Source organism: Rhabdothermincola sediminis (assembly GCF_014805525.1).
Classification (GTDB): domain Bacteria; phylum Actinomycetota; class Acidimicrobiia; order Acidimicrobiales; family Acidimicrobilacustridaceae; genus Rhabdothermincola; species Rhabdothermincola sediminis.
In genome coordinates this window covers 1-55,707 of record NZ_JACFSZ010000020.1, presented here as the reverse complement: position 1 = coordinate 55,707, position 55,707 = coordinate 1, and the positions used below count along the sequence as shown (strand labels likewise).

The window sequence follows — 55,707 nt, the reverse complement described above, 5'->3', positions numbered from 1 at the left end:
TGATCGCCGGGCTGGTCCCCGAGATCATCCGGTGGCAGACCCCGCTGCCCTACATGCGACGGACCGCCACCCGTGACTGCGAGATCCGGGGCCGACAGATCGGCAAGGACGACCAGGTGCTCATGTGGTACGTGTCGGCGAACCGCGACGAGGACGAGCTCACCGACGCGGAGGCCATCGACATCGAGCGGGCGAGAACGCGAGGAATCGTCAAGACCTGTGGGTCGGCCGGTTCCGCTGATCACGCGATGGCTTCCTGATCCGCTTGTTCGCGTTCGACGATCACCTCCTTGTCGAAGCGTGCGCCGGCTCGGACGAGCGCGACGAGGTGGGGTCCGTTCACGGCTCGCCACCGGTCTTGTGCGGCTTCGAGCAACTTGAAGGCCATGGCCAGGCCGGCGGCTCTCGAGCCGGGGCCCTTGGTGACCTTGGTGCGCAGCCGCACGGTCGCGAACGTCGACTCGATCGGGTTGGTGGTCTTGAGGCGGATCCAGTGCTCGGCGGGGAAGTCGTAGAACGCGAGCAGCAGCTCGAGGTCGTCGGTGATCTTGGCGGCCGCCTTGGGCCACTTCGCGCCGTACTCGGTGGCGAACCGGTTGGCCGCAGCGACGGCCTCGTCGCGGTCCTCGGCGTCGCGGATCTCCGCCAGCATCTTGCGGGCGGTGGGCTGGGCCGACTTCGGCAACGCCGAGAGCACGTTGGCGGCCTTGTGTACCCAGCACCGCTGGCCGCGGGTCTCGGGGAACACCTCGCGCAACGCTCCCCAGAACCCCAGCGCCCCGTCCCCGACGGCGAGCACCGGGGCCCGCATGCCGCGGCGCTTGAGGTCCCGCAGCAGATCCGCCCAGGACTCGGTCGACTCCCGGTAGCCATCGGCGAGCGCGACGAGCTTCTTGGTGCCATCGGCACGGACCCCGACGATGACCAGACAGCACAGGCGGTCCTCTTCGAGCCGCACGTTGAAGTGCACCCCGTCGGCCCAGACGTACACGTAGTCGCGGTCATCGAGGCGCCGCTCGGCGAAGGCTCGCTGCTCGGCCTGCCACTGGGTGGTCAGCCGGGTGATCACCGACGCCGACAGGCCCGCAGCGGACCCGAAGAACCCCTCCAGCGCCGGTGCGAAGCCACCGCTGGACATGCCGTGCAAGTACAGCAACGGCAGCACCTCGGTCACCTTCGGGCTCTTGCGCGCCCACGGCGGCAGGATCGAGCTGCGGAACCGGGCCCGCTCACCCGTCTTCGGGTCGACGCGGCGGTCATCGACCCGCGGGGCGCGCACCTCGACACGGCCCGCAGCGGTCGTGATCGTGCGCGGCTGGGCGTGGCCGTTGCGCACCACCAGCCGGTGGCCTCGCTCGTCGAGCCGGTCAGCCAGCCCGGCGATGAAGGCGTCGACCTCCGCCTCGAGCGCCGCCGCCAGCATGCGCCGGGCGCCCTCCAACACGATCTCATCCAGCGCCCAGCGCATCTCCGCGCGGGCGTCGTCATCGGTCACTACTGTCAACATCGGCGTGCCTTCCTCGCAGGGGTTGCAGCCCCGGCGTTCACTCGTTTCGTTCAACGAGGAAGGTACGCCGCGCCCTCGAGCGGGTGGCCGATCCACAGGTTCAGGTCATACCTCACTCAGGGTCCGCGGCGCGTCGAGGCCCGTTCGCGAAGCTGGCTGGGTGCCTGAGCCTGAGGTTCTCGACTGGTTGCGCGCTCGCTGCGGTGAGTTCGAGTTCGACGTCGTGGGCGTGTTCCGGCGGCACGGTGACCACGGCTGGCCCTTCGACGCCTCCGACCCGGAGGACCTTGAGGCGAAGCTCCTCGCCACCGGTCACCTCCTGCCGCTCCCGAAGGAGCCAGCGGCGCTCGCGAACATCCTGGAGGTGGCGATCGTCGACCACCTGCTCGACGCCACCAAGGGCGATCCCGGGATCGTGGCCAGGCGCGGGTCCGAGCGCGGTTACCCCGACCTCGAGCTGTCCGGCGACCGCTTTGGCAAGGGGTACCATGCCCTCGACGTCAAGGTCGCACGCCGCGACGACCGCAATCCCGCCCGGACGAAGAGCCGCATCACGCTTTACACCGGCAATACCTACTTCCGGTGGCCGCAGCTCCACTGGCCCGGCACCTTTCGGCCCTTCGCCGACTACGCCTCCCACCTCGACGTCATCGTGCTCTACGAGTTCGTCCCCAACATCAGCTCCCGCGTGGCGGGCCTTGAGCTCGTGGTCCAGCCAGCCTGGCGGATCGCCAGTCGGCAGCGATCCTCGACCACCCGGGAGTACATCGGCGCCATCGATCTGATCGAGGACCTCAGGGCCGGCCGAGGCGAGTTCGCCACCCCGGACGAGTTCTACAACTACTGGAGGGGGTTCCCGTTCCGGATCAGCCAGCAGGTGCAGCGGCAGCTCGACCGGCTGATCCACCAACAACAGGAGCGCATCGATGAACTCGAACGTCGGGATCGGCCCGAGGAGGACGATCCACGGTGACTGTCACATCCCATGTGCACAATGTGCCCATGTCCGCCGCCGACCTAGGTCCCGCGATCAGCCTTTTCGCAGGCGCAGGCGGCATGGATCTCGGCGCCGAGGCGGCCGGCTTCTCGGTGCGGGCCGCGGTCGAGCTGAACCGTGATGCCGCTGCGACGATGGAGAAGAACTTCGACCACCTCACGACCGAGGTGATTCAGCGGGACATCCTCGATGTCCCGACCCGCGACATCCTGCGTGCGGCGGGGCTGCGGGGCCGTGAGAGGCCCGCGCTCCTGATCGGGGGCCCGCCGTGTACGCCGTTCAGCAAGTCCGGGTTCTGGCTCGAGTGGAAGCGCGCCGGCTTGGACCCCGACGCCTCGCTCCTGCAGGCATACACCCGGGTGCTGGCAGAGGCTCGGCCTCGCTACTTCGTGCTCGAGAACGTGTACGCCCTCACCTACAACAACAAGGCGAGCCGACCAGCGTTCGAGCGGCTCCTTCGGGAGATCGACGAGGCCGGCTACCACTGCCGAGCCAAGGTGCTCAACGCTGCCGACTATGGCGTGCCTCAACTGCGGCCGCGACTGTTCGTGATCGGCGTCCCGAAACGGTGCCCTCTGCCAGAGCACCCCGAGCCCACCCACGGCGGAACCTGGGAGCGTCAAGCGACTGGGAACGTCGCCCGTCCGCACGTCACGACAGGCAAGGCACTCGCCGGCCTGGTCACCGAGCCCGAGGCGGAGGAGGTCGTCCGCGGCCGGTACGCGCACCTCCTTCCCGAGATCCCACCCGGTGAGAACTACCTTCATCTCACGGCCAAGCGCGGGCACCCGGACCCGCAGTTCGAGTGGCGAAGCCGCTACTGGTCTTTCCTGCTCAAACTCGACCCCGAGCGGCCATCGCCCACTATCCAGGCGCACCCGGGCCCCAACGTCGGGCCCTTCCACTGGGAGAACCGCCGCCTGCGGGTGCCCGAGGTCAAGCGCCTCTTCACGTTCCCAGACAGCTTCGAGTTCGTCGGGAGCCGGTCCGCCATCCAGGCGCAGCTCGGCAACTCCGTTCCCCCCAAGCTCGCCGAGGCCGTGATCCGAGCCGTCGCCGGCCTCGAGCCGCTGGTCGAGCCGGTCGGTCAGCTCCGCCTGGTCTGATCGAGGGACGAGAGCTTACGCTCGACCTGGGCAGCAGCCTCCATTACGTCCTCGTGCTCCCACAGCCGCAGCACCCGCCAACCGTCGGCCGCCAACGCGGCGCCCACACGCCGATCTCGCTGCACGTTGGCTTCGAGCTTGGGGAGCCAGTAGTCCTGGTTGCGCGTCGGCGTCGTGCCGTGGTCGGGACAGGCATGCCAGAAACAGCCATCCACGAAGACCGCAAGCTTCGCCCGGGTGAAGGCGATGTCGACTCGGACACGAACCCCGTTTGAGCACCGAACGAGGTGATCCTTGCGAAACCGCAAACCTCTCCGGTGTAGAGCGGATCGGATGGCGACTTCGACCTTGGTGTCTCGCCTGCGATTCGCCTTTCCGCGGGCCCTAGAGGCCGCATCGACAGGGTCGGGATACGGGACCCTCTGGCCGCCCGCGAGCGCAACCGTTCGCGCATTGGCGGTCACTTAGCTGACCCATCCCGGCTGGACCTGCAGCGAGCTGGTGCCCTCTCGCCACGCGAGCGTCACGGGTTCATCGGACCGACCTGCCAGCCGCCATGCCGCTACCTCGTCTCCGACAGAGCACTCCACCACCGTCGCGTTCGGCACATCGATCAGCATGACCTCCCCCCTGACTGTGCCGACGCGAACATCGAGGGGGACGGCGGCTGTACCGCCGGCGTTGCTGACGATGGGAGCTCTCAGATGTCCTCGAACCGCGTCACCCCATCCCACTCCGTCGATGTGTCCCTGCCGCAGCGCGTCCCACGTCGCGTCGCATAGGCTGACGAATGGACACGTCCCGCAAGCACGCTTCGAGGGCGTCGCAGGCTGCGCTCCTGGTACTCGCCCGTTGAACGCCTCTCGTGCATCGGCGGCTTCGGCGACCGCACGCTCACGAACTGAGCGAGAGACATCGACCTCAACGATCCCATCTCGAAGGGAGAACAACATCGCATCATCGACCGCAATGCCGAGCGACGCTTCGACCAGCCACGCGTAGATGGCAAGCTGCCGCTCGTAGCGACCGTTCAAGGCTCCCTCCGCCACCACGATGCCGGTCTTGTAGTCGACGACGGATGGTCTCGAACCGAGGAGCAATAGGTCGATCCGTCCCCTAACCGTGCCATCCGGACTGGCAAGGTCGAACTCTCGTCAAGTCTAGAGGAACCCCGGGTCTGACGGAGGCTCGCTCAAACGCGTGGAGCCCGTGGCCGGCGGCGAACTCCTCCGGGGTGCGCACGTCGATGACGGTGCGCCCCTGCTCCCGCGCCGCCCGGGCGGCCGGCTCACCGGGGGGTACGGCGCCCGCCTGGCCGGGGTTTCGGCGGTGGCGGTCGGCTCGGACGAGCTGCAGGCAGACAGGGTGAGGGCACCGGTCAGGGCGAGGGCTGCGGCAACCACGGGAAGGCGGTTCTTATACCCCCCAGGGTATCATCCGACCCGGGCCGACGAGTCGGATGGGACCCTCCGTGGTCGAGTGTGCTGTATCGGTCGCCCGATCAGGTCGCCCTCTCCACCCGGCCGGGTCCGAGCCTGCGGCGCAGCTCCGCCTCGAACTCCCGGACCGCCGGCCCGGCGTGCTCGGCACGCAGCGCGGTGAGCCGGGGGTAGCCGGCGTCGCGCTCGGCGTCCCATTCGTCGGCGAAACGTCCGCTGGTGATGTCGGCGAGCAGCTCCCGCATCGTGGCGTCCACGCCGAGGTGGTCGTAGCGGCCCCGCCGGGACAGCTGCCCGTACTGGCTGGTGGGCGAGTGCAGGTCGTTCTGGGCGGCGAAGCCGACCTCGCGCAGCAGGCGGTAGGTGCGCTCGACCTCGCCGGAGAGGAACAGCTCGCACAGGATCGCCTCGAGCGGGATGCCGGCCTCGAGCATGACGGTCAGGAACGCCGTGTTCACCGCGGCGAGCGCCGGGGACAGGACCTGCTCCACGGCGAGATCGAGTACGGCCTCGTCCCGGGCGGTCATCTCGATCCCGCCCTGGCGCAGCCCGCCGATGGCCCGGGCCACCGCCAGCGTACGGGCCAGCGCCGTGCCGGTGCGGTCCCGGTGGACGCCGACGGCCGTGATGAACCCGACACCTTCCTCGTAGCACCGGCGGACCTCGGGGCCGAGCATCCGGGGCGCCACCATGCCGGCATCACCGGTGGGATCGAGGCGACCGAAGGCGAGCGTGTAGCCGCTCGCCACGATGGTGAGAGCCTCGGGGTCGGGGCGCACCGGCAGCTGGGGGATCACGTCGTCGGGGACGAGCAGGCACACGACGTCGGCGTCGCTCGCGGCCTCGAGGTCGTGGGCGGCGAACCCGTCCGCCCGGGCCTGCTCGCGGCTGGCGTCCCGGCGGACGCACACCTCGACGGCCACGCCGCTGTCCCGCAGGTTCAGGGCCCAGCACCGGCCCTGGTTGCCGTACCCGACGACCGCCACGGTGGAGCCGTCGAGGGCGGTGGGATCGGCGTCGGACTCCCCGTAGATGACGGTCATGTCAGGTACGGTAGGGGACCCGGCGGGGACCCTCAATCGGCCCAGGCGGCGAAGCCCTGCGCCGCGAAGTCCTCGTCGAAGGCGAACACGGCCTCGATGCCCCGATCCCGCATGACCTCGAACGACGTCCAGTCCACGAGGCTCACGTCCCGGCGGTCGGCGGCCAGCAGGGCGGCGACCGCCCGGCGGTGCAGCTCCCGGTCGACCCACACCACCTCGAGCACGGGCAGGACGGCGTCGTGCAGGGCGCGCACGGCGGCCCTGCCGAGGCGGTGCTGCACGAGCGCCGTCACCTCGACGAGCACCGAGCCGTGGGTGCAGGCGTCGGCCGTTCCCGCCTCGATCCCGTCGAGCAGGCGGTGCCAGTGCCGGGCCGCGGACCGGTGGTGCTCGTCGTCGCGGTCCAGCACCGCGTAGAGCGCCGAGGTGTCGACGAAGACCGTGGTCACGACGCCGACGGGGAGTAGGCGTGGTCGAGCACCTCGTCGTGGCGTGCACTCGTGGTGCGGTGGCCGGAAGCGAAGGCTCCGACCGGCCGGCGTGCCCGCTCGACCAGCCGCCTGCGCTCGTCGTCACCGAGCAGGCCGTCGAGCGCATCCCGCAGCAGGGCGGCCTGGGAGCGCCGGCGAGCGGCGGCGAGCCGTCGGAGGCCTTCGGCCTGGGCGGGCGTCATGGAGATCTGCGTCCGGATCACCACATCATGATAACAATTGTTCACAACATGATGTCATGCTCTGCCGACTCGCCCGCTGACGGGTGCGGCTCTGAACCCCGGCGTGACGCTCCGTCGTCGTGCACGAGGCCCGCCCGCTGGTGGATGCGATGCAGCGGTGGGCGGGTGGTGGGGCCGGCAGCGCCCGACCGGGCGGATAGGGTCGGCGCCGATCGCCACCACCCCATCGCCGGTGGGACCCGCCGTGCGTCGTCCCGGCCCGCCTGCCGAGTCCGAGGAGCACCCGTGAAGTTCGGCATCGCCTTCGCCAACATCGGCCCGTTCGCACAGCCCGACGCCGCCGTGTCGTTCGCGCGGGCGGCCGAGGCGGCCGGGTTCGAGTCGATCTGGACGGTCGAGCACGTGGTCGTGCCCGCCGGCTACGAGTCCGCCTACCCCTACTCCTCGTCGGGCCGCATGCCCGGCCCCGAGGACTCGCCCCTGCCCGACCCGCTCGTCTGGCTCGCGTACCTGGCGTCGGCCACCACGACCCTGCGCCTCGCCACCGGCGTGCTGATCCTGCCCCAGCGCAACCCCGTGGTCCTCGCCAAGGAGCTCGCGACCCTCGACCACCTCTCGGGAGGGCGCCTGCTCGTCGGCATCGGCTCGGGCTGGCTCCGGGAGGAGTTCGAGGCCATCGGGGTGCCGTTCGCCGAGCGCGGTGCGCGCACCGACGACGCCCTGCACGCGCTCCGGGCGCCATCGAGCTGTCCTCCGGTGGGAACGGCGCCATCGGCCCCGGCGCGCTCGACGAGGTGCGTGCCTTGGCCGAGCTCGGGTGCACCGGGTCATCGTGCCGTCGTTCGCGTTCTTCGGGAACCCGGCCGAGGACCTCGCCCGCTACGGCGAGGAGGTCATCGCCAGGATCTGAGCCGGCGAACGACCGGCGAGCCGCCCCGACGGGGCCGGTCCACCGCCGGCGTCGTCGACGGTGGACGACCGGGCCGCGACCGTGATCGACGGGCGGTCCCCGACCCTTCGTCGCTTGCGGGCCCGCTCGATCTCAGCCCGCGACGGGTGGCCGGTCGGGTGCGGCGTCGGCCGCGAGGTCGCGCACGACCGCGGCGAAGGCCCCGCCGGTCACGTAGTGGGTGTGCTCGACCCGGCGGGCGAACCGCCAGTGCGCGCCCACCCGCACGTAGTCGTCGAGGTACAGGCCCCCGATGTCGCAGAACTCGAAGGCGCCCTCCCACTCCAGCCCGTTGCGGTTGAGCAGGTGGACCCGGCCGGTGGCGGTGTCGGGTCCCGTGAAGCGGATCTCGTGGGTGAGGATCGAGTGCATGCAGAAGGTGAACACGGCCATGGCGCCCGGCAGCCAGGCCGCCACCTCGGCGGGTGTGCCGGCGATCCCGCCGGAGTGCCGGTAGTCGATGTGAGCGTCGGGGACGAACAGGGCCTCCCACCGCCGCCAGTCACGGTCGTCGACGGCGTGGGCGTAGGCGATGGCGAGGTCCTGGATGGCGAGCACGTCGCCCTGCCGGGCCGGGTCGAGCACCTGACCGTCGGGAGACGGGTCGGTTGCGGAGGCCGGGCCCTGGCCGAGGTCGGGCGCGACCTCCTCGTCGGGACGGTCGGCGGGGATGGGGTCGGGCACGGCGTCCTCCTCGGTCGGGTCGGCTCGTCGGAGAGCGACCTCCGGCTCGGCGGATAGGGTGCCTCATCCCGCACCACCCGGAGGGACCGTGACCCCCGACGACCCCGGCACCCGAGATCGTCCACCGTCTCCTGACGGGTCGGAAGCGGAACCGCCGCCGGCGGGAGTCCGGCCTGCGCAACCGGCGGGTCTGCCCCCGGCACCGTCGTGCTCCTTCGCGAGCGACAACACCGCAGGTGCCAGTCCCGAGGTGCTCGAGGCGCTCGCCGCGGCGAACAGCGGGCCGGCGATGGCCTACGGCGACGACCCCTGGACGGCCTCGGCCGAGCGGGCGATCCGCGAGCTGTTCGACGCGCCGGTGGAGGTGCTGTTCTGCTGGGGTGGGACCGGGGCCAACATCGTGGGGTTGGCGAGCGTGCTGCAGCCCTGGCAGGCGGTGATCACCGTCGACAGCGCCCACGTCGTGGTGGACGAGACCGGCGGGCCGGTGCGCTTCAGCGGCTCGTCGATCATCACGGTGCCGGCCGTGGACGGCAAGCTGGTCCCCGACGCGCTCGAGCCGTACGCGTTCTGGGCGGGGATCGAGCACCGGCCCCAGCCCCGGGTGGTGACCGTGAGCCAGGCCACCGAGGACGGCACCGTGTACACCGCGGACGAGCTCGGTGCGCTGGCGGAGCGCTGCCACGCCCGGGGGATGGTCCTGCACGTCGACGGCGCCCGCATCGCCAACGCCGTCGTGGCCACCGGCACGGATCTCACCACCCTGATCCGTGACCCCGGCGTGGACGTGATGACCTTCGGGATGACCAAGAACGGCGCCGTGTACGGCGAGGCGGTCGTGTTCGTGGACCCGGCCCTTGCCACCCACGCGCGCTACGTGCGCAAGCAGGCGGGCCAGCTCGTGTCCAAGTCGCGCTACGTCGGCGCGCAGGTGGCTGCGTTGCTCACCGACGACCTGTGGTTGCGCAACGCCCGGACCGCCAACGACACCGCCGCCCTGCTCGCCCGGGAGGTGGCGGGCGTGGAGGGGGTGACGGTGGTGCGGCCACCGCAGGTCAACATGGTGTTCGCCACGGTGCCGTGGGACCGGCTCGGCACGCTGTTGGAGTGGTCGTTCTTCTGGCCCTGGGATCCCGAGCACCACGTCGTGCGCTGGATGACCAGCTTCCAGACCACCGAGGCCGACGTGCACACCTTCGTCGCCGGGATCCGCCGCATCCTGGCCGGCGACTGAGCGGCACCTCTGAGCGGCCGGCGGTTCCGGGAGGACCGGTCGTGCGGACGGGTCGCTCCGAGGGGGGTTCGTTGCGCGCTGGTTCCCTCGGTACGGTCGTTCGCGTTCGGCCCGTCGCGGGTGTGGCCCTCTCCCCGGTCCAGCGCTCGTCCGAGCGACCGCCCTCAGGTGGGCTCAGCGGGGCGGTGCGGAGGTGGGGCAGGCACCGCCGGTGCGCTCCGCCCGGCGGATGAGCCGCAGGCCGTATCCGGTGCCGGTCAGCCACGCCACCGTGATCACCGTGCCCGCCACCCAGGCGTGGTCGCGCAGCACCACACCGAACGAGGTGCCGGCCAGCACGGCGGTGATCACCGCCAGGGTGAGCGGGAGGTGGCAGGGGCACAGCAGGAAGGACCACAGCAGCCACGCCCGTCCACGGCGCTCCAGGGCCTTCGCCTGGTTCGGTGCGGACGAGCCCAGCGCAGTGGCGTCACGCAGCACGAGTGTCGCGGCTCCTCTCGCCGTGCTGGTGCGACGGGCCGTGTCGTCGAGCGACGGTGCGTCGGGTGCCGACCCCTCCGGACGCAGTGCCGCCACCGGTTCCATCGGTCGGACGTCGGGTGCCGGCCTCACGACGCGGCCCCTGCGTCGCGGCCGAGGGCGTCGAGCGCGGCCCTGAGCTTGGTCGCAGCCTGCTCGGCCAGCTCGGCCATCGCCGGGTCGGCCATGAGCTCGCGGGGATCGGCCACGTGCACCGCCGTGCCGCCGTCGGCGGCGGGTTCGAGCACGACGTTGCACGGCAGCGCGAGCGCCGTCGAGGGGTCGATCTCGAGCGCCCGGTGGGCGAGGGCGGGGTTGCACGCACCGAGGATCTTGAGCGGGGGCCGGTCGACGTCGAGCTTGGCCTTGAGGGTGGCGGCCACGTCGATCTCGGTGAGCACGCCGAAGCCCTGCTCGGCGAGCGCGGCCCGTACGGCGTGCTCAGCCTCGGTGAGGGAGAGCGGAACGGTCGTGGTGATGGACTGCATCGGAGTGCCTTTCCGACGGGGGTGCGGGTCCACCACGGGACGGGGCCCGCACCGACGCCTATATACCCCTTAGGGTATCATGCGACTTCCGGTCGTCCGTCGCCCCCGGTCGACGTGGCCGGTCAGCGGGGGGACTCCCAGACCCAACCTGTCACCCGACCGTGCAGCAGACCCCATCGTCACGCTGCGAACATCGTCACCTGTCCCGGCTGCGTCGCTCGCCTTCGCCCGTGCGGAGCGCCCCGACATCGCTTCACGCCCATCGCCAGCGTGCCGATCATCGGAACTCACGCCGAGTCGACGGCAGCGACGAGCTCCGCCTCGTCCGCCGGCGCCACCGCGGGCACCTCACGCTCGGGGGTTAGCGACTCCAGCACGCCATCGAGTACCTGCTCCTGCTGCTGCTCCCCGTCGGCGTTCAGCCCCGCCCCATCCGCGGGCAGCCTGCCCGGAGGGAGCAGGCGCACGTTCGAACGTTGCGAGCCCGGGCGCGACGGCTTGGGGCGAGGCGCGCGTTCCGATCCGCTCATCTTCACCTGCTTCGAGGGCTCGTCCAGCAGCACGGCACCCCGCTCCACCAGCGGCACCAGCAGTTCGCAGACACGCAGAGGATCCATCCGCAGCCGCCGGGCGACCGAGGCGATCGGGTGGCGCCCGTCGATGGCGACGATCAGCTCCCATCGTTCCGGTTCCAGGATCAGCGGATCGGGTCGCGGTCGCTCGGCCAGCCGCGGCACCACCTCGACGGAGGGGATCACCCGCTCGACCCGCTCCCAGGCCTCCGCCCGGCGCCGTGCTCCGGCCAGGACCTCGCTCACGGGCAGCGGCGGGCCGGCCGACGCGCTCACCTCACGCTCGACCAATACCTCGAAGGTTCCCCGCCGGGTCCGCAGCGCCTCGCAGCAGACCTCCTCCACCAGTCGCTCCCACGCTCCGCCACCCGTGGCGCCGTTGCTCGCGGTGGCGCCCACGACCAACCCCCTGTCCAGGGTGATCAGGAGGTGGTGCGCACCGGTTCGCACTCGCAGCCGGCCGGTGCAGCGGTGATCGGCCAGCAAGGTGAGCACCTCGTCGACCTGGAGGATGTCGAACGTGCCAGCCAAGGCGACCATCGTCAGACCTCCTTCGAGACCACTCCAACGACCGCGGGATCCGGGACTGGCCCCACCCGATTTCGCCTACCCATCGGATGGCTCGTCACCCCGGGCGGACCGAACGCATCGGGCGGACGGACCCCGCTTCACCGTACCGACTGATGTGGCCGATCGGTTCGCGTGTCACGCCGGTGGTTCGCGCTCACACGAGCGCCGCTGACAGATCAGCGCCGACCTCGGTTACGGTTTGGTCACGTCTCCGATTCGTGGGGTGGTAACGATGCCTCGACATGATCCCCACCCGACCGCCAGGCCTGCTGCCACACCCCGGGTGACAGTCGTTCGGGCCTACGACGGCACCCTCGAGTCCGGTGCCTACCGGGTCCTGGTCGACCGGCTTCGGCCCCGTGGGGTCAGCAAGGACGCGGCGGCCCTCGACGAGTGGTCGACTGACGTGGCCCCCTCCAGCGAGCTTCGACGCTGGTACGGCGGCGATGGGCACGAGCGAGCGTCGCCGGGACCACCATGAAGCTCGGGGACCGAGCAGTGAGCCCCGAGCTCACCCCCCGGGCCTCGAGGTGATGCTCACCAGGCTCGAGGTCGACCGGCACGGTGAACGAGACGGCGATCGCCCCGGTCGGATCGGCAACGGGAGTGCTCACCCAGCGCGGGGTCGAATACAGCAGCAACTCGACCTGCTCGCCGGCGAGGAACCCTCGACCCGACACCGAGAGCGGCTCGCCCGGGGTCACCTGCAGGCGATCGAGTTCCAGGGTGGGAGGTGCGGGCGAGGGTGGGTCGTCCACGCCGGGGTCCGGGTCCTCCTGGCCAGCGAAAGAAACCCGCACCTTCACATCGGCCGATCGGTCAGCGGGGCGAGTGTGATCCGCGCGGGTGGCGATGACACATCTGGCGGACGGGTCGAGGCAGTCGATCACCACCGCGCCCGTCTCGTCCCGCTGCAGCGCAGCGATCTCCAGTTCCGCCTCGAAGCTGCCACCAACGCCGAACGGGCGGGTGAGACCCACGGCATAAGGCGGTGGGCTGTTCGAGAACCACACCGCCGACCGGCTCTCGCCGGAGGTGTCCGCGCCTCCGAAGCAGGGACTCGGTGGCAGCGCAGGACCCTGGTCCACACACATGGCCAGGTAGACACCGACAGACGGGTCGTAGCCTGCGCCCTCGACCCGCACCGTCGCTCCCGCGGGGTCGAGCCCGCGAGCTGGCTTCACCGTCAGTTGCTGCCCGTTCGGGCCGAGCGCCGTTCGGCCCCCGCCCGGACCATCGATCGGAGCCGATCCGCCTCCACCACCGCTGGTATCCGGCGGCGGTGGAGGCGGATCTTGGCTGCATCCTGTACCAGGGCCCGAGCCATCGCCACCCGTGCTCGCTCACCACCGGAGAGGGTCGGGAACCGACGATCGGCGAGTTCGAGCGCGTCCATCGCCACGAGTGCGTCCAGCACTCGCGACGTGTCCTGCTCGTGACGAGCGGTTCCCGCCCAGGGGGTGCGGCCCATCGAGACGATTTCCGAGACGGTGAACGGGAACGCGACCTGTTGGTCCTGTGGCAGCACCGCCCGACGCATGGCCAGCTCGACCGGCCGCCAGGCGCCGATCGGTTTCCCGTCGAGCTGGACGTGGCCTGCACTCGCGCTCAGGTCACCGGCCAGAGCCCCCACGAGCGTGGACTTCCCAGCACCATTCGGGCCGACGACCGCGATGAACTCACCGGGCCGTACCGCGACCGACAGGTCACGCAGAACCGTTCGGCGTCCCCGATGCACCCACAGCCCGATCGCCTCGACCAGTGGGTCCGCGATCGGCCCTGGCAGCCGCAGATGCCTGCGCCTCACGCCCAGCCTCCCTGACGAGACCGAGTGCGGCGCAGCTGCCAGAAGAAAACCGGGCTTCCCACTAGCGCCGTCAACGTCCCCAGCGGCAACTCCGCGGGCGCCACCGCCGTGCGAGCCACCAGGTCCGCGACCACCAGCACCAGCGCTCCCGCAACCGCGGACGACAGCAGCAGCCAACGGTGGCGAGGTCCCGAGATCATCCTCACGAGGTGAGGGACCACCAGCCCGACGAACATGAGGATCCCAGCGACCGCCACCGCGGCCGCGGTCAGAACGGCCACCACGCCGAGCGTGATCCGGCGGGTCTGCTCGACGTCCACACCCAAGTGGCGAGCCGGCCCCTCACCGAGGCTCAGCAGATCCAGCCGGCGTGCTTGGGAACACGCCACCACCACACCCAGCACGGCCATGGGAGCGAAGGCGGCCACTCGCGACCAGTTGGCGCCAGCGACGCTGCCCAGCGTCCAGAACGACACGTTCCGCAGCTCCGCATCGTCGGAGAGGTACATCAACAACCCGATGACCGCCCCAGCCAGGGCGTTCATCGCGATGCCCGTCAGGATCAGCGTCACCACCTCGGTGCGCCCGCCCGAACGGGCGGCGAGGTGGACGACCGCCACCGTGATCACACCGCCAGCGAACGCAGCTGCCCCGATCGTCCAGAGACCGAGCAGCGAGGCCCCAGCCACGATCGCACCCGCTGCCCCCACCGCCGCGCCCGACGAGACACCGACCACGCCAGAGCCGGCCGCCACCACGAAAGCCACCAGGAGCCCGAGCATCAGCGCGCCGAGCACGAGCGGCTCACGTCGGGACGAACGCACGAGCAGCACCGAGCCGGTGCTCGTCGTCACCGATCGAGCCGTACGTTCGCAGGTGTCGACCGCGTTCATGAGAAGGGATCCTCGAAAAATCGGTCCACCAGCTCCCCGATCACCTCGGGGGTACGAGGTCCGAAGCTGTAGAGCCGACCGTCCTCGACGGTCACGACCCGCCGTGCCCGTCCGGCGGGTGTCTGCGCGACACCAGGCACCGCGAGCAAACCGTCGATTCCCCCGACGGAATCCAGACCCGTGGTGGTCATGAGGATGATGTCAGGGGCCGCCTCGACCAGTGATTCGCTGGTGATCGGGGTGAAGGGTCGGGACAAGCCGATTGCCGTGCCGGCGTCGATCCCCCCTGCCGCAGCGATCATCGAGTCCGCTCCCGAACCCGGCCCGCCGATCAGTGAGACGCCGGCCTGGCCGCGCAGGTAGAGGAACGCGACCTTCGGCTGCGCCCGCCCTGCGGGGACCCGCTCGAGTTCAGCCCGGAGTTGGTCGTCGATCTCGCCGGCGAGCCGCGCGCCAGCCGGTGGCACCCCGAGCGCCTCGGCGACCGCCTCGATCCGCTCGGTGATGTGGGCGACCGATGCGGGTTGGGCGAACACGATGACCGGGACACCAGCAGCGCGAATCTGTGCCAGCGCTTCGGGAGGTCCCGTGTCGGTCTGAGCCAACACCACGCTCGGCGCCAGCGACAGCACCGACTCCGCGCTGACGTCGTGTCCCTTGGTCACGATCGGTCGATCTCGCACCTCGGCGAAGGTGGCCGTGACGTCTCGGGCCACCACGTGGCCCCCGAGCCCCAGACCGAACACCACCTCCGCCAGGCTCCCAGCGAGCGGCACGATCCGATCGATGGTGGTCACGGTGGCTTGTACCCTGTCGTCTCCGGTGACGGTGACGGGTAGCACCGGTGCGATCGCCTCGGCGGGGGTGGGGAGGGTCGGCGCAGGCTGCTCGGCGCTGCTCGATGCGTGCTGAGCGCAGGCGGTGAACGCCAACGACGCAACGATCATCACGAGAAGCGGGCTCCACCGCCGTCGGCTCGGGAGGTGCAGGCGAGGAGGCGGGGTGGGCTGCGACATGGCGGCGCGATCGGTCATGGCCGCTCCACGGGATGTCGCCAGCGACGTGCTGCGATACGAGTCGCCGTGATGACCAAGACCGTGCCGACCACGAGCGCGACCGTCCAGGGCGTGAGGGGGAGCTCTTCGCGCTCGGCCTGATCTGCGGCCGCCTGGTCGGTGCCCTGCTGGTCGTCGCCGCGGGGATCTGTGCCGCTGGTGTCGGTGGCGAGCTCGGTGGATGCGAAGCGCACGGGCACCGCCAACTCCTGCGAGCGATCTGTCGGCGTGAGCGGGTCACGAGTCACCACTGCGCAGGGGAGCTCGCGGCAATCGTGTTCGCCCAGCACCGGGCCATCGATCGAAAGCGTCACCGCCATTGCGCCATCGGCCTCGGCTGGGACGGTGTTCGCCGCCGGACCGCAGCCCACTGGTGCCTCGCCCACCACCGGGGTCGCACAGAGCGCGACCTGCAGCTCGCGACCTCTCCGGAAGCCGGATCCGGTGACGTCGAGCTCGTCGCCGGTCGGATCGAGGACGACGTGGGAGAGCTCCAGTCGCATCTCACCCGCCATCGCGGTACGACCGTCAGGGGACAAGGTCACCTGAGGCGTGGGGATCGTCGAGGTGGTCGAGGTGGTCGAAGCCGCATCGGTCGGGGGGATGGCTGCAGCGCCCGGGTCGAGCGGTGAGGTGGGAGTTGCCGCGCCGGCCGGTGGTGTTCCGGGCGAGGGCGTCGTCGACTCGGCGCGGAACGTGACGGGCAGGAACAGGTCCTGGCTGCGGTCCGACGAGCGGGTGTGGTCGTTGCGGGTGACGATCGCGCACCGCACCCGCCGACAGTCGGTGGTTGCGTTGATGACCGGCTGGATCGCTAGCTCCACGGTGAAGCTGCCCTCTGGCCCGTACGGCGTGGGGAGACCGACCGCGTACGGAGGCGGGTTGGAGGAGATCCAGGCCGAGGCACCGGTGGAGCCCGCTCGGTCCTCGCCGCCCCCACACGGGCTCGGCGGCATGCCGGGCGGAGGGATGGCGCAGAAGGCCACGTAGATGCCCTTGCTGACGTCGAAGCCGGCTCCGGTCACGGTGATCCGTTCGCCGGTCGGGTCGAGTGCCTCCGTGCGCGAGGCCTGCAGCGTGCGTTGGCCGTCACTCACTTGAGCTGCGCCTGCCGGACTGACCACCACTGCCGCCGCGAGCAGACCGAGGGCGCACAGGCTGACAGCCGGCGAGGGTCGCACGGTCACGGCTGCACCCCACAGGCCTCGGACACCTCGAGGAGTACGGCGTCGTTGAGCCGGTAGGCCTCGAGCACCTCGTCCACGATCCGTTCGCGTTCGTCGTCATCCCACGGTGCGGCATCGCGGAGCGCCCGGTAGCGCGCCTTGTAGGCGTCCGGGTCGGGAACCGTCAGCTCGTAGAACGAGAGCCCGGCATCATCGCCGTCGGTGAGGTGGCGCCGCAGAGCACGGGCGATGTGGAGGCCTCCGGAGAGATCGCCCAGGTGTCGTGTGTAGTGGTGTGCGACGAAGCCTCCGGGCCAATCGAATGCCACCGCCCGGACACGGTCGCGGTACTGCAGGGTGGCGGGCAGCGGCGCAGGGGTCTCGTCGGCGCCCGAGAGCGCGCGGATGTCGCTCTCGAGGGCGCGGGCGCGCAGGAGCGCCGAGTCGGCGAAGCAACCACCGATCGGATCGTCGGCCATCGCTTCGCTCGCGGCATCGAGCTCCCGGTAGACGACCAGCAGCTGCGCCGCGTACGTCGCATAGCCGGCCTTGGTCAGTTTGCCGGTGAAGAGAGCTCGCATGAAGGGCGACGTCTCGGCGTCCCGGTGAGCTGAGATCGTGCGCTGCCGCAGCCGGCTGGCGAAGCCGTCCGCGAGGGTGTTGCCCGAGATCGTCATGGTCACGAACCCTTCTGGAAAGTATTAGGGATACCTAACACAACCTAATTCCTCGAGCGACGACCGCGACCATGGTCGGTGTCGATCGGGTGGGCTTCGACCTGCTCGCTAGCGTCGATGGGCGCGACGAGCGTGTTCGCATCGAATGGGGTCGAGAGCTGCGCGAGCGGAGCGAGGTGCGGGATGCGCTCGCAGGCATGGTCCGCCACCCCCACGGTGACGGTTGAGCGGAACGAGCGGGGCTCACCCCTACCCCCGAGGGCCGGCCAGTACCCTTGGCGGCATGCCTCGCTACGAGTACCGCTGCAACGTGTGCGACGCGACCTTCGAGCAACGCCGACCGATGAGCGAGTCGGCGGACGTGGCGACCTGCCCGTCGGGTCATCCCGGCGCCAAGCGGCTGCTGTCGGTGTTCAGCGCGGCCAGCGCCACCGCCAGCCCGCCCGCGGCACCGCCCGCGCCCTGCGGTGGGTCCTGCGCGTGCTACCTCGGCTGACCCACGCACCGACTAGCGACTCGAGCCGCGACAGGCTCGGTGCGACTCGACCGAGTTGCACCACTCACGGCGACCAGCGGCGGCCACCCCCCGGCACGCACGGGTAGCCACCGGGCAGCACTCCCGTCGGCGTCGTAAGGCCGAGGTGGGTCACGTCGATGATTCCGCTGGACTCATCACCGCGGGTGAGCAACCCCGGCGCGAACAGCGTGGCAACGAACGAGGCCAATCACGCCGTCGCGCCGTCGGCGATGCCGGAGGTCGCGCCGATTACGCCTTGAGTGATCACGAAGGAGCAGACGTTCCCCCGGCGAGCCGCCACGCCCTGCTCCACGAGCACGGCTGGCAGGCCAGGCGGGGCGCCGACGGCAGCGGATCGGCCGAGGCCCCCGTAGCCCAGGGCATCGGCTGCACCCTCCGGCAGGGCTGGGGGATGAACGGCCGGCGGGAGGCCACCCGGTAGGGTCGCGCCTTGGGGAGGTCGGGCCCGCCGGGGTCCGGCCCGGACGGACAGCACCGGAGTCGCCGTGTACCTGAGATCCCTGACGTTGAAGGGGTTCAAGTCCTTCGCCGAATCGACCACGCTCGAGCTCGAGCCCGGCGTCACCGTGGTCGTCGGCCCCAACGGCAGCGGCAAGTCCAACGTGGTCGACGCCATCGCCTGGGTGCTGGGCGCCCAGGCCCCGAGCGCGGTGCGCTCCCAGAAGATGGACGACGTCATCTTCGCCGGCACCGCGAAGCGGGCCGCGCTCGGTCGGGCCGAGGTGTCCCTCACCATCGACAACAGCTCGGGGGTCCTGCCGATCGAGTTCAGCGAGGTGACCATCACCCGCACGCTGTTCCGGTCGGGAGACAGCGAGTACGCCCTCAACGGCGTCCCCTGTCGGCTGCTCGACATCCAGGAGCTGCTCTCCGACAGCGGGGTGGGCCGCCAGCAGCACGTCATCATCGGCCAGGGCCAGATCGACGCGGTGCTCAACGCCCGGCCCGAGGACCGGCGGCTCATCATCGAAGAGGCCGCGGGGGTCCTCAAGTACCGCAAGCGCAAGGAGAAGTCCGAGCGCCGGCTGGCCGCCACCGAGGGCAACCTGCTACGCCTCCAGGACCTGCTGCGCGAGGTCCGACGCCAGCTCCGACCGCTCGAGCGCCAGGCCGAGGCCGCCCGCAAGCACGGCGACGTGGTGGCCGAGCTCACCGCCCTGCGCATCTTCACCGCCGGCCGGGAGCTCGACTCGCTCGAGAACCGCCTGGAGGCCACCGCCGCCCAGCGCAGCGAGCTCGCCGCCTCTGAGCGCGACCTCAAGTCCCGGCTCGCCGCCCTCGACACCGAGGTGATGGCCACCGAAGCCCGGCTGTCGGCCATGGGCGGCGACGACCTCGGCGACTCCTTGGCCCAGTTCGAGTCCCTCTACGAGCGCGCCCGGGGTCTGAGCACGCTGCTGGCCGAACGCCGGCGGAACCTCGATCGGGAACGCAACGCGTCGATCGACCAAGGGGTGATCGCCACCCTCGAGGCCGAGTCGGCCCGCCTCCGGGCCGAGCTCGAGCAGGTGGAGGCCGAAGCCGCGGCCACCGCGCCGCAACTGGCAGCGCTGGCCGAGGCCGAGGCGGCGCTCGCGGCCGAGCGGGCCGCATTCGAGCAGGAGTGGGGCGACGGCGTGCCCGCCCCGAGCGGGCAGGCGGCCGAGGTGCGCGGGGAGCTGGCGGCGTTGCGTGCCGCGGTCGAGCGGGCCGAGGCCGACCACGCCCGGGTCCGAGCCCGGCTCGCCGCCCTCGACGACAAGCAGGAGCGCCTCGAGGCCGAGGCCGAGCGGCTGCGGGCCGAGCTGGCCGGCGCCGAGCAGGCCGAGCTGCCGCTGGTCGAGTCGCTCGACGGGGCCGAGCGGGCCCGCATCGAGCGTGAAGCGAGCGTCGCGGCCGCCGAGGATGCCCGGCGGGACGCCGAGAGTGAGCTGCACGCCTGGCAGGCCCGAGCCGAGGCGCTGGCGCTCGCCCTCGATGAAGCCCGCTCCAAGGCCGGTGCCGAGCGCCTCGCCGGCATCGACGGCGTGATCGGCACCCTTCTCGACGTCGTGGAGGTCGACCCCGGCTGGGAGGCGGCGTTCGAAGCGGCCGCCGGCGACGCGCTCGCCGCGGTGGTGGTCGACAGCCCGGTCACCGCCCGCCAGGCCCTGCACGCGCTCCACGGTGAAGCGCTCACCGGGGCGGTGCTGGCCCTCGGCGCCGATCGCCCGGTCCGCCGGGCTCCAGCGGTCGGTGAGCCGCTCCGCCGTCACGTTCGCGGTGCCCGGGTCGAGGTCGACCGCCTGCTCGACACGTTGATCGGCGCTGCGATGGTGGTCGACGGTGGCTGGGCGGAAGCGGTCGACGTGGCCCTCGCCCACCCGGAGGCGATCGTCGTCACCGCCGACGGGGATCGCTTCGGGGAGACGGGCTGGCGCATCGGCAGCGCCGGAGCCGGCGCCACCGGCGCCGCGCTGGAGGACGCCCGGCGGCGGGCCGAGCAGGCAACGCTGGCCGTCGAGCAGGCCACCGTGGCCCTGGCCGCCGCACGCCACGCGCTCGAGGAGGCCCGTCGGGTCGAAGCCGAGCTGTCCCGGTCGCTGGACGACAACGACGGTCGGCTCAGCGCTGCGGCCGACGGCTTGCAGCGGGTGGAGACCGACCGACGTGATGCCGCCACCGAGTCCGACGCTCTGCGAGCCCACCTGTCCGAGCTCGACGAGCGGCTGGATCGGGAGCGGGCCCGGATCGGCGAGCTCGAACGGCTCCTGCCTGCGCTGGAGGCCGACGAGCAGGCCTACGCCGACGCCGGCCGGCGCATGGGAGAGGCTCGCAGCCGCCTGGAGGAGCGTGCCGCCGAGGTGGGGGCGATGCGCGCCGACCTGGACGTGCGGGCCGCGGCCACCAGCGAGCGCCGGCAGTTCCTCGACCGGCGCCTGGCCGAGGTCGAGCAGCGCCTCCAGGGTGCGGCGGCCGAGCGTGAGCAGGCCGCACAGCGGCGGGCCGAGCTCGATGCCCGCCAGCTCGCCACCGATCGACTGGCCGCGTTCGTCACTGAGCGCAGCGCCGGGATCGAGACCGTCCTGCAGGAGCTGCGCGAGCGGCGGCGCCGCCAGAGCGAAGCCGCTCGGGCCGTGGCCGCCGAGCTCGACGGGCTCCGCCGGGACCGAGCCGGGGCCGAGACCGAGTTGGCTGAGCTGCGGGAGCGGCTGCAACGGTTGGAGATCGACGAGGCCGAGACCCGCTTGCGCATCGAGACCGCCGTCGAGGCGCTGCGTCGCGACCTCGACACCGAGCCAGCCGTGGCCATCGAGGCCGCCTGCCCGCCGCTGCCCGAGGGTGTCACCCCCGCGGCCCGGATCCGGGAGCTCGAGCGCGAGCTGCGCATCATGGGCCCGATCAACCCGCTGGCGCTGCAGGAGTACGAGGCCCTCCAGGAGCGCCACCAGTTCCTCCAGGACCAGCTCGACGACGTGAAGGAGTCACGCCGTGAGCTGGCCAAGATCATCAAGGCCATCGACGGTGAGATCGTCAACGTGTTCGCCGCCGCGTTCGCGGACGTGGCCGCCAACTTCGAGCAGCTCTTCGCCACCCTGTTCCCCGGTGGCACCGGCCGTCTGCGGCTCACCGACCCGGAGAACCTGCTCGCCACCGGCATCGAGGTGGAGGCCAAGCCATCCGGCAAGAACGTGAAGAAGCTCTCGCTGCTCTCGGGTGGCGAGCGATCTCTCACCGCGCTGGCGTTCCTGTTCGCGGTGTTCCGCAGCCGCCCCTCGCCCTTCTACGTCATGGACGAGGTGGAAGCCGCGCTCGACGACATCAACCTGCACCGCTTCCTCGGGCTGGTCGACGAGTTTCGCCGCGAAGCGCAGCTGATCATCGTCAGCCACCAGAAGCGCACCATGGAGGCCGCCGACTGCCTCTATGGGGTCACCATGCAACCGGGAGGGTCGAGCCGAGTGGTGTCCGAGAAGGTGGCCGCCGGCGCGTGATATCCCCCGCCAGCCTGCGCCAGGGTCAGGGCAGGCGGCTGAACCACACCAGCGACATGGCTCCGGTGATCGCCAGCAGTACCAGTGCCCCGGCCACGAACCAGGTGGTGATCTCCCGAGGCTCGGTGACGTAGCCCACCGACGACCCGATGTTCTCGTACACCTCGGTGAGTTGCTGCTCGCTGCCCGCGCTGTAGAACTTGCCGCCGGTGGCGTCCGCGATGGCCCGCAGCGCGGGCCGGTCCACCGGCACCCGGATGGGCAGTGGTTCCTCGGGGACCGTGATGGTGCCCCGGTCGGTGCCGAAGGCGATGGTCGACACCGGCACGCCCGCCTGCCGGGCGGCTTCCGCGGCCATCTCGTTGGAACGGCCGTCGGTCGTCGTGCCGTCCGACATCAGCACGATGCGCGCCGGTGGTTGCGTGCCCTCGTCGTCGGGAGGCACCTGGCGGAGCGCGTCCAGGCTGGTGAAGATCGCCTCCCCGATCGCGGTGCGCTCACCCAGCTCCAGGTCGTCGATCGCGGCCTTCACCCGGTCGCGATCGGTGGTGGGCGGCACCTTGAGCGACGCGTTGCCGTTGAAGGCCACCAGCCCCACGTTGATCTTCGGCGGCAGGATGTCGAGGAACACCTTCGCCGCGTCCTTCGCTGCCTCGATGCGGGTGGGGGCGACGTCGGTGGCTTGCATCGACAGTGACACGTCGATGGCCATGACGATCGTGGCCCGCTCCCTCGGCACCCGCTCCTCCCGTGAGGGTTGGGCCAGCGCCAGCACCAGGGCTGCAGCCGCCAGCAGGTAGCCCACGGCGGGGAGGTGCCGCCGCCAGCCGGGGCGTCTCGGTGCCACCGAGGCCAGTAGGTCGAGGTTGGTGAACTTCACCGTGTAGGCCCGGCGCCGCCATTGCAGTGCCACGTAGCCCCCCACCAGCGCGGCGACGCCGAGCAGGAGCCAGAGCCGCTGCGGTTCCAGGAACGTCACGGCCGTACCCTCGTCAACGCGTCGATCCGTTCCCGTCGCCGGGCCACGAACTGCACCAGATCCACCAGCCAGTCCCGGTCGGTGCGCAGCACCAGGTGGTCCGCGCCCGCGGCCCGGATCCGGCGGGCGATCTCGGCTCGCTGCTCGGCCGCCCGGGCCGCATAGCGCTGGCGCAGCTTGGCGTTGGCGGTCTGCACCTCGAGCTGCGCACCGGACTCGGGGTCGACCAGGCGCACCACCCCGATGTCGGGCAGCTCGAGCTCCCGGGGATCCACCACCTCCACCGCCAGCACCTCGTGGTGCGCGGCCAGCGCCCGCAGCGGCCGCTCCCAGGGGCTGCGATCGAGGAAGTCCGACACGATCACTGCCAGGCCCCGCCGGCGCATCGTGGCCCCCACCCGCCGGATCGCCGCCTCCAGGTCGGCCGTCCCAGTCCGCTCCTCCCGCGCCGCCTCGACCACCCGGTGCAGCAGCGCCTGCAGGTTCACCCGGCCCGACCGGGCCGGGATGGTGGCCAAGTGGCCGGCTTCCATCGTCACCGCCCCCACCCGGTTGCCGCCCCGGGCGGTGAGGAAGCCGACCGCGGCCACGACGGCGACCGCCAGGTCACGCTTCTCGCACTCGGCGGTGCCGAATCCCAGGCTGGCCGTGAGGTCGGTCAGTACCCAGGTCTCGAGCTCCCGGTCGGCGATGGTCTGGCGAATGTGCGGTGTGCGCAGCCGGGCGGTCACGTTCCAGTCCATGCGCCGCACGTCGTCACCGGGCTGGTACTCGCGGGTCTCACCCAGATCCGAGCCGTGCCCCGGGACCAGGCCCCGGTAGTCGCCTTGCAGGATGCCGTCGAGCCGGCGGGTGATGGTCAGCTCCAGGCGCCGGAGCACCTCTGCGCTCGGGCTGGTCGCCAGGCTGGGCGGGCGGTTCAGGACCCCGCGCAACTCGCGGTTCGCGGTCATGGCCGTCACGAGGCGGCCTGCGGCCAGCCAGGCGGGCTGGGGAAGGGCTGGGTGGCAGCAGCGGGCTCGGGCCACGCCGGCGGGGGCGCCGCCTCCTGCGAGGGAGCGATCCGGGGGGCGGGGATGGTGCTGAGCAGGCGGGCCAGGATGTGCTCCACCCCGACCCCCTGCGCCAGCGCCTCGTAGCTCAGGACCAGCCGGTGGCGGAGCACGTCGGGGGCCACGTCGAACACGTCCTGGGGCAGCGCGTAGCTGCGACCACGGAGCAGCGCCAGCGCTCGGGCTCCGGCGACCAGCCCAAGGCTCGCCCGGGGGCTCGCGCCGTAGGAGACCAGCTCGGCCAGCTCGGGCAGGCCGAACGTGGCCGGTGTGCGGGTGGCGAGCACCAGGTTCACCGCGTAGTCGACCACCCCGTGGTCGACGTAGACCTCGCCCGCGGCGCCCTGCAGGGCCCGGAGCTGCTCGAGGGTGAGCACCTGGGTGGCTCGCGGTGGGTGAACCCCCATCCGGTGCACGATCTCGAGCTCCTCGGCCGGTGAGGGATAGCCGATCACCACTTTCATCAGGAACCGGTCGCGCTGGGCCTCCGGGAGCGGGTAGACACCCTCGGATTCGATCGGGTTCTGGGTGGCCAGCACCAGGAACGGCTCGGGCACCTCCCGGGTGACCCCGCCGACGGACACCTGGTGCTCGGCCATCACCTCCAGCAGCGCGCTCTGCACCTTCGCCGGCGCTCGGTTGATCTCGTCAGCGAGCACGAAATTGGCGAAGATCGGACCCCACTCGATGTCGAACTGCTCGTCGGAGGTCCGGTAGATGCGGGTGCCGACGATGTCCGCGGGGAGCAGGTCGGGGGTGAACTGCAGGCGGGTGAAGGTCCCGCCCACGACGGTGGCGAGGGTCTCCACCGCCAGGGTCTTGGCCAGGCCGGGCACCCCCTCGAGCAGGCAGTGGCCACCGGCGAGCAGGCACACGAAGAGCCGCTCGATGGCCCGGTCCTGGCCCACGATCACCTTCTTCAGCTCGAAGATCGCCTGCTCGACCAACGCCGGATCCACCCCTCCGGTGGGGGAGGCGGCTGGCGCGGCCCCCGGTGCCACAGGCGGCACGCCGGGCGCCGGTCCGGTCGTCGGATCGTCCATGGTGGGGAACCCCTCTCGTGCGGATCTGGCCGTGCCGGAGTGGAGCACGACGGGCCGAAGCTCAAGATAAAGGACCCATCCCTCGCTGACATCGGTGAAGCGGGGGCGACGCCGCTGCGACCGTGGTGCCCACCGGTCGGAGGGGCGGCGACGGTACGGTCGCGGCGTGCGCGTGCTCGTGGTGGACGACGAGGTCGACCTGGCCGAGGCGGTGGCCCGCGGGCTGCGCCGCGAGGGCTATGCCGTGGACGTCGCGTTCGACGGCGCCGAGGCGCTCGACAAGGCCACCGTGAACGCCTACGACCTGCTCTGCCTGGACATCACCATGCCGGGCCTCGACGGTCGGGAGCTCTGCCGGCGGATCCGCCAGGACCCCACCCTCGACCCCCAGCCCCGGATCCTCATGCTCACGGCCCGCGACAGCCTGGAGGACCGGGTCGCCGGGCTGGATCTGGGCGCGGACGACTACCTCGTCAAGCCGTTCGCGTTCCCCGAGCTGTCGGCCCGGGTCCGCACCCTGCTGCGGCGCGACACTCCCGCCACCTCGGCGGTCATCCGGGTCGGTGACCTCGAGCTCGACGAGGCGAAGCACCTGGCGAGCCGGTCCGGCCGGACGCTCGACCTCACCGCCAAGGAGTTCTCGCTGCTGCGATACTTCATGCTCCACCCGGGCGAGGTGCTCTCCCAGGAGACGCTGCTCGAGCACGTGTGGGACGAGCACGCCGACCCGTTCACCAACACCGTGCGGGTCACGGTCGGCACGCTGCGCAAGAAGCTCTCCGCCGGCGGCGAGCCGCCGCTGATCGAGACGGTCATCGGGCGCGGCTACCGGCTGCCGGAGCCGTGACCGCGTCCTCCTTGCCACGCCGCGCCCGCGCCGCGATGCGGTTGCCCGGCTGGCTCGGATCCATCCGCACCCGCATCGCCCTCGTCTACTCGACGATCTTGTTCGGCATCGCGGCCTTGGTCGTGGGGATCATCTACCTGGGGCTGGCGCACTCCCTGGATGACCAGCCCATCACCCGCAAGGTCGGTGACGGCGTGGTGGTCACCGCGGACGGAAGGGCCTTCCGGTTCCCCATCGAACAGGTCGACAGCTACCTGTACATCGAACGGGAGGCGAACGCCCGGGCCTTGGCCACGCTCCGGCAGTACTCGTTCGGGACGCTGTTGATCCTCTTCGCCTCCAGCGTGGCCATCGGCTGGATCGTCGCCGGCCGGGTACTCAAGCCCATCGACGACATCACCGCGGTGGCCGAGGAGATCCAGGCCACCGATCTCAGCCGGCGCATCAACCTCGATCGCCCCGACGACGAGCTGAAACATCTCGCCGACACGTTCGACGACATGCTGGCCCGCATCGACCAGGCCTTCGAGAGCCAGCGCCAGTTCATCCACGAGGCTTCCCATGAGCTGCGCAACCCGCTGGCGGTGATCCGCACCAACCTCGACGTCACGCTCTCGGACCCGGATGCCACCGCCGAGGATCTCCGCCGCACCGCCGAGGTGGTGAAGCGCTCGACCGAGCGGATGGCCCGGCTGGTGGACGACCTGCTCGTGTATGCCCGGCAGGGCAGCCTGTCCCTCGCTCACGAGCGGCTCGACCTCGCCGAGGTGGTGGCGACGTCGGCGAGCGAGTTCGACGCGCTGGCCGCGGAGCGCGAGGTGCGGCTCGCCTCCGCCGCCCCGGACGGGCTGTGGGTGGATGGCGATCGCCTCGCGCTCCAGCAGGCGCTGGCGAACCTGCTGGCGAACGCGCTGGCGGTGAGCCCGCCTGGTTCGACGGTGCGGGTGACCGCCGGCAGGGAAGGCCCGTGGGTGTGGATGGCGGTCAGCGACGAGGGCCCGGGGATCGCCCCGGAGGACCATGAGCGGGTGTTCCAGCGCTTCTGGCGCGGCGACCCGCGCGCCGGGCGCGAGGAGGGTCACAGCGGCCTCGGGCTCACCATCGTCCGCCAGGTCGCCGAGGCTCACGGCGGGCAGGTCCGCCTGGCCTCCGAGCCCGGCCGGGGGGCGGCGTTCGCGTTGTGGCTGCCGGCCGCCGGCTGAGTCTGCGGGTCGGCCACCGGCGCTTACCCCGCCTTTAGGGGTCGCGCCGTACGTTGCTCCCGTGACCGCGACCTGGAACCCCGAGCCGCCGCCGAGCCCCCCGCTCGCGGACGGCGCCGGTTGGCCCCCCCGCCCACCGCAGCCCGATCCGGGAGATGTCGTCCGGAGCCCCTTCCCCCAGACCCCGCCTCCCACCCCACCGCCCCCGAGCGAACCCTCCTCCCGTCCCCCCGCCTCGCGAGGGGGTGGGTGGCGGCTGGTCTTCACCGCCCTCGCCATGGCGGTGCTCATCGCCGTCGGCTTCGTGGCCCGCGGCCTGATCGAGGATCCCGGCAACCCCACTGCGGTCACCACCATCACCCCGAGCTCGCTGCCGGCCGGCACCACTCCGGTCGTCAACGGCGGCGGTGACGAGCCGGTCGCGGCGGTGGCGGCCGCGGTGAGCCCCGCGGTGGTACAGATCGAGACCGGCAGTGGGCTCGGCTCGGGCACCATCTACGACCCCTCCGGGCTGATCATGACCAACGCCCACGTGGTGGGCAACGCCCGGTCGGTGAACGTCCGCCTCGTGGACGGATCCAGCCACCAGGGGCGGGTGCTCGGCGCGGATCCGTCCAGTGACATCGCGGTGGTCAAGATCGACGCGACCGACCTGCCGGTGGCGCGTCTGGGCAACGGCCAGGTCCAGGTGGGCCAGATGGCGATCGCGTTGGGGAGCCCCTTCGGGCTCTCGCAGACCGTCACCGCGGGGATCATCAGCGCCGTGGACCGACCGGTTCCCAACGAGGTGGGGGTGGCGGTCAACATGCTGCAGACGGACGCACCGATCAATCCCGGCAACTCCGGCGGAGCGCTCGCCAACCGCAACGCTGAGATCATCGGGGTGCCCACCTCGATCTTCAGCCAGAACGGCGAGAACAACGGCATCGGCTTCGCGGTGCCGATCGACACCGCCAAGCGGGTCGCGGACCGGATCGTGAACGGCCAGTCGCTCGACAAGGCCGTCCTCGGCATCCAGGGATCGTCGAGGAGCACCAGCAGCGACCCGGGCGCCGTGGTGCAGAGCGTGGTGCCCGGTGGGCCCGCAGCGGCCGCGGGGATCGAGGTCGGTGACCGCATCGTGGCCGTCGACGGCAAGCCGGTACGCACCTTCGAGGAGCTGCAGGGCCGCATCGGGACCTATTCCCCCGGGGACCGGGTGCAGGTGACCTTCGTGCGTGATCGCGAGACGCGTAGCGTCGAGGTCACGCTCGGCAGCGGTCGCTGACGGTCCGCCAGAGCTCCCAGCCCGCTCGGGCGCACCCTCCGGGGTGCGCCCGAGTCGGTTTTCGGCCCCGGGACCGCGGCGCCCGCTCGCCTCCCGGCCGTTAGGCACGCTGCCCCGCCACGCTCACCGCTAGGCTCGGCCCGCCATGGAGATCCTCCTCCTCTTCGTCGTCCTAGCGGTGCTGGTCGGTGTCAGCCTGGCCCTGGTGAGCGGCCGCCGCCGCCGGTTGCGCGGGCTGGAGCCACCACCGGACGCGCCCCGTGTCCCCCAGCAGGTGCTCGACGAGCTGGCTGAACGCAAGGCCGAGGCCACCGAGGTCGCCGAGCCCGCCGAGGTCGAGCCCGCAGCGATCGACGAGGCGCTGCGGGAGGCGGTCGAGGAGGCCGTCGCCCCGGCGGAGGCGGAGGCGGTCATCGCCGAGGCCGAGGCGATCACCGTCGAGGCCGCGCCGGTCGAGGTCCCGGTCAAGCCCCGCTTCCGTGACCGGTTGGCGAAGGCCCGGGGCCTGCTCGCCGGCTACGTCGGCTCGCTCGTCGGCCGCAGCACGATCGACGCCGAGACCTGGGAGGAGCTGGAGGAGGCGCTCATCCGCGCCGACGTCGGGGTGGAGCCCACCACCGAGCTGCTCGACCACCTGCGAGCCCGGGTGAAGGACGAGGGCCTGACCGGCGGGGAGCAGCTGCTCGAGGCGTTGAAGGACGAGCTGAAGACCCGCTTGTCGGGCTTCGACCGCTCTCTGCGGTTCGCCGAGTCCCCACCGACGGTGTGGCTGTTCGTGGGGGTGAACGGCGTGGGCAAGACCACCACCATCGGCAAGGTCGGCAAGCAGCAGACCGCGGATGGTCACCGGGTGGTCATGGCTGCTGGCGACACCTTCCGGGCCGCGGCTGCCGAGCAGCTCGGCATGTGGGCCGAGCGGGCCGGGGCGGACATCGTTCGCGGCGCGGAGGGGGGAGACCCCAGCGCGGTCATCTACGACGCGATCGAGAGTGCCGCCGCCAAGGGCGCCGACCTGGTGCTCGCGGACACCGCCGGGCGGCTGCACACCAAGGTCAACCTCATGGAAGAGCTGCGCAAGGTGCGCCGGGTGGCCGAGAAGGGCGCGGGCACCGTCACCGAGGTGCTGCTGGTCCTCGACGCCACCACCGGCCAGAACGGTCTGGTGCAGGCCCGAGAGTTCACCGAAGCGGTCGAGCTGACCGGCGTCGTGCTCACCAAGCTCGACGGTTCCGCGAAGGGCGGCATCGTGGTCGCCATCCAGGCTCAGCTGGGCATCCCGGTCAAGCTGGTCGGGTTGGGAGAGGGTGCGGACGATCTCGTACCGTTCGACGCCGACGAGTTCGTCGAAGCGCTGTTCTCGTAGGGGGAGACCATGCGGTTGATCAAGGGCTTGGTGCATGTGCTGATCCGGCTGGCCGTCCTTCCGTTCAAGCTGGCCCTCGTCATGCTCGGCGGCACCTTCAAGGCGGGGGTGAAGGTGGGGGGTGCCCCGGTGAAGGTCGGGTGGCGGGTGACCCGGGCCGCCGGCATCTCCGGGGTCTTCTGCTTCGTGCTCGGGCTGGTCATCGGGCTGCTGTTCGCGCCCAGCAAGGGACGCGAGATGCGAGCGAAGCTCCGCCGGCTGCTCACCGGCCAGTCAGGGCTGTCGGACGAGGAGCTCGCCGATCGGGTGGCGTTCGAGCTCGGCCACGCCCCGCGCACCTGGCACCTGCCGCAACCCGATGTGGCGGTGGTCGATCGGCGGGTACAGCTCCGGGGCACGGTGCCCCACGAGACCGCACGCGAGGAGCTGCTGCGGGTCGCTGCCAACATCCCCGGCGTAGCCGGCGTCGACGACCTGCTCGAGCTCGACACCGCCGCGTCGAGCGAGGCGGGCTGAGCCCGCCGCCTCGGTAGGCTACGAGACTCATGTTCGACGCTCTCTCCGACCGGTTCGACGCGATCTTCAAGCGCCTGCGGGGTCGCGGGAAGCTCACCGAGGCCGACGTCGACGAGGTCCTGCGCGAGATCCGCCTGGCCCTGCTCGAGGCCGACGTCAACTTCCAGGTGGTCAAGGGGTTCGTCGCCCGGGTGCGCGAGCGCTGCGTCGGCGAGGAGGTCAGTCAGGCGCTGAGCCCCGCGCAGCAGGTCGTCAAGATCGTCAACGAGGAACTCACCCGCACCCTCGGCGGCGAGACCTTCCGGCTGACCTTCAGCCCCAAGCCACCGACCGTGGTGCTGATGGCCGGCCTGCAAGGCTCGGGCAAGACCACCAACTCGGCCAAGCTGGCCCGTTGGTTCAAGAGCCAGGGTCGCAACCCGCTGCTGGTGGGTGCCGATCTCCAGCGACCCGCGGCGGTCGAGCAGCTCCGCACGCTCGGCTCGCAGATCGACGTGCCGGTGTTCAGCGAGCCGACCGATCCGGTCACCGTCGCCCGCCGTTCGCTGGAGGAGGCCCGCTCGCTCGGTCGGGACGTGGTGATCGTCGACACCGCCGGGCGCCTGGCCATCGACGCCGAGCTGATGCAGCAGGTGCGCGACATCTCGGCCGCGGTCGACCCCGACTACACGTTCCTGGTGATCGACGCCATGACCGGCCAGGACGCGGTGGCCACCGCGGAGGCCTTCCACGAGGCCCTCGAGCTCGATGGCGTCATCCTCACCAAACTCGACGGCGACGCCCGCGGCGGTGCGGCGCTCTCGGTGAAGGAGGTCGTCGGCAAGCCCATCGCCTTCGCCTCCACCGGCGAGAAGCTCAAGGAGTTCGACCTGTTCCACCCGGACCGGCTGGCCGGCCGCATCCTCGGCATGGGCGACATGCTCACGCTGATCGAGAAGGCCGAGGAGGTCTTCGAGAAGGAGCAGGCGGAGGCTGCGGCCGCCAGGCTGCTCGAGGGGCAGTTCACCCTCGAGGACTTCCTCGAGCAGATGCAGCAGATCAAGAAGATGGGCCCGCTCTCCGGGCTCATCGGGATGCTGCCAGGCGTCCCGAAGGAGGTGCGTGACACCCAGATCGACGACAGGGAGATCGCGCGCATCGAGGCCATCATCCGGTCGATGACCCCGGCGGAGCGTCTCGACCCCGATTGCATCGACGCGTCACGCCGCAACCGCATCGCCCGGGGTAGCGGCACCCAACCCGCCCAGGTGAGCGAGCTCCTCAAGCAGTTCAAGGAGGTCTCGCGGATGATGAAACGGATGGGGGGTCTCGGGTCGAAGCGGATGAAGAAGGCCCGCAAGGGCAAGAAGGTCAAGGGGGGCGGGCGGGCCACCCCGAAGGGGCGGGTCTCGCCGAAGGGCTCGTCGCTGCGCCTGCCCACGATCGACCCGAACGCGCTGCCGACGCTCGAGGATCTCCAGGGGGGCGCCCCCGGGCTGCCGGGTCTCCCTGGCGGAGGACGCTCCCGCTGATCACCCGCCGGCCGCTCGGCTTGATCCGGGCGGGCGGGCGGGCGCACCATATCGGGTCGCCGCTGCGGGACCCGACCCGGACCGCCGGCGGTCAGTCGGCCCCCGCGAGAAGAGAGAAGAACAACGTGGTCAAGCTCCGCCTCATGCGGATGGGCAAGAAGAAGCAGCCCACCTATCGCATCGTCGCTGCCGACAGCCGCTCGCCGCGCGACGGTCGTTTCATCGAGATCGTCGGTCACTACGACCCCCGCCGGGGCGAAGGAGGCCAGGCCACCGTGGTCGTCGACAACGACAAGGCGGTGGCGTGGTTGCGCAAAGGCGCGCAGCCGACCGAGACCGTCGAGAAGCTGTTGAAGGTCTCCGGTGCCTGGGCCCAGTTCAAGGGTGAGGCGCCGGCCGCGACGGACACGGCGGCCGCGTCTTGAGCGACGACCTCGACGACTTCGACGATGATGAGATCGACGGCAACCGGCTGCCGGCCGCGACCGCCCGTGCCGTGCTCGAGTACCTGGTGCGCCAGATCGTGGACGATCCCGACGCGGTGGAGGTCGAGATCGACGAGCGGGGCCGGCGCCCGACCCTCAACGTCCACGTCGCCCAGGGGGACATGGGCCGGGTGATCGGCAAGCGCGGCCGGGTCGCCCAGTCCATCCGCACCGTGGTCCGCGCCGCCGCGGCCCGCGACGGCGTCGAGGTGGAGGTCGAGTTCGTCGACTGAACGGCGACTGCTCGCGGTGGGCCGGGTCGCGAAGAGTCACGGCCTGCGCGGTGAGGTGGTGGTGACGTTGACCACCACCGAGTTGGCCCGGGTGGCGGTCGGGTCCGTGCTCTGCGCAGCCGGCCGGGAGCTGGTGGTGTCGGCCTCCCGCCCCCACCAGAGCCGCTACATCGTGAAGTTCGAGGGGGTCGACAGTCGGGAGGAAGCCGATCGCCTCCGTGGGGTGCAACTCGAAGCGGAAGCGCTCCCGAGCGATCCCGACGACCTGTGGGTGCACGAGCTGGTCGGGGCCGAGGTGGTGGAGGTCTCCGGCACGCCGCGGGGCACGGTGGAGGCGCTGCAGGCCAATCCGGCTGCCGACCTGCTGGTGCTGGACTCGGGTGCGCTCGTCCCGCTCACGTTCGTGGTGGGCTGGAGCGAGTCGGGTCGGATCCTGGTGATCGACCCGCCGGCAGGCCTGTTCGAGCTCTGAGCCCTGTGCTGCCGACCGTCTGAAGGAGACCGGGCGTGCGAATCGACGTGCTGACCATCTTCCCCGGCATGGTGGAGGACTTCGCCTGCCGGAGCCTGCTCGGCAAGGCCCGCGAGCGGGGTCTGCTCGACATACGGGTCCACGACCTGCGCTCGGTCACCACCGATCCCCACCGGTCGGTGGACGACACGCCCTTCGGCGGGGGAGCGGGGATGGTGCTCATGCCCGGGCCGATCTTCGAGACCGTCGAGGCCGTCGACCCCCCGAGGCCACTGCTGCTGCTCGGCCCGGGCGGCCGGCGGCTCGACCAGCAGCTCGTGCGCGAGCTGGCCTCCCTGGAGGGGTTCTCGTTGCTGTGCGGGCGCTACGAGGGGGTCGATGAGCGGGTGCGCACCCACTTGGTCGACGGTGAGGTGTCGATCGGTGACTTCGTGCTCGCTGGTGGCGAGGTGGCGGCGATGGTGGTGCTGGAGGCGGTGGGCCGGCTGGTGCCCGGGGTGATGGGCAACGCGGACTCGGCCGCCGAGGAGTCCTTCGCGGACGGGCTGCTCGAGTACCCCCAGTACACCAAGCCGGCCGACTACCGGGGGATGCAGGTGCCGGCCATCCTGCGCTCGGGTGACCACGGACAGATCGCCCGCTGGCGGCGGGCCATGGCCCTTCGGCGCACGCTGTCGGACCGGCCGGATCTCATCCTGGCCCGGGGTGGGCTCACCGATGAGGAGGAGTACCTGCTGCTCGAGTTCCCCGAGGATTGAGCCGGCAGCGCTTTGTGCCCCAGCCCGGGGGGTGCGTATCCTTCGGAGTCCCCCTCCCAGGAGATCCCACCATGAGAGCTACCGACCTCGTCGACATGCGGAGCCTCCGCACCGACATCCCGGATTTCGCCCCCGGCGACACGCTGAAGGTGCACGTCCGGGTGGTCGAAGGGTCGCGGGAGCGGGTCCAGGTCTTCCAGGGTGCGGTCATCCGCCGCCAGGGTGAGGGCGTGCGGGAGACCTTCACCGTCCGCAAGGTGAGCTTCGGCGTGGGGGTCGAGCGCACTTTCCCCGTGCACTCCCCGATCATCGCCAAGATCGAGGTCGTCAGCCGTGGCGACGTCCGCCGGGCCAAGCTCTACTACCTGCGTGACCGCGTCGGGAAGGCGGCCAAGATCAAAGAGAAGCGCGACTGACGCTTCGACGCCGTGGCCGTCCCGCGCCCTCGCGGGACTGGGGTGAACGGTGAGCACCGAGGATCTCGAGGACTACGAGTCCGAGCTCGAGCTGCAGCTCTACCGCGAGTACAAAGACGTCGTCCCGATGTTCCGCTACGTCGTGGAGACGGAACGCCGCTTCTACCTCGCCAACGAGGTCACGCAGCAGGTCCACGGCGAGGGGCCACGCCTGTGGGTCGAGCTGGGGCTGCGCGACGCCTGGGTGTGGGACATGTACCGCCAGAACCGCTTCGTGTCCCACGTGCACGTCACGACCTTCAAGGACGTCAACGTCGAGGAGCTGCCCCGCGAGGACCTCCCGTGAGTCGGGCCCGGCAGGCGCTGGGGGCGCGCGGCGAGGCCATGGCCGCCGCGTGGTACGAGCGCAACGGCTACACGGTGCTGGCCCGCAACTGGCGCTGCCGCGACGGTGAGCTCGACCTGATCGTGCATCGGGGGCGCACGATCGTGTTCTGCGAGGTGAAGTCCCGCTCGTCCTCCGCGTTCGGGGTGCCGGTCGAGGCGGTCACCTACGAGAAGCGGCGCCGCATCCGCCACCTGGCGGCGAGATGGCTGGAGGAGGAGGCGCCGTTTCGGCCCCGCGAGATCCGCTTCGACGTGGCATCGATCCTCGCCGGCCGTCTCGAGGTGCTCGAGGGCGCGTTCTGAGACGGCTGATCACGGCACTCAGCGGGTCTGCAGCTCTGCCGGCAGGTGTGTGGTGTCAGCGAAGCGGAGCAGGCTGAAGGTATGGCCCGAGCTGATCTCGACCGGCTGCAGTGTGCTGACCGACGCATGGAACGACACGAACCGCTCCCACTCCCAGGGCACGGGCTCGATGCCGAGGAGATAGCCGAGGGAGACCGCGTTGGTGCCGCCGTGGGCCACCACCACGATCCGCCGCTCGGGCTCGCACAACTTCCACAGCGGCGGATGATCGGACAGGCGCAGCGCGCCGGCGCCGTCGAGCATCTCCTGCAGGCCACCGGTGACCCGGGCGTGGAAGTGGCGGAAGCTCTCCCCGCCGGGGATCCCTTCCCACTGCTCCTCCAGGGGACGGCCGCGGTTCTCGCGGAAGGCTCGCTCAACGGCTTCGCTGGGCGTGCCCTGCCAGCGACCCATCGAGATCTCCGCCAGCCAGGGCAGGGTGGTGGGCTCGAGTCCCAAGGCGTCGGCGATCGGCTCGGCGGTCTGCTGCGCTCGCCGCAACGGGGAGACCAGGAGCTGGTCGGCACGCAGCCCGCGCAGTGCCCGGCCGAGCAGCCGGGCCTGCTCGATGCCCCGATCGGTGAGCGCGGGATCATCGACCGCGAGCCCGGCTTCATCCCAGGCGGGTTCACCGTGGCGGATGAACAGCAGCTCCACGGCGGGCAGCATACGGGCCTCCCTGTCGGGTCGGCTCCGGGCCCCGCCACCGGGTCGGGACGTCGGTGGGGACCGCGGCGGGATCAGCGAGCTCGGCCGGGACGCCGCCGATGCCGGGCCTCCCAGCAGCCTCGGTGCCAGTGGCGGCGGAGGTCGGGAGCCTCGACGGGCACAGCCACCAGGTGGCCGGTGTGGGCCGGGATGTCCTGGTTGCAGCCGGGGCACACGTAGCGCTTCGTGGCCTGGTAGGGCTGTACCCTCCGTACCTCCACCACCTGCCCGTCGGCGTCGAGGTCCTGCCAGGTGCTCACCACCCACTCCTGCCTGGTGCTCACCCGAACAGGGCCCAGGCCACGAGGAGGACCACTACCACCAGGGCCGCGACGACCATGGCGTAGTCGGCGCCGGAGCTGCGCCGGCCGCGGAACGGGTTGAAGCCCACGAGCCCAGTATCGTGCGCGCCCGCGGCTGATCGCACCTACCGAGCCCGCGTCGGTCGGCGGTCGCGCCGGCCGACGGTAAGGTCTGCGGCCGTGAAGGCAGTCAAGGTCCTCACCCTCGCCGTCGCGCTCGTCGTCGGTGTGCTGGCACTGAACGCCTGCGGCACCGGAAGCGACGACACCGCCACACCGGCCGATCCGGTCCTGGCTCGCGGACAGCAGGTGTTCCGCCAGAACTGTGCCACCTGCCATGGTGCCAAGGGCGGAGGTGGGAACGGGCCGCGGCTCGCCGGGGTGGTGGCCAGCCGTTACCCGAACATCGAGGACCAGATCGCGGTCATCACCGAAGGCCGGGCCGGCATGCCCTCGTTCGGACAGCAGCTCTCCGCCGAGGACATCCGGGCAGTGGCCACCTACGAGCGCAGCCTCTGACCCTTTCGACTGTCAGACCCCCTCGCTAGCATCAGCCCACGCTCGATGGCCGGCGACACGGCCGTCCTTCCCACCGTCAGCGCGCACGGTCCCGTCCTGGCTCCGATGCGCACCATGCGGTCGAGGAGGGCCTCATGCTCGCCACCGTCATGTCGGCCACCCTTTTGGGTGTCGACGGTCATGTCGTCTCCGTCGAGGTCCACGTCTCGAGTGGCCTGCCGTCGTTCACGGTGGTCGGCCAGCCCGACAGCTCCTGCCGCGAGGCGCGAGACCGGGTCCGGGCGGCGATCCTGTCCAGTGGGTTGTCGTGGCCGCAGCGCCGGTGCACGGTCAACCTCGCTCCCACCGGCTTGCGCAAGATCGGCGCCGGCCTCGACCTGGCGATGGCGGTCGGGGTGCTGGTCGCCACCGAGCAGCTGCCGCCATCGGTCGTCGAGGACGTCGGCTTCGTCGGCGAGTTGGGCCTCGACGGGGCACTCCGCAAGGTTCCTGGTGTGCTGCCCCTCGTCGACGCCGTCGAGGCGAAGGTGGTGGTCGTGCCGTCCGATGCGCGGGTGGAGGCACAGCTCGTCGGGCGGCACGAGGTTCGCATCGTGGGCAGCCTCGGTGAGCTGGTCGGCTGCCTCCGGGGCGACAGCCCGTGGCCTGCGGTGCCGCGGTTGGACCAGGTGCCTCCCGAGGACCTCGGCCCCGATCTGCGCGACGTCCACGGCCAGCCCGTCGCCCGGCGCGCGCTCGAGGTGGCCGCGGCGGGCGGCCATCACCTGTTGATGGTGGGGCCGCCCGGCGCGGGCAAGACCATGCTCGCGAAGCGGCTGCCTGGTCTGCTGCCCGAGCTCGACGGTGCCCAGGCGCTGGAGGCCACCCGCATCCACTCCGCGGCCGGCGCGCCGCTCCCTCCGGGTGGGTTGGTCCGCCGGCCTCCGTTCCGTGCCCCGCACCACGGCGCTTCGGCGGTGGCGCTCATCGGTGGTGGGTCGGGACAGCTTCGACCGGGCGAGATCTCCCTGGCCCATGAGGGGGTGCTGTTCCTCGACGAGTTGGCGGAGTTCCCCGCCCACGTGCTCGACACGCTGCGCCAGCCGCTCGAGGAGGGCGTCGTGCGCCTCGCCCGGGCCGACTCGAAGGTGCTGCTGCCGTGCCGCTTCCAGCTCGTGGCGGCGATGAACCCGTGCCCGTGCGGCCTCCGGAGCTCGCCCGACGCCTGCCGCTGTTCGGATCTCCAGCTCGCCCGGTACTGCCGGCGGATCTCGGGCCCGCTGCTCGACCGGTTCGACCTGCGGGTCGACGTGTTGCGGCCGGACCCGCTGGAGCTGCTGAGCAGCGCGCCATCGGAGCCCAGCCGGGCGGTGGCCGAGCGGGTGCTCGCCGCCCGCCAGCTCGCCTGGCGGCGAGGGGTGCGCGCCAACGCGGAGCTCGACCAGGCCGGCCTCCATCGGTATGCGCCGCTCTCACGACCTGCGGCCCGCAAGCTCGAGGGTGACCTGCGCGCCGGCCGGCTCACCGGTCGCGGGTTGCAGCGAGTCCGCCGGGTGGCGCGAACGATTGCCGACCTGGCGGGCCACGGCGGTGAGCTGTCGGTGGAGCACGTCGCGGAGGCTTGCGCGCTGCGCACGGAGCCGTCGTTCCTCGTGCAGCGGCTGGCGGGCTGATGTCGTGCTCCATCGAGCTGCCGGCCGAAGCGCACCTGCTGGCGCTGGCGTCGCTGCCCCAGATGGGCCCCGCCCGCTTGCGTGCGCTGGTCGGGGCGGTGTCACCGGCCGAGGCGTGGCACGAGCTGTGCCGGGGTGCTGTGCCAGGGGGCGGAGTCCGTGACCTGCTGGGTGCCCCGGCCGCGGCGCTGCTCGCGGCCTGGACTCGCTGGGCGAGCGAGCTCGACGTGGGCGAGCTGTGGCGACGTCACCTCGAGGCCGGTGTCGAGGTCTGCGGCGTGAGCTCCCCCGCCTACCCCGAGCCGTTCTGTCGCGAAGAGCACCCTCCACCCTTGGTGGTTCTGCGCGGCGACAGCCAGGCCCTCGACGGGCCGAGGGTGGCGATCGTCGGGACCCGTGACTGCACCCGCTACGGCCGTGACGTGGCCTTCGAGCTCGGTCGCGACCTTGCGGCCGCCGGCGTGCGCGTCGTGTCGGGGCTGGCACTCGGCATCGACGGTGCGGCCCATGCCGGGGCGCTGGAGGCCCGGGCCGCCCCACCCGTGGCGGTCGTGGGCAGCGGGCTCGACGTGGTCTACCCCCGTCGCAACCACAGCCTCTGGCGGGCCGTGGCCGACGCGGGCCTGCTCATCTCGGAGCACCCCCTCGGCACCTCACCCACGGCCTGGCACTTCCCCGCCCGCAACCGGTTGATCGCCGCGCTGGCCGACATCGTCGTGGTCGTCGAGTCCCACGCCCGAGGCGGCGCGCTGCATACCGCCACCGAAGCGGCCCAGCGTGGGAGGCCGGTGATGGCCGTGCCCGGCTCGGTCCGGGCCCACGCGTCGGAGGGTACGAACCGGCTCTTCGACGAGGGCGCCCACGTGTGCCTCGGGGCGGGTGACGTCCTCGCACTGCTGGGGCTCGACACGCCCGCCCGACGGCGGGGCGCGGACCCGCGCCCCGCACCGGACCCCTCCGACGCCCGGGTCCTCGAGCACATGGGATGGGAGCCAGTCGCCCTCGAGCAACTCGTGCTACGCACGGGTCTCGAGCTGGGGGTGCTCGTGCTGGCGCTCGACCGGCTGGAGGCGGCTGGATGGGTGGCCCGCCGGGCGGGCTGGTTCGAACGGGTGGCCCACGATGGGCGCTGATCGATCGCACGCACTCCAGTGCCCACCCGGCGGGCTGCCCGGAGCCCCCCGCCGGCCCCGTGCTCGGCCCTCCACAGGATGGCGGCGAGTGCCGGGTACCGTTGACCGGGATGGCCGAGGCCGGGTGGCTGCTCGAGGAGTTCGAGGCAGCGCTCACCTCCGCGTCGCCGGCCACGATCCGCGCCTACCGGAGCGATCTCGAGGCATTCATCGAGTGGGCGGCGCGTCTGGGTGCCCGCGGCCCGTCCGACATCGAGCGCAAGGTGCTCCGCCGATACCTCGCCTACCTAGGCACCCGCCGCTACGCACGCCGCACCGTCGCCCGGAAGGCGTCCGCGCTGCGCCGGTACTTCGCCTGGTTGCGCCGCACGGGTCATCTGAGCGCCGACCCCGCAGCGGGTCTCTCCTCCCCGGCGGGGGAGGGGCGGCTGCCCCGGGTGCTGCGCGACGAGGAGCTGAGGGCTCTCCTCGACGATCCACCAGCGTCCACGTCGAGCGACGAGCCGGCCATCCGACTGCGCGACGACGCGGTGCTCGAGCTGCTCTACGGCAGCGGCCTACGGGTGGCGGAGCTCTGCGGCCTGCGGCCCGACGACCTCGACCTCCTCAACCGCACGGTGCGTGTGTGGGGCAAGGGCTCACGGCAGCGCCAGGTCCCGCTGAGCGAACCGGCATCGGCGGCCATCGACGCCTGGCTCCGCCGCGGGCGCGACCAGCTGATCACCACCGACACGCCTGTCGACGCGGTGTTCCTCAACCGGCGTGGGCGCCGACTGACCCCGCGGGACGTGCGGCGCATCCTCGACCGCCGCGCGCTGTCGCCGACCCATCCCCATGCGTTGCGCCACACGTTCGCCACACATCTCCTCGACGGGGGCGCCGATCTGCGAGCGGTGCAGGAGCTGCTCGGGCACGCGGACCTCGGCACGACACAGCACTACACTCATGTGAGCAAGGAGCGGCTGCGGCGCGTCGTCGAGTCGACCCACCCGCGAGCGTAGGACCGGTGGTGGAAGACCAGGCAGCAGGTCACATCGAACGGTTATGGGTCGACTACAAGGCCACGGGCACGCGCGAGGCACGTGACGAGCTGATCGTGCACTACTCGCCGCTGGTGAAGTACGTGGCAGGCCGGGTCGCGGTGGGGCTGCCCCACAACGTGGAGCAGTCCGACCTGGTCAGCTACGGCATCTTCGGTCTGATCGACGCCATCGAGAAGTTCGACCCGGCGCGGGGCTACAAGTTCGAGACCTACGCGATTGCTCGTATCAAGGGGGCGATCCTCGACGAGCTGCGCTCGATCGACTGGGTGCCGCGCTCGGTCCGGGCCAAGGCTCGGGCGCTCGAGAAGGCGTTCGCCAAGCTCGAGAGCGAACTGCACCGCGCCCCGACCGACGAGGAGCTCGCGGCCGAGCTGGACATGACCGACGAGCAGTTGCAGACCACGCTCTCGCAGATCTCCTTCGTCGGTCTGGTCGCGCTCGACGAGATGCTCTCGGTTGGCGGCGACCGGGGTGAGTCGCTGACGCTCGGCGACACCATCGCGGATGCGGGGGAGGGGCCGGTGCAGGCCTACGAGGTCGAGGAGATGCGCCAGATCCTCGCGAAGGCCATCAACCGCATGCCCGAGCGGGAGAAGATCGTCCTCACCCTCTACTACTACGAGGGTCTCACCCTCGCCGAGATCGGCCAGGTTCTCGGCGTCACCGAGAGCCGGGTGTGCCAGATCCACACCAAAGCGGTGCTCCAGCTCCGGTCGCGGATCCTGGCCCAGGAACGCGAGCCGGCCTGAGCACGAGCTCCGGCTCGGGGCCCCATCTCGCCGGACACGCCTGAACTCGGGGCGACGCCCCCTCACGGCCCTCGGCCGCACTTCCCCCACCGGTCCCGTCTCCCCGGGGAGGTGCCCGTCCCGTGGCCCACCGTGTGCCCCGCCGCGCCCAGATCGGTGCGGCGGCCGTGTTCGTCGTCGCGCTGTCCGCCGCCATCACCCCCGCAGGCCACGCGGCCGCCACACCGCCTCGATACCGGCCGCCCGTCGATGCGCCGGTCGCGGATCCCTTCCGCCCTCCGGCGACCCGCTTCGGGCCCGGCAACCGGGGGATCGACTACGCCACCGAGCCGGGCACCCCGGTGCGAGCGATCGGCGACGGCGAAGTGATCTTCGCCGGTCCGGTGGCCGGCACCTTGCACGTCACGGTACGCCACCCGGACGGCCTGCGGTCGAGCTACTCGTTCCTCGAGGCGGTGGGCGTGCGGGTCGGCGCGCGGGTCAGGCAGGGCGAGGTGGTCGGCACCGCCGGGCCGATGCTGCACCTCGGCATCCGCGATCGCGACGGCACCTACCTGGACCCGGCCGTGCTCTTCGCCGGTGACCTCCCCGCTCGGGTCCGCCTTGTCCCGGGCCTCGAGGAAGGCGAGGGGCCGCTGCGGGAGCGCCGAGCCCTCCTGACCGTGATCCTCGACCACCTGGACTCGCCGTACCGGCTGGCGGGCATGGTGGTCGATGCCAGCGGGCAGCGGGCCCGGCTCCTGCTCCACTACGCGGTCGAGCTGCGGGTCGAGACCCGGCTGGCCCGCATCGCCATGGGCATGGAGCGATGGCGCCGCAGTCGCGGCGACTGCACTCCGCCCACCGCGCCGCCGCCACGACCGGCGGGCCGGCGCATCGCCATTCTGGTGGCCGGGTTCGGCTCGACGAGCGAGGGGAGCGGCATCGACCGCACCGACACCGCGGCGCTGGGCTACGCCCCCGGCGACGTGGTCCGGTTCTCCTACCGGGGTGGGCGGATCCCTGCCGAAGGGCTCACCGACTCGCTGGCTGCTCTGCCCGCCCGCCCCTACGACGAACTCGACAGCCAGGGCGAGCTGCGAGAGGCGGCCTCCCGGCTGGAGGCACTGATCGCCGCGGTGAGCCGGGCCGAGCCAGGTGTGCCGATCGACCTGATCGCCCATTCCCAGGGTGGCGTCGTCACCCGCCTGGCGATCGGCGAGGCGTTCTCCCGTGGCAGGCTGCCCGCCGAGGTGCGCACGTTCGTCACCCTCGGCACCCCGCACGGAGGCGCGGACCTCGCCACCGCCCTCGGCGCGCTCGACGAGCTGGGTGGGTTCGACGCGCAGCTGGCGGCCCTTGCCGCGGTGGTGCCCGGAGGTCACGACCCGGCCAGTCCCGCTGCTCGCCAGCTCAGCGAGGTGTCCGACCTGACCCGCCAGGTCGCCGCCACCCCGGTGCCGGATCACCTGCGCATGGTGTCGATCGCCGCCTCGGGGGACTGGGTGGTCCCCGGGCCGCGCACGCTCGTCGACGGCGAGCGCCACGTCACCGTCGACCTGCACGGGCTCTCGGCTCACGACGAGCTGCCGGGCTCGCCTGCGGCCACCCGCGAGATTGCCTTGGCCGTGGCCGGGCTTCCCCCGACGTGCGTCGGCGCTGGCCAGGCTGCGTCCGCCCTGGTCGAGGGCGAGACCATCTCGTTCGCGATCGACGCTGCGGGCGCCGCCGGCGCGCTGGCAGGCATGAGCTGGCCCGGCCCGTGAGCACCCAGCGCCGCTGTCCGAGGCCGGTACCGCGTTGGCCCCCGTGGTGACCCTTCCCTACAATCGTCCGCCGGCCCACCGCATCGCGGGCCGGAACCTGGTGGCCCGGTGGCGTGCACGGGGCCGTCGTGAGCACACATCCGCCCTCGCCCTCCCACGGTCGCTTCGAGCGTCGGGCGGGGGTCTCGACGAACCGATGGGAAGGAGCACCTGCGATGGCACCTGTCGTGACCATGCGCCAACTGCTGGAGGCCGGGGTCCACTTCGGCCACCAGACCCGCCGGTGGAACCCGAAGATGAAGCGCTTCATCTACGGGGAGCGCAACGGCATCTACATCATCGACCTGCAACAGACCCTCGCCCGCATCGAGATCGCCTACTCGTTCGTGCGAGACCTGGTCGCCGATGGCGGCACGATCCTGTTCGTGGGCACCAAGAAGCAGGCACAGGACGCGGTCCGCTCCTACGCCGAGAAGTGCGGCATGCCCTACATCAACGAGCGTTGGCTCGGCGGCATGCTCACCAACTTCCAGACGATCTCCAAGCGGGTCGGCAAGATGAAGGACTACGAGCGGATGCGGGCCGCCGGTGAGTTCGAGGCCATGCCCAAGAAGGAAGCACTGATGCTGTCGCGGGAGCTCGAGAAGCTCGAGCGCAACCTCGGCGGCATTCGGAACATGGAACGGCTGCCCGACGCGGTGTTCATCCTCGACACGAAGAAGGAGGACATCGCGGTCACCGAGGCCAACAAGCTCGGCATCCCCATCGTCGCGGTCGTCGATACCAACTGCGACCCCGACGTGATCCAGTACGTGATCCCCGGCAACGACGACGCCATCCGTTCGTCCACGTTGATGTCGCGGATCATGGCCGACGCGGTCATCGAGGGTCGCTTCATCGCCTCCCGCCGGGGTGGCCCAGCCGGGGGCCCGGCACCGGAGCGCACACCGGAGGAGGAGGCGGCCGTTGCCGCCCAGCAGGCTGAGGCCCGCCGCCAGGCGGCACTGGCCGCGCAGGAGCGCGAAGCGAGGATCGCAGCCCAGGCCGGCGAGCAGTCGCAGGCCAACACCGCGGCCAACGCCGATCCAGAGCCGGAGCACGCCGATCCCGGCCTGACCCCAGAGAACGCCGAGGCCGTCCTCGCCGGTGCCGAGCAGGCAGGCGAGGTCGCGGCTGCCACGAGTGAGGAGTGACGATGCCCGAGTTCACGGCCAAGGACGTGCAGGCCCTGCGCCAGGCCAGCGGCGCCGGCATGATGGACGCCAAGAAGGCGCTCACCGAGAACGACGGTGACTTCGAGGCGGCCATGCAGTGGTTGCGCGAGAAGGGCCTGGCCAAAGCCGCGGCCCGGGCCGATCGGGAGAACGTGCAGGGTGCGGTGGCGGTGGTCGTCGACGGTGACGTCGGGGCGATCGTCGAGCTGAAGTGCGAGACGGACTTCACCGCCAAGAGCGAGGGGGTCACCTCCCTGGTGGGCGACCTCGCCGAACTGGTGGTCGCCAAGGGCGAGGCCGCGGTGTCCGAGCGCGCCTCGGACCTGGAGGACCTCAAGCTCTCGACCAAGGAGAACGTCGAGCTCGGCCGGGTGGTGCGCTTCGAGGCCGCGCCCGGCGACATCCTCGACTCGTACCTGCACATCCAGGACGGCCGGGGCGTGAACGCGGTGCTGGTCGAGCTGCGCGGCGGTAGCAAGGAGCTGGCGCACGACATCGCGGTGCACATCGCGTTCTCCAAGCCCCCGTACCTGCGGCGCGACGAAGTGCCCGCCGACGAGGTGGAGAAGGAGCGCCAGGCCCTGCTCGAGATCACCAAGGCGGAGGGCAAGCCCGAGCAGGCGTGGCCCAAGATCGTGGAGGGCCGGCTGAACGCCTGGTACAAGGAGCGGGTTCTGCTCGAGCAGCCGTTCGTGCGGGACGAGAAGAAGACCATCGAAGACCTGCTCGGTGACGCGGAGCTGGTCCGCTTCGCACAGGTCTACATCGGGGGCTGAACGTGGCCGAGCCTCGCTGGTCCCGGGTCCTGCTGAAGGTCTCGGGTGAGGCGTTCGCCGGCGAGGGCGGCTACGGCATCGACGGCGCGGTGGTCCAGCGTGTGGCCCGGGAGGTGGCCGAGGTCCGCGCGGATCTCGGGGTGGAGATCGCCATCGTGGTCGGCGGCGGCAACATCTGGCGGGGCATGGCCGGCGCCGGTGCCGGCATGGACCGCGCCCAGGCCGATTACATGGGCATGCTGGCCACGGTCATCAACGCCCTGGCCCTGCAGGACACGCTGGAGCAGCTGGGTCAGCCCACCCGGGTCCAGTCCGCGATCCACATGGCTCAGGTGGCCGAGCCCTACATCCGGCGCCGGGCCATCCGCCACCTGGAGAAAGGCCGGGTGGTGATCTTCGCAGGCGGCACGGGGAACCCGTTCTTCACCACCGACACCACCGCCGCGCTGCGGGCCGTCGAGATCGAGGCGGGGGTCCTGTTGAAGGGAACCCATTCGGGCACCGACGGCATCTACACCGCGGATCCGAAGCTCGATCCAAACGCGCAGCGCCTCGACGAGGTCACCTATCTGGACGTGCTCAACCAGGGGTTGCGGGCCATGGACTCGACCGCCATCACCCTGTGCATGGACAACCAGCTCCCCATCGTGATGTTCGATCTGCTGGGGGAGGGCAACGTGCGGGCGATCCTCGAGGGGCGCCCGGTCGGCACCCTGGTCCACTGAGGCACTACCGTCGTCACCCGGGCCCGGGGCTCGGCCGGGGGCGCCGACGGCGCCCGACGAGCCGCCCGCAGCCCGACCAGTCCCGACCAGTCACCGTCCCGGACGAGAGGAGAAGCCCGGCGTGAGCAGCGAGATGGCCGACGTGGTTCTCCAGGAGACCACCGAGAAGATGCGCAAGGCCGTCGCGCACGCACGCGGCGAGTTCGCGAGCATCCGCACCGGTCGAGCCGCGCCCGCGCTGGTGGAGAAGATCGTCGTCGACTACTACGGCAGCGAGGTCCCGCTCCAGCAACTCGCCGGCTTCCAGGTCCCCGAAGCTCGCCAGCTGCTCATCACCCCCTACGACAAGGGGGCGATGGGAGCGATCGAGAAGGCCATCCAGAGCTCCGATCTCGGGCTCACCCCCAGCAACGACGGGGTGAACATCCGCCTGACCTTCCCCCCACTCACCCAGGAGCGTCGCAAGGAGCTGGTCAAGGTGGTCAAGCACATGGCCGAGGAGGGCAAGGTCGCGATCCGCAACCTGCGGCGGGCGGCGCGTCACGAGCTGGAAGGCCTCGAGAAGGACGGCGAGCTCTCCGGCGACGAGCTGGCTCGGGCCGAGAAGGAGCTCGACAAGATCACCCATGCCCAAGAGGCCGAGATCGACAAGGCACTCGAGGCCAAGGAACACGAGCTGCTGGAGGACTGATGGCTCCCGATTCGCTCTTCAGCCGCAGCAACCAGGAGAGCGGCGGGCCCGAGGATCCCGCCGAGGGGGTGCGGATCATCGATCCCGACGAAGCGGCGGAGGCGGTCGAGCGCGGTGAGGCGGTGCGGCGCAAGGGTCAGGACCAGCCCCGCTACGGGGACCGTCCTGAGTCCTCCCCGGCGGACATCACCCCCGCCTTGCGATTCCCGCTGGCCGATCGCGCGGATGCCACGGCGATCGAGCGTCCGAGGGTGGCCCCGGTCGAACCCCGGGTGGCCCAGGGGAGCCAGGAGCCGGTGCTCTCGGTCGAGCCCGCCACCGGAGAGACGGAGCTCCCGCACTGGACGGAGCCCGCGACCGGTGAGGTGCCCAGGGTCGTGGTCGGCGACGGCGATGACACGGAGCAGGAGCGGTGGTCGTCGTTCGCCGCAGGCGCCGCGGCGCCCCGCTGGCGCGACGAGCACGAGCCGTGGGACGAGACCGATCACGTGTCCGAGCTGGCGGAGGTCGACACCTCCGTGGGAGCCCTCGACACCAGCGAGCGCCAGTCGCACGAGGCGTTCCTGACCTTCGATGATCTGCAGGTGCCGGAGATGCCAGCGGATCGTCCTCGCGGGTCCACCGATGATCCGATTCGCATCTCGAGCGGCCAACCCCGGGCCGCCACGCCGGATCGGCCCACCTCGAACCGCAAACCGGTCTCCGGCCGTCCCCCCGAGCGCGGGCGAGGTGCACGGACCGGGGAGCTCTCCTCCGCCGGCGGTGCAGGGCGCGACGTTCCCCAGGCGGTGTTCGTAGGGCTGGCGATCGCGGTGGTGGCGCTGATCCTGTTCAAGCTCGGACCTGCGGCGACCATGATCCTGGTCGAGGTGGTGGTGGTGCTCGCTGCGGTCGAGCTGTTCAGCGCCCTGCGCCGTGGCGGGTACCGGCCGGCCACGCTGCTCGGCTTGGCAGCCGTGGTCGCGTTGCCGCTGGCGGTCTACTGGAGAGGCGAGCCGGCCATGCCGCTGGTGCTGTTCCTGACGCTGGTGTTCAGCATCTTGTGGTTCCTGCTGGGGGTGGGGGGATCGGTCAGGCCCGTTCCCAACATCGGGGTCACGCTCCTCGCGGTGGTCTACGTGGGAATGTTCGGCGCGTTCTCCGGGCTCATCCTGGACATCCCCGCGGAAGGGGTGAGCATCCTGCTGGTGGCGGTCGCCGGAGCGGTCTTCTACGACGTCGGCGGCTTCTTCGTCGGTCGCCAGTACGGCCGTACCCCGCTCACCACCGTGAGTCCGAACAAGACGGTCGAAGGTCTCGTCGGGGGGTTGCTCGCCTGCCTGCTGGCGGTGTTCGTGTTCGCCGTGCTGTTCGGTGCGGGGCCGTTCTCGGCCGGCCAAGCGCTGGTGTTCGGGCTGTTCGTGGCCGCGGCGGCCCCCATCGGGGACCTGGCGGAGTCACTGTTCAAGCGAGATCTGGGCCTGAAGGACATGGGTAGCGTGCTGCCCGGCCACGGCGGGATCCTCGACCGTTTCGACGGCTTGCTGTTCGTGCTGCCGGCCGCTTACTACGCGGCCCGGCTTCTCAACCTCGTCCCCGGCCTCTGATCCGACCACCCCTCCTCCCCCCGAACTGTTCATGGACTCGCAGCCTCGCGCCGCGTTCTGGTGAACAGTTCGGCCGGCAACCCCGAACTGTTCAGGGATTCGCGGCCTCGCGCCGCGTTCTGGTGAACAGTTCGGCCGGCAACCCCGAACTGTTCAGGGATTCGCGGCCTCCAGCCGCGTGGGGGTGAACAGTTCGGCCGGGAGCATCCCAGTCGCGGGCTTTCGGCTCGCTTGAGGTGAGGGTCGGTAGCCTGGAGCCCATGACTGGGGTGCGCGTCGCGGTGGCCGGCTCCACCGGTTCCGTCGGGACGCAGACCCTCGAGGTGCTGGCGGCCGAGCCGGATCGCTTCGAACTCACGGCGCTCGGGGCGAGCGGGTCCCGGCCCAATCTCCTGGTCGAGCAGGCCCTCGCCTTCCGGCCCAAGGTGGTGGCGGTCGCGGACCCCTCGGTCGCGGCCGATCTCGCCGAACGCCTGCCCGCCTGCGACGTGCGCGCCGGGCCGGATGCCCTCGCCAGCCTGGCTGGCGAGGCCGACGTGATCGTCAACGGCGTGGTGGGTTTCGCTGGTCTGCCCGTCACACTGGCCGCCCTCGAAGCCGGTCGCCGACTGGCGCTCGCCAACAAGGAGTCCCTGATCGCGGCAGGCCCGGTCGTGCAGCAGGCCCGCCGGACACCCGGCGCGGAACTGGTGCCGGTCGACAGCGAGCACGGCGCGATCCACCAGTGCCTGCGAGCCAACGACAACGTCGCTCGGGTGGCGCGCCTGGTGCTCACCGCCAGCGGCGGGCCGTTCCGTGGTCGTCGTCGGGAGGAGTTGGCGTCGGTCACCGTCGAGGACGCCCTCGCACACCCGACCTGGAACATGGGCCCGAAGATCACGGTCGACTCGTCCACCCTCATGAACAAGGGCCTAGAGGTCATCGAGGCCTACGAGCTGTTCGGCACGCCGGCCGGTCCCCTGGGTGCGCGTGTCTCGCTGGAGGAGATCGAGGTGGTGGTGCACCCCCAGTCGATCGTGCACTCGATGGTCGAGTTCACCGACGCCACCACGATCGCCCAGCTCTCCTCGCCGGACATGCGTCTGCCGATCGGGTACGCCCTGGCCTACCCGGACCGGATCGTCACCCCGTTCGGCCGGCTCGACTGGCGCCGCGTCACCCGCCTCGAGTTCGAGCCCCCCGATCTCGACGCGTTCCCGTGCCTACGCCTGGCCTACGAGGCGGCGCGGGCCGGCGGGACCGCACCGGCGTGGCTCAACGCGGCCAACGAGGTGGCGGTGGAGGCCTTCCTGGACCGCCGGCTCCGGTGGATCGACATCCCCGGGTTGCTCGAGTCGACTCTCGACCGCCACGACGGAGCTCGGGCGGGCTCCGTCGACGACGTGGTGGAGGCCGACCGCCGAGCCCGCCAGGTCGCCCGTAACCTGATCGGCAGGAGCCTTCCCGGCCCCGCGTCGCCCCGGACCTCGGAGCCAACGTGAGCGAGACCCTCGAGCAACCCGTGACCACCGGCGGCGATGCCGCCCCGAGCGGCCGACCACTCACCCCCTCCCCGGCGGGACCCAGGGGCGGCTGGCTGCGGCCACTGCTGATCAGCCTGTTCGTGGGGCTCGTCGGCTACCTGACCGGTTGGGGCGTGGTGGCGATGATCCTGGCGATCGTCGTTTCGATCTTCCTGCACGAGCTGGGTCACTTCCTGGTGGCGAAGCGCTCGGGCATGAAGGTCACCGAGTTCTTCATCGGTTTCGGGCCCAAGATCTGGTCGTTCCGCCGGGGTGAGACCGAGTACGGCGTGAAGCTGCTACCCGCGGGCGCGTACGTGCGCATCATCGGCATGAGCAACCTGGAACAGATCGACGATGTCGACGAGAGCCACACCTACCGGGCGATGTCCTACCCCCGCCGGTTGGCGACGGTGCTGGCCGGCCCGTTCGCCAACTTCGCCATCGCCCTGGTGCTGATCTTCGTGGTGTTCGCCGGGTTCGGGGAGCGCAACAGCGGGGCGTGGGTGGTCGACGGGGTGCTGGACGGGTCGGCCGCCGCGGCCGGCGGGATCCGGCCGGGCGACCGGGTGGTGTCGATCAACGGCTCGCCGGTGGGCGACTGGGAGAGCCTCGGCCCCGCACTCGCGCCCACCCTCGGGCAGCCCACCGAGGTGGTGGTCGATCGGGGTGGCGAGCAGATCACGCTCGGGGTGGTGCCGGGCTGGCGGATGAACGAGGTCGGCGCCGCCGCGCTGCCGCCGCTGCGCGACGGCGATCGCATCGTCTCCGTCGACGGGGAACGGGTCGCCTCCTACCAGGCGTTCGTGGAGCGGCTCGGGTCGGCCCGGGGCACGGTGCGCATCGAGTTCGAGCGAGGGCCCGGCGCCTACTGGACCGAGGTGCAGGCTCCCGTGGCCCTGTCACCCGACGGCGCGTCCGGCTTCCTGGGGATCGTGCGGGGGCCGGCACCGGCCGTGCGGGTGAGCCTGGTTGAGGCCGCGGGCCGCACCGTGCCCGAGTTCGGCTCCATTGTCGTGCAGTCCGTGAAGGGGGTGGGCACGGTGTTCTCCCCTGAGGGCTTACGCCGGTACGCGGAGCTGGTGACCACCTCCGGCAACGGTGACGCTTCGCGGTGGGCCGGTGAACCGGCGGTGCACTCCCTCGACCCCGCCGGGCCGCAGTACGTGCCCGAGGCCCAGCTCGAGCTCCAGGAGAGCCGGCCGATCTCGATCATCGGCATCACCCGACTAGGTGCCCAGGCCGCCCAGTCGGGCATGGTCAGCTTCCTGTGGACCCTGATCATCGTGAACATCTTCCTCGGCATGTTCAACCTGCTGCCGCTGCCGCCGCTCGACGGTGGCCATGCCATGGTGGCCACCTACGAGGCCGTCCGAGGACGGTTGAGCGGTCGCCGGTACCGGGTCGACATGAGCAAGCTCATGCCGGTGACCTACACCGTGATCTTCCTGCTCGTGGGGCTCGGCCTCACCTCGATGTACCTCGACGTGGTGAACCCCGTGCCCAACCCCTTCGGACCCTGACCCACCGATGCAGCACCAGACCCGGTACCAACGGCGCTCCACCCGCCAGATCCACGTGGGTGACGTGGCCATCGGAGGGGACGCGCCCGTCTCGGTCCAGTCGATGACCACCACCAAGACCGCGGATGTCGACGGCACCCTGGCCCAGATCTACGCGCTCGCCGCCGCGGGCTGCGACATCGTGCGCTGCACGTGCAACGAGATCGAAGCGGCGGAGGGCCTGGCCCGGATCATCCCCCGCTCGCCGGTGCCGATCATCGCCGACATCCACCACCAGTACCGCATGGCCCTCGCCGCCCTGGAGGCCGGTGTGCACGGGCTGCGGCTGAACCCGGGCAACATCCGCCGTCCCGAGCACATCAAGGCCGTGGCCCGGGAGGCCAAGGACCGCGGGGTACCCATCCGCATCGGGGTCAACGGCGGCTCGCTCGACCCCGCGCTCTACGAGGCACACGGTGGGGTCACCCCGGAGGCGATGGTGGCCTCGGCCCTGCAGGAGCTGGCCTACTTCGCCGAGGTGGGCTTCGACGACGTCAAGATCTCGGTGAAGGCCTCGAACGTGCCGCTGATGATCGATGCGTACCGGTTGCTGTCCGAGACCGTCGACCACCCGCTGCACCTCGGCGTCACGGAGGCCGGCCCGCCGCCGGGCGGGCTGGTCAAGGCCACCGCGGGCATCGCCACCCTGCTGGCCGAAGGCATCGGCGACACGATCCGCTACTCGCTGACCGCTGACCCCGTCGAGGAGGCCCGAGCCGGTCGCCAGCTCCTCGAGGCGATGGGCCTGCGTGAGCGCCGGGGCCTGGACCTCATCGCCTGCCCGTCCTGCGGGCGGGCCGAGGTGGACGTCATCCAGGTGGCCAACGATGCCCAGCGGGCCTTCGAAGCGCTGGACCTGCCCATCCAGGTGGCGGTGATGGGTTGCGTGGTGAACGGTCCCGGTGAGGCCCGGGAGGCCGACCTGGGGATCGCGGCGGGCCGCCGGCGCGGTCACCTGTTCGTCAAGGGCAAAGTGGTGAAGGTGGTGCCCGAGGACGAGATGGTCGACGCGCTCGTCGAGTGGGCGAAGCTCATCGCCGACGGTGGTGTGGAGGAGGCGATGCACCACGCTGATGCGGGCGCGGCAGCCGAAGCGGAGGCCGATCGGCGGGCCCTGCTCGACGAGCAGGGGGCAGACGCGAACCTCAGCGAGCAGCGGGTCGAGGTCATCCGCAACCTCTGACGCGCCGCGTACGTGCCGCTCGCTCGCCGGCTCACCGGCCCGCGGAGGGCGCCGGCACCCGGCCGGTAGGCTCGCCCCCCATGGCCGGACCCAAGGACAGAGCGCCCGTCCTCACCCCGCAGGCCGAGGACTTCCCGCGCTGGTACCAGGACCTCATCAACAAGGCGGAGCTCGCCGACAACGGCCCGGTTCGGGGGACGATGGTGATCCGTCCCTACGGCTACGCGCTCTGGGAGCGGATGCAGGCCGAGCTCGACGCCCGCATCAAGGCCGCGGGGGCCGAGAACGCCTACTTCCCGCTCTTCATCCCGGAGAGCTACCTGCGCCGGGAGGCCGAGCACGTGGAGGGGTTCAGTCCCGAGCTGGCGGTGGTCACCGTGGCGGGCGGCAAGGAGCTCGAGGAGCCGGTGGTGGTGCGGCCCACGAGCGAGACCGTGATCGGTGAGTTCATGGCCAAGTGGGTGCAGAGCTACCGGGACCTGCCGCTGCTGCTCAACCAGTGGGCGAACGTGGTGCGCTGGGAGCTGCGGCCTCGGGTGTTCCTCCGGACCAGCGAGTTCCTCTGGCAGGAAGGTCACACCGCTCACGTCTCCGAGGCCGATGCCAGGGACTACGCGGTGCGCATCCTCCACGAGGTCTACGAGGACTTCATGGTGAACGTGCTCGCGATCCCGGTGGTGGTCGGGCGCAAGACCCGCAAGGAGCGCTTCGCTGGCGCCACCAACACCATGACCTGCGAGGCGATGACCGGGGACGGGAAGGCCCTCCAGATGGGCACCAGTCACGAGCTGGGTCAGAACTTCGCCCGGGCCTTCGAGATCACCTATCTCGACGAGCACGGCACCCAGCAGCTCGCCTGGACCACTTCGTGGGGGGTGTCTACCCGCATGGTCGGCGGTCTGATCATGTGCCACGGCGACGACCGGGGCCTGTGCGTACCCCCCCGCCTGGCTCCCATCCAGGCCGTCGTGCTGGCCGTCCGGGACGAAGGTGGGGTGGTGGCGGAGGCCGGCCGGTTGGCCGAGATGCTCGGCGGGGCAGGGGTGCGGGCCCGCCTCGACGACCGGGTGGCGCTCTCCCTCGGGCGCCGGGCCACCGACTGGGAGCTGAAGGGCGTGCCGGTGCGGCTCGAGCTCGGGCCCCGCGATCTCGCCGCCGGCGAGGTCACCCTGGTCGACCGGTTGGCGGGCATCAAGTCGGCCGTGCCCCTCGAGGGGGTCGACGAGGCGGTCAGCGATCTGCTCGAGGCACAGCAGTCCGCACTCCTGCGGTCCGCCACCGAGAGGCGTGAGGCGCGCACCCAGGATGTCTCGGGCCTCGCCGAGGCGGTGGAGGCCGCGACCACGGGGTGGGCTCGGGTTCCCTGGTCCCGGCTGGGGGAGGAGGGTGAGGCCGAGCTGGCCGAGCGGGGGGTGACGGTCCGGTGCCTACTGCGGCCCGACGGGTCGGTCCCGGAGAGCCAGGATGAGCAGGGGCTCGTCGCCGTGGTCGCCCGGGCGTACTGACCTATACTTCTGTTGCCAATCCGTTCGATCCGAGCGAAGGCGTGGGCTGGGGCCCACGCCTTTCGTGTCATAGACCAGCAACGTCCCGATCCGAGCTTGTCCGACCAGGCGGCCGACCCCGAAGGAGGTGACCATGAGCGTGAGTGAACGAGTGCGGGCCGTCGTGGAGCCCGTCGTGTGGGCTCAGGGGCTCGAGCTGTTCGACCTCGAGCACGCCGGCGGGGTCCTCCGGGTCACCGTCGATCGGCCGGGTGGGGTCGACCTCGACACGGTGACCGCGACCACTCGAGCGGTGTCGAGGGCGCTCGACGATCTCGATCCCATCGCCGGCCGGTACACCCTCGAGGTCACCAGCCCCGGGCTCGAGCGACCGCTGCGCACCCCCGCGCACTTCCGCTGGGCGGTGGGCCAGCGGGTCTCGCTCAAGACCGGGCCCGGCTTCGACGGGCCCCGGCGCCTCACGGGCGAGCTCACCGCGGCCACCGACGAGGACATCACCGTGGTGCTCGATGAGCCGGCCGGTGACCGCCGGACGCTCGCGCTGGCCGACATCGAGCGGGCGCGCACGGTCTTCGAATGGGGCCCGGGGCCGAAGCCCGGCTCCCCGAGCCGTGGATCGAAGCACCCGAAGCCGTCGAAGTCACCGAAGACAGGAGAGGTCAACGCCCCATGAGCAACCCCGATCTGATGGATGCGCTGCAGGCCCTGGCCGCCGACAAGGGCATCTCGGTCGACACGCTCTTCGGCGCGCTGGCCGACGCCCTCGAGTCGGCCTACAAGCGCCTGCCCGGGGCCCACGAGTACGCGTGGGTCACCATCGACCCGGAGACCGTCGAGTTCCGGGTCATGGCTCAGGAGCTCGACGAGGACGGTGAACCGATCGGCGAGGAGTTCGACGTCACCCCCGCCGACTTCGGCCGCATCGCCGCGCAGACCGCCAAGCAGGTGATGAGCCAGCGCATCCGCGAGGTCGAGCGGGAGATGAAGTACGAGGAATACGCCGGGCGCGAGGGCGACATCGTCACCGGCATCATCCAGCAGACCGACTCCCGCTACACCTTGCTCGACCTGGGGCGGGTGGAGGCCCTGCTCCCGCAGGCCGAGCAGGTCCCCTACGAGAAGCCCGAGCCCGGCGCGCGGGTGAAGGCCTACATCGTCGAGGTCCGCAAGACCGCCAAGGGCCCACAGATCGTGGTGAGCCGTACCCACCCGGGCCTCATCAAGCGGCTGTTCGAGCTGGAGGTGCCCGAGATCGCCGATGGCGTGGTGGAGATCAAGGCCTGCGCCCGCGAGCCCGGTGCCCGCACGAAGATCGCGGTGTGGTCCAACGATCCCAACGTCGACCCGGTCGGGGCCTGCGTCGGCGCCCGGGGGGCCCGGGTCCGGATGGTCGTCAACGAGCTGCGGGGGGAGAAGATCGACATCGTCCCGTTCTCCGAGGATGCCCCGGACTTCGTGGCCAAGGCACTGTCGCCGGCCAAGGTCAAAGAGGTCCGCATCGACGAGGAAACCGGCACCGCGGAGGTGATCGTCCCCGACTACCAGCTCTCGCTGGCCATCGGGAAGGAGGGCCAGAACGCGCGCCTGGCGGCCCGCCTGACGGGGTGGCGAGTCGACATCAAGAGCGAGTCCCAGCTCGCCGAGGAGCAGGCCTACGCCAACCAGGAGTGGGCTGAGGGCGAGTGGGTGGTCGATCCGGAGACGGGCGAGCAAGTGTGGCAGCCCGCCGAAGGTGGGGAGGCGATCTCGGCCGAGCAGTGGTCGCAGGCTGCCGAGTCGCTGGCGGAGCGCGAGGTGGAGGACGGCCCCGATGCCGTGGTCGAAGCCCTCGAGGCGGACGCGCAGCAGCGTGCTGCGGCCGCGGAGGGGGTTGACGGTGAGGACAGCGGCGGGGAGCCGGAGGAAGCTGCCGAGACCGCCGCTACCGTCGAAGATGCCGTCTCGACGAGCTCCGAGCCGTCGAGCGAGACCTGAACCGCTTTTCGTGCGCTCCAGGTGACCGCGCGAGGATAGAGGACCGCTCCTGCTCGCCGCTGGAGCGGTTCACGCTGACGAACAGAGGCTGCCGTTGCCATCGAACATCCGCGTCTACGAGCTGGCGAGGGAACTCGGGCTGACCAACAAGGAGTGCCTCGATCTCTGCGAATCGCTGGGGATCGGGGTGAAGAGCCATTCCTCCAGCGTGGTCGAGGCCCAAGCCGACCGCGTCCGTCGCAAGGCCGAGCGCGAGGGGTTGATCCGTGATCAGCAGCCCGAGGAGCCGGGGAAGGCCAAGAAGGCGAAGAAGGCGGCGGCGAAGCCGACCGCGGCCGGAACGTCCACCGAGGCCGAGGTGGCTCCGGATGCCGGCGCGGTCGCGCCGAGCGAGC

The 55,707-nt window shown here is 71.3% G+C and carries 60 protein-coding genes and 2 pseudogenes (1 of these 62 only partly in view); 41 read left to right on the top strand and 21 right to left on the bottom strand.

Annotated elements, in window-relative coordinates; translation table 11 throughout:
* Positions 1-260, top strand: partial view of a cytochrome P450 gene (locus HZF19_RS14590; RefSeq protein WP_307781242.1) — the 3' portion only. The gene continues 16 nt to the left of window position 1, outside the view; only the last 260 of its 276 coding nucleotides appear in the window; its start codon lies beyond the left edge, outside the window; the stop codon is at positions 258-260.
* On the opposite strand, the gene HZF19_RS14585 is transcribed toward HZF19_RS14590, so the two are convergent.
* On the bottom strand, positions 242-1,507 hold the full coding sequence (locus HZF19_RS14585) for an IS256 family transposase (protein WP_208029528.1): 1,266 nt from the start codon (positions 1,505-1,507) through the stop codon (positions 242-244). The genes HZF19_RS14590 and HZF19_RS14585 overlap by 19 nt on opposite strands.
* A gap of 160 nt (positions 1,508-1,667) precedes the next feature.
* Between HZF19_RS14585 and HZF19_RS14580 the strand changes: the two genes are divergently transcribed.
* Positions 1,668-2,480 (top strand): type II restriction endonuclease, encoded by an 813-nt coding sequence (locus HZF19_RS14580; protein ID WP_208029527.1) that lies wholly within the window; start codon positions 1,668-1,670, stop codon positions 2,478-2,480.
* 29 nt (positions 2,481-2,509) lie between these two features.
* Entirely contained in the window at positions 2,510-3,610 is a 1,101-nt protein-coding gene (locus tag HZF19_RS14575) for a DNA cytosine methyltransferase (protein WP_208029526.1), read from the top strand.
* Here the strand turns inward: HZF19_RS14575 and HZF19_RS14570 are convergent.
* From HZF19_RS14570 to HZF19_RS14550, 5 genes and pseudogenes are all read right to left on the bottom strand, one after another.
* On the bottom strand, positions 3,592-4,074 hold the full coding sequence (locus tag HZF19_RS14570) for a very short patch repair endonuclease (RefSeq protein ID WP_208029525.1): 483 nt from the start codon (positions 4,072-4,074) through the stop codon (positions 3,592-3,594). The genes HZF19_RS14575 and HZF19_RS14570 overlap by 19 nt on opposite strands.
* A pseudogene (locus HZF19_RS14565) lies at positions 4,075-4,722 on the bottom strand (PD-(D/E)XK nuclease family protein); the annotation flags it as partial.
* 389 nt (positions 4,723-5,111) lie between these two features.
* Positions 5,112-6,092 (bottom strand): NAD(P)-binding domain-containing protein, encoded by a 981-nt coding sequence (locus HZF19_RS14560; protein WP_208029523.1) that lies wholly within the window; start codon positions 6,090-6,092, stop codon positions 5,112-5,114.
* A 32-nt stretch (positions 6,093-6,124) separates the two neighbouring features.
* A complete protein-coding gene (locus HZF19_RS14555; protein WP_208029522.1) occupies positions 6,125-6,541 on the bottom strand; it encodes a type II toxin-antitoxin system VapC family toxin in 417 nt (138 codons plus the stop codon).
* Positions 6,538-6,786, bottom strand: a complete 249-nt coding sequence (locus HZF19_RS14550; RefSeq protein ID WP_208029521.1) for a ribbon-helix-helix protein, CopG family — start codon at positions 6,784-6,786, stop codon at positions 6,538-6,540. The genes HZF19_RS14555 and HZF19_RS14550 overlap by 4 nt, the downstream gene beginning before the upstream one ends.
* A 6-nt stretch (positions 6,787-6,792) precedes the next feature.
* Here HZF19_RS14550 and HZF19_RS17290 point away from each other — a divergent pair.
* Positions 6,793-7,467 (top strand): annotated as a pseudogene (locus tag HZF19_RS17290) (LLM class flavin-dependent oxidoreductase); the annotation flags it as partial.
* Between the two features lie 340 nt (positions 7,468-7,807).
* Here HZF19_RS17290 and HZF19_RS17285 read toward each other — a convergent pair.
* Positions 7,808-8,398: a nuclear transport factor 2 family protein gene (locus HZF19_RS17285; RefSeq protein WP_307781240.1), complete on the bottom strand. Its 591-nt coding sequence runs from the start codon at positions 8,396-8,398 to the stop codon at positions 7,808-7,810.
* Here HZF19_RS17285 and HZF19_RS14540 point away from each other — a divergent pair.
* Positions 8,385-9,632 carry a threonine aldolase family protein gene (locus HZF19_RS14540; RefSeq protein WP_235980178.1) on the top strand — a complete coding sequence of 416 codons (1,248 nt, stop codon included), beginning with the start codon at positions 8,385-8,387 and terminating at the stop codon, positions 9,630-9,632. The two genes, HZF19_RS17285 and HZF19_RS14540, sit on opposite strands and share 14 nt — an antisense overlap.
* A gap of 174 nt (positions 9,633-9,806) precedes the next feature.
* On the opposite strand, the gene HZF19_RS14535 is transcribed toward HZF19_RS14540, so the two are convergent.
* The 3 genes from HZF19_RS14535 to HZF19_RS14525 all read right to left on the bottom strand — a co-directional run bounded on the left by HZF19_RS14535 (position 9,807) and on the right by HZF19_RS14525 (position 11,751).
* Positions 9,807-10,217: a hypothetical protein gene (locus tag HZF19_RS14535; RefSeq protein WP_208029518.1), complete on the bottom strand. Its 411-nt coding sequence runs from the start codon at positions 10,215-10,217 to the stop codon at positions 9,807-9,809.
* Between the two features lie 23 nt (positions 10,218-10,240).
* Positions 10,241-10,639 carry a DUF302 domain-containing protein gene (locus HZF19_RS14530; protein ID WP_208029517.1) on the bottom strand — a complete coding sequence of 133 codons (399 nt, stop codon included), beginning with the start codon at positions 10,637-10,639 and terminating at the stop codon, positions 10,241-10,243.
* A 287-nt stretch (positions 10,640-10,926) separates the two neighbouring features.
* Positions 10,927-11,751 (bottom strand): DUF4388 domain-containing protein, encoded by an 825-nt coding sequence (locus HZF19_RS14525; protein WP_208029516.1) that lies wholly within the window; start codon positions 11,749-11,751, stop codon positions 10,927-10,929.
* 262 nt (positions 11,752-12,013) lie between these two features.
* Here HZF19_RS14525 and HZF19_RS14520 point away from each other — a divergent pair, with 262 nt between their 5' ends.
* Complete coding sequence (locus HZF19_RS14520) at positions 12,014-12,262, top strand: DUF488 domain-containing protein (protein WP_208029515.1); 249 nt, start codon at positions 12,014-12,016, stop codon at positions 12,260-12,262.
* Here the strand turns inward: HZF19_RS14520 and HZF19_RS14515 are convergent.
* From HZF19_RS14515 to HZF19_RS14490, 6 genes are read right to left on the bottom strand one after another with little or no spacing between them, the layout of a single operon-like run.
* Positions 12,147-12,965 (bottom strand): hypothetical protein, encoded by an 819-nt coding sequence (locus HZF19_RS14515; RefSeq protein ID WP_208029540.1) that lies wholly within the window; start codon positions 12,963-12,965, stop codon positions 12,147-12,149. The two genes, HZF19_RS14520 and HZF19_RS14515, sit on opposite strands and share 116 nt — an antisense overlap.
* A 2-nt stretch (positions 12,966-12,967) precedes the next feature.
* Positions 12,968-13,588 carry an ATP-binding cassette domain-containing protein gene (locus HZF19_RS14510; RefSeq protein WP_208029514.1) on the bottom strand — a complete coding sequence of 207 codons (621 nt, stop codon included), beginning with the start codon at positions 13,586-13,588 and terminating at the stop codon, positions 12,968-12,970.
* Entirely contained in the window at positions 13,585-14,421 is an 837-nt protein-coding gene (locus HZF19_RS14505) for a FecCD family ABC transporter permease (protein WP_372443470.1), read from the bottom strand. Before HZF19_RS14505 ends, HZF19_RS14510 begins: the two co-directional genes overlap by 4 nt.
* 56 nt (positions 14,422-14,477) lie before the next feature.
* A complete protein-coding gene (locus HZF19_RS14500) occupies positions 14,478-15,515 on the bottom strand; it encodes a heme/hemin ABC transporter substrate-binding protein (RefSeq protein ID WP_208029512.1) in 1,038 nt (345 codons plus the stop codon).
* A complete protein-coding gene (locus HZF19_RS14495; protein ID WP_208029511.1) occupies positions 15,512-16,723 on the bottom strand; it encodes a hypothetical protein in 1,212 nt (403 codons plus the stop codon). Before HZF19_RS14495 ends, HZF19_RS14500 begins: the two co-directional genes overlap by 4 nt.
* Complete coding sequence (locus HZF19_RS14490) at positions 16,720-17,379, bottom strand: biliverdin-producing heme oxygenase (protein WP_208029510.1); 660 nt, start codon at positions 17,377-17,379, stop codon at positions 16,720-16,722. The genes HZF19_RS14495 and HZF19_RS14490 overlap by 4 nt, the downstream gene beginning before the upstream one ends.
* 47 nt (positions 17,380-17,426) lie before the next feature.
* Here HZF19_RS14490 and HZF19_RS14485 point away from each other — a divergent pair, with 47 nt between their 5' ends.
* From HZF19_RS14485 to smc, 4 genes are all read left to right on the top strand, one after another.
* Positions 17,427-17,606, top strand: a complete 180-nt coding sequence (locus HZF19_RS14485; protein ID WP_307781241.1) for a DUF2470 domain-containing protein — start codon at positions 17,427-17,429, stop codon at positions 17,604-17,606.
* A gap of 56 nt (positions 17,607-17,662) precedes the next feature.
* Positions 17,663-17,875, top strand: a complete 213-nt coding sequence (locus HZF19_RS14480) for an FmdB family zinc ribbon protein (RefSeq protein WP_208029508.1) — start codon at positions 17,663-17,665, stop codon at positions 17,873-17,875.
* 277 nt (positions 17,876-18,152) lie between these two features.
* Positions 18,153-18,338 (top strand): hypothetical protein, encoded by a 186-nt coding sequence (locus HZF19_RS14475; RefSeq protein ID WP_208029507.1) that lies wholly within the window; start codon positions 18,153-18,155, stop codon positions 18,336-18,338.
* A gap of 64 nt (positions 18,339-18,402) precedes the next feature.
* A complete protein-coding gene (gene smc / locus HZF19_RS14470) occupies positions 18,403-21,870 on the top strand; it encodes a chromosome segregation protein SMC (protein ID WP_208029506.1) in 3,468 nt (1,155 codons plus the stop codon).
* Positions 21,871-21,895: 25 nt separating this feature from the next.
* Here the strand turns inward: smc and HZF19_RS14465 are convergent, their stop codons facing one another.
* The 3 genes from HZF19_RS14465 to HZF19_RS14455 are packed head-to-tail and all read right to left on the bottom strand — an operon-like array spanning position 21,896 to position 24,944.
* On the bottom strand, positions 21,896-22,849 hold the full coding sequence (locus HZF19_RS14465; RefSeq protein WP_208029505.1) for a VWA domain-containing protein: 954 nt from the start codon (positions 22,847-22,849) through the stop codon (positions 21,896-21,898).
* Positions 22,846-23,802 carry a DUF58 domain-containing protein gene (locus HZF19_RS16975; RefSeq protein WP_208029504.1) on the bottom strand — a complete coding sequence of 319 codons (957 nt, stop codon included), beginning with the start codon at positions 23,800-23,802 and terminating at the stop codon, positions 22,846-22,848. Before HZF19_RS16975 ends, HZF19_RS14465 begins: the two co-directional genes overlap by 4 nt.
* 5 nt (positions 23,803-23,807) lie before the next feature.
* A complete protein-coding gene (locus HZF19_RS14455; RefSeq protein WP_208029503.1) occupies positions 23,808-24,944 on the bottom strand; it encodes an AAA family ATPase in 1,137 nt (378 codons plus the stop codon).
* Positions 24,945-25,110: 166 nt separating this feature from the next.
* On the opposite strand from HZF19_RS14455, the gene HZF19_RS14450 reads away from it, so the two are divergent.
* From HZF19_RS14450 to HZF19_RS14390, 13 genes are all read left to right on the top strand, one after another.
* Positions 25,111-25,791, top strand: coding sequence for a response regulator transcription factor (locus HZF19_RS14450; protein WP_208029502.1), 681 nt, complete (start codon positions 25,111-25,113; stop codon positions 25,789-25,791).
* Positions 25,788-26,993, top strand: coding sequence for a sensor histidine kinase (locus HZF19_RS14445; RefSeq protein WP_208029501.1), 1,206 nt, complete (start codon positions 25,788-25,790; stop codon positions 26,991-26,993). Before HZF19_RS14450 ends, HZF19_RS14445 begins: the two co-directional genes overlap by 4 nt.
* A 61-nt stretch (positions 26,994-27,054) precedes the next feature.
* Positions 27,055-28,260, top strand: a complete 1,206-nt coding sequence (locus HZF19_RS14440) for a S1C family serine protease (RefSeq protein ID WP_208029500.1) — start codon at positions 27,055-27,057, stop codon at positions 28,258-28,260.
* Between the two features lie 145 nt (positions 28,261-28,405).
* A complete protein-coding gene (gene ftsY, locus HZF19_RS14435) occupies positions 28,406-29,623 on the top strand; it encodes a signal recognition particle-docking protein FtsY (protein WP_208029499.1) in 1,218 nt (405 codons plus the stop codon).
* A gap of 9 nt (positions 29,624-29,632) precedes the next feature.
* Positions 29,633-30,139, top strand: a complete 507-nt coding sequence (locus tag HZF19_RS14430) for a BON domain-containing protein (RefSeq protein ID WP_208029498.1) — start codon at positions 29,633-29,635, stop codon at positions 30,137-30,139.
* A gap of 29 nt (positions 30,140-30,168) precedes the next feature.
* A complete protein-coding gene (gene ffh, locus HZF19_RS14425; RefSeq protein ID WP_208029497.1) occupies positions 30,169-31,650 on the top strand; it encodes a signal recognition particle protein in 1,482 nt (493 codons plus the stop codon).
* Between the two features lie 125 nt (positions 31,651-31,775).
* Positions 31,776-32,075 carry a 30S ribosomal protein S16 gene (gene rpsP / locus HZF19_RS14420; protein ID WP_307781239.1) on the top strand — a complete coding sequence of 100 codons (300 nt, stop codon included), beginning with the start codon at positions 31,776-31,778 and terminating at the stop codon, positions 32,073-32,075.
* Complete coding sequence (locus HZF19_RS14415) at positions 32,072-32,368, top strand: KH domain-containing protein (protein WP_235980176.1); 297 nt, start codon at positions 32,072-32,074, stop codon at positions 32,366-32,368. Before rpsP ends, HZF19_RS14415 begins: the two co-directional genes overlap by 4 nt.
* Positions 32,369-32,384: 16 nt before the next feature.
* Positions 32,385-32,840 (top strand): ribosome maturation factor RimM, encoded by a 456-nt coding sequence (rimM, locus tag HZF19_RS14410; protein ID WP_208029496.1) that lies wholly within the window; start codon positions 32,385-32,387, stop codon positions 32,838-32,840.
* Positions 32,841-32,875: 35 nt separating this feature from the next.
* Entirely contained in the window at positions 32,876-33,598 is a 723-nt protein-coding gene (gene trmD / locus HZF19_RS14405; protein ID WP_208029495.1) for a tRNA (guanosine(37)-N1)-methyltransferase TrmD, read from the top strand.
* A 71-nt stretch (positions 33,599-33,669) separates the two neighbouring features.
* Complete coding sequence (gene rplS, locus HZF19_RS14400) at positions 33,670-34,014, top strand: 50S ribosomal protein L19 (protein ID WP_208029494.1); 345 nt, start codon at positions 33,670-33,672, stop codon at positions 34,012-34,014.
* A 49-nt stretch (positions 34,015-34,063) separates the two neighbouring features.
* Positions 34,064-34,360, top strand: coding sequence for a DUF2469 family protein (locus tag HZF19_RS14395; protein ID WP_208029493.1), 297 nt, complete (start codon positions 34,064-34,066; stop codon positions 34,358-34,360).
* A complete protein-coding gene (locus tag HZF19_RS14390) occupies positions 34,357-34,704 on the top strand; it encodes a YraN family protein (RefSeq protein ID WP_208029492.1) in 348 nt (115 codons plus the stop codon). Before HZF19_RS14395 ends, HZF19_RS14390 begins: the two co-directional genes overlap by 4 nt.
* Positions 34,705-34,722: 18 nt before the next feature.
* Here HZF19_RS14390 and HZF19_RS14385 read toward each other — a convergent pair whose 3' ends face one another.
* Both HZF19_RS14385 and HZF19_RS14380 read right to left on the bottom strand, forming a co-directional pair.
* Positions 34,723-35,412 carry a histidine phosphatase family protein gene (locus HZF19_RS14385; protein WP_208029491.1) on the bottom strand — a complete coding sequence of 230 codons (690 nt, stop codon included), beginning with the start codon at positions 35,410-35,412 and terminating at the stop codon, positions 34,723-34,725.
* A 71-nt stretch (positions 35,413-35,483) separates the two neighbouring features.
* Positions 35,484-35,711, bottom strand: a complete 228-nt coding sequence (locus HZF19_RS14380; protein WP_235980174.1) for an Rv1322 family protein — start codon at positions 35,709-35,711, stop codon at positions 35,484-35,486.
* 222 nt (positions 35,712-35,933) lie between these two features.
* On the opposite strand from HZF19_RS14380, the gene HZF19_RS14375 reads away from it, so the two are divergent.
* The 18 genes from HZF19_RS14375 to HZF19_RS14290 all read left to right on the top strand — a co-directional run.
* Entirely contained in the window at positions 35,934-36,272 is a 339-nt protein-coding gene (locus HZF19_RS14375) for a c-type cytochrome (RefSeq protein WP_208029490.1), read from the top strand.
* Between the two features lie 134 nt (positions 36,273-36,406).
* Positions 36,407-37,924 (top strand): YifB family Mg chelatase-like AAA ATPase, encoded by a 1,518-nt coding sequence (locus HZF19_RS14370; protein ID WP_208029489.1) that lies wholly within the window; start codon positions 36,407-36,409, stop codon positions 37,922-37,924.
* On the top strand, positions 37,924-39,057 hold the full coding sequence (gene dprA, locus HZF19_RS14365) for a DNA-processing protein DprA (RefSeq protein WP_208029488.1): 1,134 nt from the start codon (positions 37,924-37,926) through the stop codon (positions 39,055-39,057). Before HZF19_RS14370 ends, dprA begins: the two co-directional genes overlap by 1 nt.
* Positions 39,058-39,167: 110 nt before the next feature.
* Positions 39,168-40,058: a tyrosine-type recombinase/integrase gene (locus HZF19_RS14360; RefSeq protein WP_208029487.1), complete on the top strand. Its 891-nt coding sequence runs from the start codon at positions 39,168-39,170 to the stop codon at positions 40,056-40,058.
* 8 nt (positions 40,059-40,066) lie between these two features.
* Complete coding sequence (gene whiG / locus HZF19_RS14355) at positions 40,067-40,849, top strand: RNA polymerase sigma factor WhiG (protein WP_307781238.1); 783 nt, start codon at positions 40,067-40,069, stop codon at positions 40,847-40,849.
* A gap of 122 nt (positions 40,850-40,971) precedes the next feature.
* Positions 40,972-42,594, top strand: coding sequence for a peptidoglycan DD-metalloendopeptidase family protein (locus HZF19_RS14350; RefSeq protein WP_208029485.1), 1,623 nt, complete (start codon positions 40,972-40,974; stop codon positions 42,592-42,594).
* 215 nt (positions 42,595-42,809) lie between these two features.
* Positions 42,810-43,787: a 30S ribosomal protein S2 gene (gene rpsB / locus HZF19_RS14345; RefSeq protein WP_208029484.1), complete on the top strand. Its 978-nt coding sequence runs from the start codon at positions 42,810-42,812 to the stop codon at positions 43,785-43,787.
* A 2-nt stretch (positions 43,788-43,789) separates the two neighbouring features.
* Entirely contained in the window at positions 43,790-44,584 is a 795-nt protein-coding gene (tsf, locus tag HZF19_RS14340) for a translation elongation factor Ts (RefSeq protein ID WP_208029483.1), read from the top strand.
* 2 nt (positions 44,585-44,586) lie between these two features.
* Positions 44,587-45,309, top strand: a complete 723-nt coding sequence (gene pyrH, locus HZF19_RS14335; protein ID WP_208029482.1) for a UMP kinase — start codon at positions 44,587-44,589, stop codon at positions 45,307-45,309.
* Between the two features lie 133 nt (positions 45,310-45,442).
* Positions 45,443-46,000, top strand: coding sequence for a ribosome recycling factor (frr, locus tag HZF19_RS14330; protein ID WP_208029536.1), 558 nt, complete (start codon positions 45,443-45,445; stop codon positions 45,998-46,000).
* A complete protein-coding gene (locus tag HZF19_RS14325; RefSeq protein ID WP_208029481.1) occupies positions 46,000-47,586 on the top strand; it encodes a phosphatidate cytidylyltransferase in 1,587 nt (528 codons plus the stop codon). The genes frr and HZF19_RS14325 overlap by 1 nt, the downstream gene beginning before the upstream one ends.
* Positions 47,587-47,846: 260 nt before the next feature.
* The gene (gene dxr / locus HZF19_RS14320; RefSeq protein ID WP_208029480.1) at positions 47,847-49,067 is read left to right on the top strand and encodes a 1-deoxy-D-xylulose-5-phosphate reductoisomerase; all 1,221 of its coding nucleotides are present in this window, start codon (positions 47,847-47,849) and stop codon (positions 49,065-49,067) included.
* Complete coding sequence (locus tag HZF19_RS14315; RefSeq protein ID WP_208029479.1) at positions 49,064-50,611, top strand: M50 family metallopeptidase; 1,548 nt, start codon at positions 49,064-49,066, stop codon at positions 50,609-50,611. The genes dxr and HZF19_RS14315 overlap by 4 nt, the downstream gene beginning before the upstream one ends.
* 7 nt (positions 50,612-50,618) lie before the next feature.
* Positions 50,619-51,833, top strand: coding sequence for a flavodoxin-dependent (E)-4-hydroxy-3-methylbut-2-enyl-diphosphate synthase (gene ispG, locus HZF19_RS14310; protein WP_208029478.1), 1,215 nt, complete (start codon positions 50,619-50,621; stop codon positions 51,831-51,833).
* 80 nt (positions 51,834-51,913) lie between these two features.
* Positions 51,914-53,338 (top strand): proline--tRNA ligase, encoded by a 1,425-nt coding sequence (gene proS / locus HZF19_RS14305; protein WP_208029477.1) that lies wholly within the window; start codon positions 51,914-51,916, stop codon positions 53,336-53,338.
* 133 nt (positions 53,339-53,471) lie between these two features.
* The gene (rimP, locus tag HZF19_RS14300; RefSeq protein WP_208029476.1) at positions 53,472-54,011 is read left to right on the top strand and encodes a ribosome maturation factor RimP; all 540 of its coding nucleotides are present in this window, start codon (positions 53,472-53,474) and stop codon (positions 54,009-54,011) included.
* Positions 54,008-55,312 (top strand): transcription termination factor NusA, encoded by a 1,305-nt coding sequence (nusA, locus tag HZF19_RS14295; protein WP_208029475.1) that lies wholly within the window; start codon positions 54,008-54,010, stop codon positions 55,310-55,312. The genes rimP and nusA overlap by 4 nt, the downstream gene beginning before the upstream one ends.
* 94 nt (positions 55,313-55,406) lie before the next feature.
* The coding region (locus HZF19_RS14290) for a translation initiation factor IF-2 N-terminal domain-containing protein (RefSeq protein WP_208029474.1) at positions 55,407-55,707 on the top strand (301 nt) is incomplete at its 3' end.

Coding starts and splice junctions, on each gene's coding strand:
- HZF19_RS14500 (WP_208029512.1), bottom strand. CDS start 15,515: ATGACCGATCGCGCCGCCATGTCGCAGCCCACCCCGCCTCCTCGCCTG.
- HZF19_RS14540 (WP_235980178.1), top strand. CDS start 8,385: ATGGGGTCGGGCACGGCGTCCTCCTCGGTCGGGTCGGCTCGTCGGAGA.
- HZF19_RS14535 (WP_208029518.1), bottom strand. CDS start 10,217: ATGGAACCGGTGGCGGCACTGCGTCCGGAGGGGTCGGCACCCGACGCA.
- HZF19_RS14520 (WP_208029515.1), top strand. CDS start 12,014: ATGCCTCGACATGATCCCCACCCGACCGCCAGGCCTGCTGCCACACCC.
- HZF19_RS14575 (WP_208029526.1), top strand. CDS start 2,510: ATGTCCGCCGCCGACCTAGGTCCCGCGATCAGCCTTTTCGCAGGCGCA.
- HZF19_RS14385 (WP_208029491.1), bottom strand. CDS start 35,412: ATGCTGCCCGCCGTGGAGCTGCTGTTCATCCGCCACGGTGAACCCGCC.
- frr (WP_208029536.1), top strand. CDS start 45,443: ATGGCCGACGTGGTTCTCCAGGAGACCACCGAGAAGATGCGCAAGGCC.
- HZF19_RS14560 (WP_208029523.1), bottom strand. CDS start 6,092: ATGACCGTCATCTACGGGGAGTCCGACGCCGATCCCACCGCCCTCGAC.
- HZF19_RS14455 (WP_208029503.1), bottom strand. CDS start 24,944: ATGGACGATCCGACGACCGGACCGGCGCCCGGCGTGCCGCCTGTGGCA.
- HZF19_RS14480 (WP_208029508.1), top strand. CDS start 17,663: ATGCCTCGCTACGAGTACCGCTGCAACGTGTGCGACGCGACCTTCGAG.
- ispG (WP_208029478.1), top strand. CDS start 50,619: ATGCAGCACCAGACCCGGTACCAACGGCGCTCCACCCGCCAGATCCAC.
- HZF19_RS14490 (WP_208029510.1), bottom strand. CDS start 17,379: ATGACGATCTCGGGCAACACCCTCGCGGACGGCTTCGCCAGCCGGCTG.
- HZF19_RS14430 (WP_208029498.1), top strand. CDS start 29,633: ATGCGGTTGATCAAGGGCTTGGTGCATGTGCTGATCCGGCTGGCCGTC.
- rimP (WP_208029476.1), top strand. CDS start 53,472: ATGAGCGTGAGTGAACGAGTGCGGGCCGTCGTGGAGCCCGTCGTGTGG.
- nusA (WP_208029475.1), top strand. CDS start 54,008: ATGAGCAACCCCGATCTGATGGATGCGCTGCAGGCCCTGGCCGCCGAC.
- HZF19_RS14325 (WP_208029481.1), top strand. CDS start 46,000: ATGGCTCCCGATTCGCTCTTCAGCCGCAGCAACCAGGAGAGCGGCGGG.
- HZF19_RS14585 (WP_208029528.1), bottom strand. CDS start 1,507: ATGTTGACAGTAGTGACCGATGACGACGCCCGCGCGGAGATGCGCTGG.
- HZF19_RS14370 (WP_208029489.1), top strand. CDS start 36,407: ATGCTCGCCACCGTCATGTCGGCCACCCTTTTGGGTGTCGACGGTCAT.
- ftsY (WP_208029499.1), top strand. CDS start 28,406: ATGGAGATCCTCCTCCTCTTCGTCGTCCTAGCGGTGCTGGTCGGTGTC.
- rpsB (WP_208029484.1), top strand. CDS start 42,810: ATGGCACCTGTCGTGACCATGCGCCAACTGCTGGAGGCCGGGGTCCAC.
- ffh (WP_208029497.1), top strand. CDS start 30,169: ATGTTCGACGCTCTCTCCGACCGGTTCGACGCGATCTTCAAGCGCCTG.
- rplS (WP_208029494.1), top strand. CDS start 33,670: ATGAGAGCTACCGACCTCGTCGACATGCGGAGCCTCCGCACCGACATC.
- HZF19_RS14530 (WP_208029517.1), bottom strand. CDS start 10,639: ATGCAGTCCATCACCACGACCGTTCCGCTCTCCCTCACCGAGGCTGAG.
- HZF19_RS16975 (WP_208029504.1), bottom strand. CDS start 23,802: ATGACCGCGAACCGCGAGTTGCGCGGGGTCCTGAACCGCCCGCCCAGC.
- tsf (WP_208029483.1), top strand. CDS start 43,790: ATGCCCGAGTTCACGGCCAAGGACGTGCAGGCCCTGCGCCAGGCCAGC.
- proS (WP_208029477.1), top strand. CDS start 51,914: ATGGCCGGACCCAAGGACAGAGCGCCCGTCCTCACCCCGCAGGCCGAG.
- HZF19_RS14360 (WP_208029487.1), top strand. CDS start 39,168: ATGGCCGAGGCCGGGTGGCTGCTCGAGGAGTTCGAGGCAGCGCTCACC.
- HZF19_RS14525 (WP_208029516.1), bottom strand. CDS start 11,751: ATGGTCGCCTTGGCTGGCACGTTCGACATCCTCCAGGTCGACGAGGTG.
- dprA (WP_208029488.1), top strand. CDS start 37,924: ATGTCGTGCTCCATCGAGCTGCCGGCCGAAGCGCACCTGCTGGCGCTG.
- dxr (WP_208029480.1), top strand. CDS start 47,847: ATGACTGGGGTGCGCGTCGCGGTGGCCGGCTCCACCGGTTCCGTCGGG.